The 54,251-nt window shown below is 73.2% G+C and carries 59 protein-coding genes and 1 pseudogene (2 of these 60 only partly in view); 32 read left to right on the plus strand and 28 right to left on the minus strand.

The genetic code is table 11. From position 1 onward, the window contains the following. The 4 genes from FHR36_RS20515 to FHR36_RS20530 all read left to right on the plus strand — a co-directional run. Positions 1-464: the 3' portion of a dienelactone hydrolase family protein gene (locus tag FHR36_RS20515; RefSeq protein WP_253799609.1), read on the plus strand. It extends 256 nt beyond the left edge of the window; only the last 464 of its 720 coding nucleotides appear in the window; its start codon lies off the left edge, out of view; its stop codon occupies positions 462-464. Between the two features lie 143 nt (positions 465-607). Then, positions 608-1,192 (plus strand): TetR/AcrR family transcriptional regulator, encoded by a 585-nt coding sequence (locus tag FHR36_RS20520; RefSeq protein ID WP_253799610.1) that lies wholly within the window; start codon positions 608-610, stop codon positions 1,190-1,192. A 102-nt stretch (positions 1,193-1,294) separates the two neighbouring features. Further along, positions 1,295-2,275, plus strand: a complete 981-nt coding sequence (locus FHR36_RS20525; protein WP_253799611.1) for a zinc-binding dehydrogenase — start codon at positions 1,295-1,297, stop codon at positions 2,273-2,275. Positions 2,276-2,469: 194 nt separating this feature from the next. Next, positions 2,470-3,615 carry a lactonase family protein gene (locus FHR36_RS20530; protein WP_253799612.1) on the plus strand — a complete coding sequence of 382 codons (1,146 nt, stop codon included), beginning with the start codon at positions 2,470-2,472 and terminating at the stop codon, positions 3,613-3,615. Between the two features lie 47 nt (positions 3,616-3,662). Here the strand turns inward: FHR36_RS20530 and FHR36_RS20535 are convergent, their stop codons facing one another. From FHR36_RS20535 to FHR36_RS20555, 5 genes are all read right to left on the minus strand, one after another. Continuing rightward, positions 3,663-3,869 (minus strand): hypothetical protein, encoded by a 207-nt coding sequence (locus FHR36_RS20535; protein WP_253799613.1) that lies wholly within the window; start codon positions 3,867-3,869, stop codon positions 3,663-3,665. Next, the gene (locus FHR36_RS20540; protein ID WP_253799614.1) at positions 3,869-4,267 is read right to left on the minus strand and encodes a carboxymuconolactone decarboxylase family protein; all 399 of its coding nucleotides are present in this window, start codon (positions 4,265-4,267) and stop codon (positions 3,869-3,871) included. The genes FHR36_RS20535 and FHR36_RS20540 overlap by 1 nt, the downstream gene beginning before the upstream one ends. Positions 4,268-4,685: 418 nt before the next feature. Beyond that, on the minus strand, positions 4,686-5,120 hold the full coding sequence (locus FHR36_RS20545) for a VOC family protein (protein ID WP_253799615.1): 435 nt from the start codon (positions 5,118-5,120) through the stop codon (positions 4,686-4,688). An 82-nt stretch (positions 5,121-5,202) separates the two neighbouring features. Beyond that, positions 5,203-5,607, minus strand: coding sequence for a hypothetical protein (locus tag FHR36_RS20550; protein ID WP_253799616.1), 405 nt, complete (start codon positions 5,605-5,607; stop codon positions 5,203-5,205). A 212-nt stretch (positions 5,608-5,819) separates the two neighbouring features. Then, positions 5,820-6,314: a hypothetical protein gene (locus tag FHR36_RS20555; RefSeq protein WP_253799617.1), complete on the minus strand. Its 495-nt coding sequence runs from the start codon at positions 6,312-6,314 to the stop codon at positions 5,820-5,822. Between the two features lie 296 nt (positions 6,315-6,610). Between FHR36_RS20555 and FHR36_RS20560 the strand changes: the two genes are divergently transcribed. From FHR36_RS20560 to FHR36_RS20570, 3 genes are all read left to right on the plus strand, one after another. Then, positions 6,611-7,078 (plus strand): NUDIX domain-containing protein, encoded by a 468-nt coding sequence (locus FHR36_RS20560; RefSeq protein ID WP_253799618.1) that lies wholly within the window; start codon positions 6,611-6,613, stop codon positions 7,076-7,078. Positions 7,079-7,095: 17 nt separating this feature from the next. Further along, complete coding sequence (locus tag FHR36_RS20565) at positions 7,096-7,668, plus strand: class IV adenylate cyclase (RefSeq protein ID WP_253799619.1); 573 nt, start codon at positions 7,096-7,098, stop codon at positions 7,666-7,668. Between the two features lie 78 nt (positions 7,669-7,746). Next, on the plus strand, positions 7,747-8,508 hold the full coding sequence (locus FHR36_RS20570) for a metallophosphoesterase family protein (RefSeq protein ID WP_253799620.1): 762 nt from the start codon (positions 7,747-7,749) through the stop codon (positions 8,506-8,508). Between the two features lie 227 nt (positions 8,509-8,735). Here the strand turns inward: FHR36_RS20570 and FHR36_RS20575 are convergent, their stop codons facing one another. Next, entirely contained in the window at positions 8,736-9,464 is a 729-nt protein-coding gene (locus tag FHR36_RS20575) for an SMI1/KNR4 family protein (RefSeq protein WP_253799621.1), read from the minus strand. Positions 9,465-9,811: 347 nt separating this feature from the next. Next, positions 9,812-10,360, minus strand: coding sequence for a YrhB domain-containing protein (locus FHR36_RS20580; protein ID WP_253799622.1), 549 nt, complete (start codon positions 10,358-10,360; stop codon positions 9,812-9,814). A gap of 230 nt (positions 10,361-10,590) precedes the next feature. On the opposite strand from FHR36_RS20580, the gene FHR36_RS20585 reads away from it, so the two are divergent. Beyond that, complete coding sequence (locus FHR36_RS20585; RefSeq protein WP_253799623.1) at positions 10,591-11,793, plus strand: globin domain-containing protein; 1,203 nt, start codon at positions 10,591-10,593, stop codon at positions 11,791-11,793. A gap of 50 nt (positions 11,794-11,843) precedes the next feature. Here the strand turns inward: FHR36_RS20585 and FHR36_RS20590 are convergent, their stop codons facing one another. The 4 genes from FHR36_RS20590 to FHR36_RS20605 all read right to left on the minus strand — a co-directional run bounded on the left by FHR36_RS20590 (position 11,844) and on the right by FHR36_RS20605 (position 15,099). Beyond that, the gene (locus FHR36_RS20590) at positions 11,844-12,440 is read right to left on the minus strand and encodes an EF-Tu/IF-2/RF-3 family GTPase (protein WP_253799624.1); all 597 of its coding nucleotides are present in this window, start codon (positions 12,438-12,440) and stop codon (positions 11,844-11,846) included. A 71-nt stretch (positions 12,441-12,511) separates the two neighbouring features. Beyond that, positions 12,512-12,868 carry a YciI family protein gene (locus FHR36_RS20595; protein WP_253799625.1) on the minus strand — a complete coding sequence of 119 codons (357 nt, stop codon included), beginning with the start codon at positions 12,866-12,868 and terminating at the stop codon, positions 12,512-12,514. 101 nt (positions 12,869-12,969) lie between these two features. Continuing rightward, positions 12,970-14,211, minus strand: a complete 1,242-nt coding sequence (locus tag FHR36_RS20600) for a hypothetical protein (protein ID WP_253799626.1) — start codon at positions 14,209-14,211, stop codon at positions 12,970-12,972. Between the two features lie 228 nt (positions 14,212-14,439). Beyond that, positions 14,440-15,099, minus strand: coding sequence for a VOC family protein (locus FHR36_RS20605; protein ID WP_253799627.1), 660 nt, complete (start codon positions 15,097-15,099; stop codon positions 14,440-14,442). A gap of 85 nt (positions 15,100-15,184) precedes the next feature. Between FHR36_RS20605 and FHR36_RS40340 the strand changes: the two are divergent. Next, positions 15,185-15,307: pseudogene (locus tag FHR36_RS40340) on the plus strand (multicopper oxidase domain-containing protein); the annotation flags it as partial. 61 nt (positions 15,308-15,368) lie between these two features. Here FHR36_RS40340 and FHR36_RS20610 read toward each other — a convergent pair. Together FHR36_RS20610 and FHR36_RS20615 are read right to left on the minus strand one after the other, a co-directional pair. Continuing rightward, a complete protein-coding gene (locus FHR36_RS20610; RefSeq protein WP_253799628.1) occupies positions 15,369-17,291 on the minus strand; it encodes a hypothetical protein in 1,923 nt (640 codons plus the stop codon). Positions 17,292-17,521: 230 nt separating this feature from the next. Then, positions 17,522-17,818 (minus strand): DUF6247 family protein, encoded by a 297-nt coding sequence (locus tag FHR36_RS20615; protein ID WP_253799629.1) that lies wholly within the window; start codon positions 17,816-17,818, stop codon positions 17,522-17,524. A 173-nt stretch (positions 17,819-17,991) separates the two neighbouring features. On the opposite strand from FHR36_RS20615, the gene FHR36_RS20620 reads away from it, so the two are divergent. The 4 genes from FHR36_RS20620 (at position 17,992) to FHR36_RS20635 (ending at position 24,566) form a co-directional block, all read left to right on the plus strand. Next, positions 17,992-18,390 carry a VOC family protein gene (locus FHR36_RS20620; protein ID WP_253799630.1) on the plus strand — a complete coding sequence of 133 codons (399 nt, stop codon included), beginning with the start codon at positions 17,992-17,994 and terminating at the stop codon, positions 18,388-18,390. A gap of 110 nt (positions 18,391-18,500) precedes the next feature. Beyond that, complete coding sequence (locus FHR36_RS20625) at positions 18,501-20,252, plus strand: RNA ligase family protein (RefSeq protein ID WP_253799631.1); 1,752 nt, start codon at positions 18,501-18,503, stop codon at positions 20,250-20,252. Next, positions 20,252-23,083, plus strand: coding sequence for a poly(A) polymerase (locus FHR36_RS20630; protein ID WP_253799632.1), 2,832 nt, complete (start codon positions 20,252-20,254; stop codon positions 23,081-23,083). Before FHR36_RS20625 ends, FHR36_RS20630 begins: the two co-directional genes overlap by 1 nt. A 160-nt stretch (positions 23,084-23,243) precedes the next feature. Further along, positions 23,244-24,566, plus strand: coding sequence for a lipase family protein (locus FHR36_RS20635; protein ID WP_253799633.1), 1,323 nt, complete (start codon positions 23,244-23,246; stop codon positions 24,564-24,566). Between the two features lie 40 nt (positions 24,567-24,606). Here FHR36_RS20635 and FHR36_RS20640 read toward each other — a convergent pair whose 3' ends face one another. Continuing rightward, positions 24,607-24,942, minus strand: a complete 336-nt coding sequence (locus tag FHR36_RS20640; protein ID WP_253799634.1) for a carboxymuconolactone decarboxylase family protein — start codon at positions 24,940-24,942, stop codon at positions 24,607-24,609. A 131-nt stretch (positions 24,943-25,073) separates the two neighbouring features. Here FHR36_RS20640 and FHR36_RS20645 point away from each other — a divergent pair, with 131 nt between their 5' ends. Beyond that, positions 25,074-26,006 (plus strand): LysR family transcriptional regulator, encoded by a 933-nt coding sequence (locus FHR36_RS20645; RefSeq protein WP_253799635.1) that lies wholly within the window; start codon positions 25,074-25,076, stop codon positions 26,004-26,006. Positions 26,007-26,069: 63 nt separating this feature from the next. Here the strand turns inward: FHR36_RS20645 and FHR36_RS20650 are convergent, their stop codons facing one another. The 3 genes from FHR36_RS20650 to FHR36_RS20660 form a co-directional block, all read right to left on the minus strand. Then, on the minus strand, positions 26,070-26,285 hold the full coding sequence (locus tag FHR36_RS20650; protein WP_253799636.1) for a hypothetical protein: 216 nt from the start codon (positions 26,283-26,285) through the stop codon (positions 26,070-26,072). 151 nt (positions 26,286-26,436) lie between these two features. After that, positions 26,437-26,871: an SRPBCC family protein gene (locus FHR36_RS20655; protein ID WP_253799637.1), complete on the minus strand. Its 435-nt coding sequence runs from the start codon at positions 26,869-26,871 to the stop codon at positions 26,437-26,439. Between the two features lie 256 nt (positions 26,872-27,127). Then, entirely contained in the window at positions 27,128-27,724 is a 597-nt protein-coding gene (locus FHR36_RS20660) for a hypothetical protein (RefSeq protein WP_253799638.1), read from the minus strand. Positions 27,725-27,903: 179 nt separating this feature from the next. On the opposite strand from FHR36_RS20660, the gene FHR36_RS20665 reads away from it, so the two are divergent. The 3 genes from FHR36_RS20665 to FHR36_RS20675 are packed head-to-tail and all read left to right on the plus strand — an operon-like array spanning position 27,904 to position 29,473. Beyond that, positions 27,904-28,590 (plus strand): CBS domain-containing protein, encoded by a 687-nt coding sequence (locus FHR36_RS20665; RefSeq protein WP_253799639.1) that lies wholly within the window; start codon positions 27,904-27,906, stop codon positions 28,588-28,590. 48 nt (positions 28,591-28,638) lie between these two features. After that, complete coding sequence (locus tag FHR36_RS20670; RefSeq protein WP_253799640.1) at positions 28,639-28,794, plus strand: hypothetical protein; 156 nt, start codon at positions 28,639-28,641, stop codon at positions 28,792-28,794. A 46-nt stretch (positions 28,795-28,840) separates the two neighbouring features. Continuing rightward, entirely contained in the window at positions 28,841-29,473 is a 633-nt protein-coding gene (locus FHR36_RS20675) for a hypothetical protein (RefSeq protein ID WP_253799641.1), read from the plus strand. 53 nt (positions 29,474-29,526) lie between these two features. On the opposite strand, the gene FHR36_RS20680 is transcribed toward FHR36_RS20675, so the two are convergent. The 3 genes from FHR36_RS20680 to FHR36_RS20690 form a co-directional block, all read right to left on the minus strand. Then, positions 29,527-29,985 carry a hypothetical protein gene (locus FHR36_RS20680; protein ID WP_253799642.1) on the minus strand — a complete coding sequence of 153 codons (459 nt, stop codon included), beginning with the start codon at positions 29,983-29,985 and terminating at the stop codon, positions 29,527-29,529. Positions 29,986-30,066: 81 nt separating this feature from the next. Then, on the minus strand, positions 30,067-30,897 hold the full coding sequence (locus FHR36_RS20685; protein ID WP_253799643.1) for an enoyl-CoA hydratase/isomerase family protein: 831 nt from the start codon (positions 30,895-30,897) through the stop codon (positions 30,067-30,069). Beyond that, on the minus strand, positions 30,894-31,814 hold the full coding sequence (locus FHR36_RS20690; RefSeq protein ID WP_253799644.1) for an MBL fold metallo-hydrolase: 921 nt from the start codon (positions 31,812-31,814) through the stop codon (positions 30,894-30,896). Before FHR36_RS20690 ends, FHR36_RS20685 begins: the two co-directional genes overlap by 4 nt. Before the next feature lie 348 nt (positions 31,815-32,162). Here FHR36_RS20690 and FHR36_RS20695 point away from each other — a divergent pair, with 348 nt between their 5' ends. The 3 genes from FHR36_RS20695 (at position 32,163) to FHR36_RS20705 (ending at position 34,887) form a co-directional block, all read left to right on the plus strand. Then, positions 32,163-32,678, plus strand: coding sequence for a hypothetical protein (locus FHR36_RS20695; protein WP_253799645.1), 516 nt, complete (start codon positions 32,163-32,165; stop codon positions 32,676-32,678). A gap of 204 nt (positions 32,679-32,882) precedes the next feature. After that, positions 32,883-34,451 (plus strand): hypothetical protein, encoded by a 1,569-nt coding sequence (locus tag FHR36_RS20700; RefSeq protein WP_253799646.1) that lies wholly within the window; start codon positions 32,883-32,885, stop codon positions 34,449-34,451. 190 nt (positions 34,452-34,641) lie between these two features. Next, positions 34,642-34,887: a hypothetical protein gene (locus FHR36_RS20705; protein WP_253799647.1), complete on the plus strand. Its 246-nt coding sequence runs from the start codon at positions 34,642-34,644 to the stop codon at positions 34,885-34,887. A 473-nt stretch (positions 34,888-35,360) separates the two neighbouring features. On the opposite strand, the gene FHR36_RS20710 is transcribed toward FHR36_RS20705, so the two are convergent. Then, a complete protein-coding gene (locus FHR36_RS20710; protein WP_253799648.1) occupies positions 35,361-35,768 on the minus strand; it encodes a hypothetical protein in 408 nt (135 codons plus the stop codon). Between the two features lie 224 nt (positions 35,769-35,992). Here FHR36_RS20710 and FHR36_RS20715 point away from each other — a divergent pair, with 224 nt between their 5' ends. Then, positions 35,993-36,160 (plus strand): hypothetical protein, encoded by a 168-nt coding sequence (locus FHR36_RS20715; protein ID WP_253799649.1) that lies wholly within the window; start codon positions 35,993-35,995, stop codon positions 36,158-36,160. A gap of 208 nt (positions 36,161-36,368) precedes the next feature. On the opposite strand, the gene FHR36_RS20720 is transcribed toward FHR36_RS20715, so the two are convergent. Then, positions 36,369-37,184 (minus strand): hypothetical protein, encoded by an 816-nt coding sequence (locus FHR36_RS20720; protein ID WP_253799650.1) that lies wholly within the window; start codon positions 37,182-37,184, stop codon positions 36,369-36,371. Between the two features lie 244 nt (positions 37,185-37,428). On the opposite strand from FHR36_RS20720, the gene ppnP reads away from it, so the two are divergent. The 3 genes from ppnP (at position 37,429) to FHR36_RS20735 (ending at position 39,774) form a co-directional block, all read left to right on the plus strand. Further along, the gene (ppnP, locus tag FHR36_RS20725) at positions 37,429-37,710 is read left to right on the plus strand and encodes a pyrimidine/purine nucleoside phosphorylase (RefSeq protein WP_253799651.1); all 282 of its coding nucleotides are present in this window, start codon (positions 37,429-37,431) and stop codon (positions 37,708-37,710) included. A 235-nt stretch (positions 37,711-37,945) separates the two neighbouring features. Continuing rightward, positions 37,946-38,863, plus strand: coding sequence for a CAP domain-containing protein (locus FHR36_RS20730; RefSeq protein ID WP_253799652.1), 918 nt, complete (start codon positions 37,946-37,948; stop codon positions 38,861-38,863). A gap of 164 nt (positions 38,864-39,027) precedes the next feature. Beyond that, positions 39,028-39,774, plus strand: a complete 747-nt coding sequence (locus tag FHR36_RS20735; protein ID WP_253799653.1) for a phosphotransferase family protein — start codon at positions 39,028-39,030, stop codon at positions 39,772-39,774. A 23-nt stretch (positions 39,775-39,797) separates the two neighbouring features. On the opposite strand, the gene FHR36_RS20740 is transcribed toward FHR36_RS20735, so the two are convergent. Together FHR36_RS20740 and FHR36_RS20745 are read right to left on the minus strand one after the other, a co-directional pair. After that, a complete protein-coding gene (locus tag FHR36_RS20740) occupies positions 39,798-40,799 on the minus strand; it encodes a PI-PLC domain-containing protein (RefSeq protein WP_253799654.1) in 1,002 nt (333 codons plus the stop codon). Positions 40,800-40,919: 120 nt separating this feature from the next. After that, complete coding sequence (locus FHR36_RS20745) at positions 40,920-41,540, minus strand: TetR/AcrR family transcriptional regulator (RefSeq protein ID WP_253799655.1); 621 nt, start codon at positions 41,538-41,540, stop codon at positions 40,920-40,922. Between the two features lie 65 nt (positions 41,541-41,605). Between FHR36_RS20745 and FHR36_RS20750 the strand changes: the two genes are divergently transcribed. From FHR36_RS20750 to FHR36_RS20760, 4 genes are all read left to right on the plus strand, one after another. After that, positions 41,606-42,826, plus strand: coding sequence for a metal-dependent hydrolase family protein (locus tag FHR36_RS20750; protein WP_253799656.1), 1,221 nt, complete (start codon positions 41,606-41,608; stop codon positions 42,824-42,826). Positions 42,827-42,913: 87 nt separating this feature from the next. Further along, positions 42,914-43,735, plus strand: a complete 822-nt coding sequence (locus tag FHR36_RS40345; protein ID WP_344586573.1) for an alpha/beta fold hydrolase — start codon at positions 42,914-42,916, stop codon at positions 43,733-43,735. Positions 43,736-43,951: 216 nt separating this feature from the next. Next, positions 43,952-44,515, plus strand: a complete 564-nt coding sequence (locus tag FHR36_RS40350; RefSeq protein ID WP_344586571.1) for an alpha/beta hydrolase — start codon at positions 43,952-43,954, stop codon at positions 44,513-44,515. A 154-nt stretch (positions 44,516-44,669) separates the two neighbouring features. Continuing rightward, positions 44,670-46,589, plus strand: a complete 1,920-nt coding sequence (locus tag FHR36_RS20760) for a PH domain-containing protein (protein ID WP_253799657.1) — start codon at positions 44,670-44,672, stop codon at positions 46,587-46,589. A 388-nt stretch (positions 46,590-46,977) separates the two neighbouring features. Here FHR36_RS20760 and gcvH read toward each other — a convergent pair whose 3' ends face one another. Then, the gene (gcvH, locus tag FHR36_RS20765) at positions 46,978-47,403 is read right to left on the minus strand and encodes a glycine cleavage system protein GcvH (protein WP_322791133.1); all 426 of its coding nucleotides are present in this window, start codon (positions 47,401-47,403) and stop codon (positions 46,978-46,980) included. 198 nt (positions 47,404-47,601) lie between these two features. On the opposite strand from gcvH, the gene FHR36_RS20770 reads away from it, so the two are divergent. The 3 genes from FHR36_RS20770 (at position 47,602) to FHR36_RS20780 (ending at position 50,382) form a co-directional block, all read left to right on the plus strand. After that, positions 47,602-48,342 carry a hypothetical protein gene (locus tag FHR36_RS20770; protein WP_253799658.1) on the plus strand — a complete coding sequence of 247 codons (741 nt, stop codon included), beginning with the start codon at positions 47,602-47,604 and terminating at the stop codon, positions 48,340-48,342. A gap of 321 nt (positions 48,343-48,663) precedes the next feature. Further along, positions 48,664-49,986 (plus strand): carbohydrate-binding protein, encoded by a 1,323-nt coding sequence (locus FHR36_RS20775; protein WP_253799659.1) that lies wholly within the window; start codon positions 48,664-48,666, stop codon positions 49,984-49,986. Between the two features lie 81 nt (positions 49,987-50,067). Then, positions 50,068-50,382: a hypothetical protein gene (locus FHR36_RS20780; RefSeq protein ID WP_253799660.1), complete on the plus strand. Its 315-nt coding sequence runs from the start codon at positions 50,068-50,070 to the stop codon at positions 50,380-50,382. 227 nt (positions 50,383-50,609) lie between these two features. On the opposite strand, the gene FHR36_RS20785 is transcribed toward FHR36_RS20780, so the two are convergent. Further along, a complete protein-coding gene (locus FHR36_RS20785) occupies positions 50,610-50,936 on the minus strand; it encodes a carboxymuconolactone decarboxylase family protein (RefSeq protein WP_253799661.1) in 327 nt (108 codons plus the stop codon). Positions 50,937-51,226: 290 nt separating this feature from the next. Here FHR36_RS20785 and FHR36_RS20790 point away from each other — a divergent pair, with 290 nt between their 5' ends. Then, on the plus strand, positions 51,227-51,652 hold the full coding sequence (locus tag FHR36_RS20790; RefSeq protein ID WP_253799662.1) for a DUF7144 family membrane protein: 426 nt from the start codon (positions 51,227-51,229) through the stop codon (positions 51,650-51,652). Positions 51,653-51,703: 51 nt separating this feature from the next. Here FHR36_RS20790 and FHR36_RS20795 read toward each other — a convergent pair whose 3' ends face one another. Then, positions 51,704-53,782 (minus strand): WD40 repeat domain-containing protein, encoded by a 2,079-nt coding sequence (locus FHR36_RS20795; protein ID WP_253799663.1) that lies wholly within the window; start codon positions 53,780-53,782, stop codon positions 51,704-51,706. A 33-nt stretch (positions 53,783-53,815) separates the two neighbouring features. Further along, positions 53,816-54,251 carry the final stretch of a hypothetical protein gene (locus FHR36_RS20800; protein ID WP_253799664.1) on the minus strand. Its footprint extends 1,079 nt past the window's final position, so only the last 436 of its 1,515 coding nucleotides appear in the window; its start codon lies beyond the right edge, outside the window — the gene reads right to left on this strand; the stop codon is at positions 53,816-53,818.

A 54,251-nucleotide genomic window follows, 5' to 3' on the forward strand; every position in this document is an offset into this window, starting at 1 on the left:
GGGCCCGCGCCGATCTCCGTCGGGCCATGCAGGCCGGCGAGCCGGTCGATGAGATCTTCGAGTCCTTCGTCGGCCCGCTGGTCGAGAAGGCCGTCCCGGAGTGGCGGACCACCCTGGACGCGCTTCTCGCACTTCCCGAGGTCGACGGCCCGGTCGGGTACTCGGGCTGGACCGCCCTCGGCATCCACTTGGCGGTGACCGAACCGCGCATCGCCGCCGCAGGCTTCTTCGCCGGGGGCTACGTGCCCCGCGCCCAGCGCGAGGAGGCCCGGCAGGTCACCGTTCCGCTGCTGTTCCTGCTGCAGTGGGACGACGAGGGCAACCCGCGGCAGCGGGCCCTGGACCTGTTCGACGCCTTCGGCACCAAGGAGAAGACGCTCCACGCCAACCTAGGCGGTCACACCGGCACCCCGTGGTTCGAACTGGAGGACGGCGGCCGGTTCTACGACCGGCACCTGAGGTGAGTCCGGACCGTCGGGCCCTCACCGGACGGTAGGTGACGCGGGCCGGGACGCCGTCCGCCGAGGACAGCTCCCGGCTCGCTGCGTCGGCCCGGTGGATCGTACGGGCGCTTGTTCTTGAATGATCACTCATGTATGTTCTTCCCATGCCACGACCGCGGGAGTTCGAGCCGGAGCAGGTCCTGGACGCTGCCATGCGGCGCTTCTGGGAGCGCGGCTACCGGGCCACGTCCATCGAGGACCTGGTGAAGGCGACGGGGGTCAAGCCGGGGAGCATCTACAGCGCCTTCCCCGGCGGCAAGCGCGCCCTGTTCCTGAAGTCGCTCGAGCGCTACTCCAAGCTCGTCGTCCCGCAGAAGCTCGGCGAGCTGGACTCCCCCGGCGCCTCGGTGGCGGAGGTCCGCGGCTACTTCGACGGGCTGGTCCGCGACCTGCTGAGCCCCGAGGGCCGCCAGGGCTGTCTGCTCGTCAACACGGCGATCGAGAACGCCGCCGAGGACGACGAGGCCGCCGCGGTGGTGCGCGGCCACCTGGCCCGACTCGAGCACTGCATGACCCGGGCGCTGGCGACCGCAGCGCGGCGTGGCGAGGTACGGGCCGATCTGGACGCGGCCGGCGCCGCCCGGCTGCTGGTCGCCACCGCCCAGGGACTGATGGTCGTGGGGAAGGCCAACCCGGACCAAGCGGTCCTGCGGGCGATCGTCGACAACGCCTTCGTCGGCCTGACCTGAGCCCCGCCGCACCCGCGGCTCGCCGCCACACTCCGTGGCGGCCCTTTTTTCGGCCCCATAGTTGAATGCCCACTCAAGAATAATCAAGAACGGAGTAGCGCCATGCGCGCCATCGTCATCTCGTCCTACGGCGGCCCCGAGGTCCTCACCGCCACCGAGCTCCCCGACCCGAGCCCCGCCGACGGCGACGTGCTCGTCCGCGTCCGGGCGTTCGGCCTCAACCATGCCGAGACGTACATGCGCAGCGGAGCCTGGGGCGAGGTCGCTCCGGTCACCGGGATCGAGTGCGCCGGCACCGTCGCCCACGACCCGAGCGGCCGGCTCGCCGAGGGAACGGCCGTCGTCGCCCTTCTCGGCGGCATGGGCCGGACCCGCAACGGCAGTTACGCCGAACTGGTCACCGTCCCCGCGGGCAACGTGGTGCCGGTGCACACGTCGCTGCCCTGGCCCGACCTGGCCGCCGTCCCCGAGGTCTACGCCACCGCGTGGAGCGCCCTGCACGGCAACCTCGCCCTACGGCCGGGAGAAACGGTGCTGGTGCGCGGGGCGACGTCCGCGCTGGGCCAGGCCGCCGTCAGCCTTGCCCGCGACCACGGCGCGACGGTGGTGGCCACCACCCGTGACGCGGGGCGGGCCGGGCTCCTGCGCGAGATCGGCGCCTCGCACGTCCTGGTCGACGACGGACAGCTGGCCCCGCAGGTACGGTCCCGCGGGATCGAGGTCGACGCGGTGCTGGACATCGTGGGCAACAGCGTGCTGCGTGACTCCCTGGCCGCGGTGCGGCCGCGCGGGCGGGTCTGCCAGCTCGGCTTCCTCGGCGGCCTCGCCCCCGTCCAGGACTTCGCGCCGCTCGCCGACCTGCCCAGCGGCGTCCAACTCAGCTTCTTCGGCAGTGCGTTCGTCCTGGGTACGCCGGAATTCCCGCTCTCCGCCGTGCCGTTCGACGCCATCCTCGCCAAGGTGGCGGACGGCACCCACCGGGCCCGCCCCGTCCGGGTGTTCGGTTTCGACGAGATCGTCGAGGCCCACCGGGTGATGGCGTCCGGGACGGCCCTGGGCAAGCTGGTCGTCACCCTCGACTGACCGACGCCCCCGGACCGGCCGAACCGGCCGTCCGAGCCCGGCGCGGCGACGACACCCGCCCCGCCGGGCCGGCCGTGACACCGCGACCGGCCGAACCACCACGAATCCGTCATTTTCGACACATCGTCACATACCTTGCGAGCGGCAGCCGCGACGGAACAGTCGCGGGCTTTCCTCTAGGAGGCAAGGACACCGTGCAGAAGATCACCCGTCTCGCCGTCGCCGTCGCGACCGCCCTCGCGACGGCGGCCGTGTGCGCCCCGGTCGCGTCCGCGGCGCACGGCGGCGCAGGCCGTCCCCACGGCGGGAACCACGCCGTGTTCGTCCAGAACGACAACCCGGCGGGCAACCAGGTCATCGCCTACCGCCGCGCGGACGACGGGCACCTGACCCAGGCCGCCACCTACGACACCCACGGCCTCGGCGGCGTCCTCGACGGCTCGGTCGCTGACCACCTCGCCTCCCAGGGCTCCCTCACCTACGACCCGCGCCACGCCCTGCTGTACGCGGTGAACGCCGGGAGCGACACCGTCTCCGTCTTCGCCGTGGACGGCGACCGGCTCGCACTGCGGCAGGTGGTCGGCTCGGGCGGCCGCTTCCCGGTCAGCGTCGCCGTCCACGACGACGTGGTGTACGTGCTCAACGCCCTGGACGGCGGCTCCGTCCAGGGCTACACCGTCCACGGGGGCCGCCTGCACGAGGAGGCGGACTGGAACCGCTGCCTGGGACTCGACCCGAACGCCACCCCCCAGTTCACCAACACCCCGGGACAGGTCGGCTTCACCGGCGAGGGCTCCCAGCTCGTGGTCACCACCAAGGCGAACGGCAGCAGCCTGCTGGTGTTCGGCCTCGACCGCTCCGGCGCCCCGGCCGACACCCCCGTCACCACGCAGCTGCCCGGGGCCGTCCCGTTCGCGTTCGTCCCCAACGGCCGACGCGGGCTGTTCCTCGCCGAGGCGGGCACGAACGCCGTGGCGACCGTCACCGTCAACCGCGACGGCACAGTCACGCAGGAAGCCTCCGCGGCCACCGGCCAGGCGGCCACCTGCTGGATCGTCGCCGTCCGCGACCTGCTCTACACCTCCAACGCCGGCAGCTCGACCCTCACCGGCTTCCGCACCGCCGACCACGGCCGCAGCCTGACCGCCCTCGGCAACACCCCCACCGACCCGGGCACCGTCGACGCCGCCGTCTCCTCCGACGGGCACTACCTGTACGCCCAGACCGGCGTCCACGGCATCCTCGACGAGTTCGCGATCAACGACGACGGCTCCCTCACCGCCCTCGGCTCGCAGACCGTCCCGAACGGCGTCGGCGGCGAGGGCATCGTCGCCTTCTGACCCGCGAGGCGCTTCACCGCGAGTAGCCCTGCGAAGCTCTGCGAGGCTCACCCTGTCGGCGGCACCGCCGCCGGCAGGGTGCGCAGCTGCCGGTCGTAGTCGGCCAGCAGCTGCGCGAGCTGGTGCAGCGACTCGGTGGGGACGTCGTCGGGCGCGGTGTCGACCATGTAACGGGCGGCGGCGACCAGCGCGGCCAGCTCGTAGGCGTGGAGGGTGACACGCAGGACGGCGGGCCGCACGCGCTCCAGCTCCATCAGCCGGCCTTCGAGCGGACGTAGTCCGTGACCTGGGCGAGTTCGGCGGCGAACTGGTCGTAGTCCTCCTGCATGCCGTTGATGTAGGCGCTCCAGCCGAGGCTGGCCTTGGCGTAGTGGACGGCCTCCTGGATCTCCTCGTCGGTGGCGCCGAAGAGCTTGGCGGCCTCGGTGTGGAACAGGCTGCAGTACTTGCACTTGGTCTCGGCGTGCAGCCCGACCCCGATCAGCTCCTTGTACTTGTTCGGAATGAGCGTCTCACCGAGTTCGATGCGCTTGAAGATCTCCCACTCCGGGCCGAGCAGCTCGGTGGGAATGGCACTGAAGAAGTGCGGGACCAGGCCCAGGGTCTCCTTGATGTCGGCCTCGATCTCGCCGCGGTTCACCGGAGCAGCCATGGCGGCATCCTCCTCGTCGGCCGTCACACCCGGCTCGACCCCGCCCGCGCCGGCCGCGCGGGCTGCCGAGGGCCGAACGCTCCCAGCACCCGCACGCAGGCATCCACCGCACCGGTGGGCACCGGCCATCGGCCCGCCCTGGAGGCTGCGGGGGTGATGGCGGCATGAGGCCGTACCTCCAACCTAGCCGCCCTGGCCGCCGCATTTCCAGCCTGCGCGGTCGACGAGATGGTGATCTTCCGCCTCGCCGACGGTAGGATCGCCGAAGCCTGGGAGGTCTACGACGAGACAGGCATGTGGCGACAACTCGACACCACACCACCCGCCTGCCTCGGACCGGCACCGTCGACCCCGGCAGTTCCCTCCCCCGCCGTCATGCCGGCACCACCGTCCCGGACCAGCCCGGCTCGGAGGATGTTCAGTCGATACAGAACTCGTTTCCCTCGATGTCCAGCATCGGGATGCACGACTCGTTCTCCTCATCGGCGTACAGCGTTCGCACGTGGGTCGCACCGAGCGCGACCAGTCGTGCGCACTCGGCTTCGAGCGCGGCGAGGCGCTCGTCGCCCACCAGCCCGGTGCCGGCCCGAACGTCGAGATGCACCCGGTTCTTGACGACCTTGCCTTCAGGAACTCGTTGGAAGTACAGGCGCGGGCCCACTCCAGAGGGATCGCTGCAGGCGGACCACGATCCCCGCTTCTCAGGAGGCAGGGTGCGGTTGAAATCGTCCCAGGTCGTGAACCCCTCCGGCGGCGGCGGCATGACGTACCCCAACACTTCGCACCAGAAGCGGGCCAGGCGCTCAGGTTCTGCGCAGTCAAAGGTGACTTGAAACTTCTTGATTGCCGACATCGGCGCACCGTACCGCGCACCAGGGGGACCCTGCCAGGACCGTCCCTGTGCCAAGGCGCCGGGCACACGACCACGGTGGTCGTCAGCCGCCGCGCTGGGCCCTGTGAGCGCCGTACGCCTCCAGGAATCCCTGGATCGCCTGAAAGCCGTCCCCGAAGGACGCGGGCCGCCACTTCGCCTTGCTGCCGCTGCGGTAGCGGAGATCGAGCCAGGCGGAGATGTTCACGATGGTGCTGTCGGAGAAGCTCTGCCCGCGGACCTTCAGGTCCACCGCGGCAAGCTCGGCAAAGTTCACGACCTCCGGCGTCGTGCTCGCGTCGCGGTATTCGACGGCGGCGTCGGGGGTGATGACCAGCAGCGGATCGGGGTCGTGCGAGGACCCACGCAGCAGGCCGGACAGTTTCCCCCGCTTCTTGGTGAAGACCCGCCAGTTCGCCGGCACCGTGCCCTGGCGAGCCTGTTCGAGGATGGTCTGCGGGTCGGTCATGCCGCCTCCATTGCTTGCTGGCTCCCAATGGATTGTCCGTCCACAAAGAACCGTCTGCCACCGCGGCTCCGATCAGCCGTCAGTCGGATGCGGGCGCCCCAACGCGCCTGTCTCCCTCCCCACCGAAGCACCACCGCCACCCCCGGCGATCCGCCGCTCCCGTGCGGCGGCGCCGGCGCCGGGGCAGGCGCCGGGCCGCCGCACGGGAGTGGTCAGGCCGCCGGCGCCTGGGCAGGTACTGCCGAAACGGCCGGGGCGGAGGGGGCGGCCGGTGTCGGGGCGGGTGCCACGGCGGTCGGCAGGCTCGGGGCGGGAGCCGGGCCGGTCCGGGCGGTCGCCGCGGGTGCGGTCGAGTCCGCCGCGGGAGCGGCGGGCGAGGCGGTGGCGGGCGAGGATGCGGCGGGCGACCGCATCATCAACTCGGTGCTCTGCCGTGCCTGTTCCACCTGCGGGGCGAGGGCCGCAGCGGGCTGCTCCAGGGCCGGGTTGCCACGGGCGGCCCGTGCGAGCGTGGCGGATTCCGGCCGGGCGGCCAGGAGCTGGCTGGCGACCTCGTCGAGGCTGACCGCGCGCTGCAGGCGCGTGGCGAGCCGACCGGCCTCCCGTCCGAGCGAGGCGACGTCGTTCCAGCTGAGGGTGAGGACGACGCGGAGTTCGGCGTTCCCGTCCGGCAGCGCACGGAGGGGCGATACGGGCAGATCGTTCACGGGACCATCCTCGATTCGGTGCGGACGACGGACGACCGACGGCCGGTGCGGCCGCGCGTTCATAGGGAGAGAGAGCCGATCCGGCGAACCAGCCCGCCACTTTGCCCATCTTTTACCTTCCGATCGCGACCGACCGGGCCTCGCCTGGCGTGTCGTCATGTCGCGGGCGCGGTCCGCCCCGCGGCGGCTTCGGCGGACGCCGCGGCGGCTTCGGCGGCGCGGTCGCGGGCCCGATCCCGACCGTAAAGTGGGCGACGACTCCCCGATCCGAATCGCGTGGGACCCGGAGGTGCAGCATGGCGAGGCGTGACTACGAGGACGACCCGGACGCCCCGAAGCCCAACAGCCTCGTACCGGCCGCGTCCGTGATCGTCGTCGACGACACGGGCCGGGTGCTGCTGCAGCGGCGCACCGACAACGGCATGTGGGCGCCGCCCGGCGGCGTGATGGAGCTGGGCGAGTCGCTGGCCGGGTGCGGGATCCGGGAGACGCTCGAGGAGACGGGGATCCGGATCAAAATCGCCGGCATCGTCGGCACCTACACCGACCCGGGCCACATCCTCGCGTACGACGACGGCGAGGTCCGGCAGGAGTTCTCGATCTGCCTGTTGGGCCGCCCGGTCGGCGGCGGGCTCCGCACGTCCGGCGAGTCGCACGAGGTGGGCTGGTTCCGTCCGGAGGAGACCGACGGCCTGCCGATGGTGGCGAGCATCCGCAAGCGGCTCACGGACTGGCGCTCCGGCGCCATCCCCGTGGTCCGCTGACGGCAGGGGCGGCCACGGTGATCGAGGCGGAGTTGAAGGCGCGCGTCCACGACCCCGAGCGCATGCGGGCGCTGCTGGAGGACGCGTACGGCCCCGGCCGGTACGAGGTGTACCGCGACACCTACTACGACGACCCGGCCGGTGAGCTGATGGGCGGCGACCGGGAGTTGCGGATCCGGACCGTACACGGTGCCGGCGGCACCCGGACCGTCCTCACGTACAAGGGAGCCAGGGTCGACGCGGCCTCCGGCTCGAAGCCGGAGTACGAGACCGGTGTCGAGGACGGCGACGCGGCGCACGCCATCCTCCGCGGCCTCGGCCACGTGCCGCGGATCGCCTTCGAGAAGCGGTGCAGCAGCTACGCCTTCACCGTGGACGGCCGCCGGCTCCTGGCCACGCTGGTCCGCGTGCCCGAGATCGACGGCACGTTCCTCGAGGTCGAGACCATGGCGAAGGACGAGGGCGACCTTCCCGGCGCGCTGGCCGTCGTCCGCGGCGTCCTCGCCGACCTGGGCGTCGCGGTGGACGACCTCACCACCGAGCTGTACACGGACGCGGTCGCCGCCGCGCGCGGACCGCGGCACGGCTGAACCGCCCCGGCTCCGTACGGGCTACGCGCCGGGCGAACAACCTGCGCTCCGACCGTCCGCACCCGCACGGTGGAAACCATGCCGAAGCGAACAGCCGTCCTGTCCGACATCCACGGAGTCCTGCCGGCCCTGGAGGCCGTGCTCGCCGAACCCGACGTGCGGGCGGCCGACCGCATCGTGCTCACCGGCGACATCTGCGCCGGTCCGCAGCCGGCCGAGGTCCTCGACCTGCTGAGCGGTCTCGGCGACCGCGTCCGGTGGGTCGGCGGCAACGCCGACCGCGAACTCCTCGAGTACCGCCGTAAGGAGCGCGACACGATCCCCGACCCGATCGGCCCCTGGGCCGCCGAACAGCTCCGCGACGACCACCTCGACCTGCTCGCCTCCCTCCCGCGGACGGCCACCCTCACCGTGGACGGACTCGGCGAGGTGCTGTTCTGCCACGCCACACCCCGGGACGACGAGGAGGTGGTCCTGGTCGACTCCCGCCTCGAACGCTGGGAGGAGGTCCTCGCCGGCCTCGACCCCGACATCCGCACGGTCGTCTGCGGCCACACCCACATGCCGTACGTCCGCCTCGCCCACGGCCGGCTGGTGGTCAACCCCGGCAGCGTCGGCATGCCCTACGGCCGGACCGGCGCCCACTGGGCCCTCCTCGGGCCGGGCGTCGAACTCCGCACCACCCGCTTCGACACCGACGCCGCCGTCACCCGGCTCACCCGCGACTCCGCCTACCCCGACATCGCCGCCTGGGCCGACTACTACCTCCACGCCCGCGCGAGCGACGCCGACGCCCTCACTGCCTTCGCCCCACGGGACGGCCGCGACCACACCGCGTGAAGCCGTGCCCACCGGGCCCTGGCGGGCAGCCGTACTCGGCGCTGCCAGGCGCGCGGGCGGCACGCCGACACCTCCGGGCGCCACGCCGGCCAGGGAGTCGGTCGGTCCGAATCCGGGCCGCGTCGTTCGCCGTCGGTCCCGTGGCCGGGACCCGGGCTGACGCCTCCTCCGAAGAGCGCTTCGCCTGCGCCCGCGGCACCGCCCGGCGCTGGGCGACGGGCAGGCGGTCAGTAGTCCATGATCTCCTGCCACTTGCCGGGGAGCTCCGCCTGGAGGCGGTCGGCGGCCTCGGGCGTCAATGCCCTGTACTGCAACCACCCGAGCTCGACGCCGTCGTCCGAGCGGTCATCACAGACCAGCACATTGCGGCCGACGAACCACCGCTGCAGCCCGTCGCAGGCCTCCGGCCCGTACAGCGAGGGCACCTCCGTGAGGTGCCGCTCCAGGTACTCGGCGTCTCCAGGCAGACGCTCCCGTCGCTGGCCGCCGTTGTCGCCGCACAGGAGGTTCTGCGTGATCAGCAGCTCGATGCAGGCGAGCGAGAAGCGGTCCGCATACGGCTCCCACTCGCTGCCCTCCTCGTAGCTGTCCCACACGACCGGCGGGTCGGACTCGTGGACGCGGTCGAGCGGGATCGCGAAGCCGTACCAGAAGAGCTTCTCCGTCTGCCAGATCAGCACGCTGTCCTCCGCCTCCAGGTCCTCCGGGGCGTACGGATAGCGGAGGGCGTGGAAGAGATCCCGGCGCCGCCCGAACCGGGCGTACCACTCGCGCATCGCACCGGGCAGAGCGAGGCCAAGCCGCTGCTCGGCCGCGGTCAACTCCGCCTCGGGCACTCCGTCCTCGGGCTGCACAGGAGCGCCGAGGTTCTCGGCGAACCGCTCGACAAACGCGAACGCAGCGGACGGGCTGGTCAAAGCCGCCGGCAGATCCACTCGGAGGTCAAGTTCGGACATCCGAGAACGATATCGCCGCAGACCGACATAGCCACGGCCACCGAGCAGACCACCAGGCCTGCCCGGCGGAGGTGACTTTCCACTGCCACTGATCCTTGACGATCTTCCACCGGAGTGTGACCGTGCCGGCTACCCAGGGAGTGTCACCGGCGTTCTGTCGGGTCCAGCCCTGCGGCTCTTCCCCTCCGCTTCGTCGTCGGAGGGAGCTCGTCACAGCCCGACGTTCGACGCAGGGTGTGCAGTGCGATCCGTGGATGCGCTTGCGGAGCTGGTCGACCTGAACCACCCCGACACCGACGCCGTCCTGCTCGACCGGCGCCCGGGCGCGAGGTCTCCGCCACCGAAGGCTACTGAACCGGGCCGGCCAGGGTCTCGATCTGCGGCGACGGACGCGCCGCGGGCTTCGGGATGAGGACGGCCAGTTCCTCCGGGGGGTCGTCGCCGTCCCGGACGGCCGTGACATAGGCCTTCGCCTGCTGGGGTCCCAACAGCGGGGCCTGCCGCCGTACATGCCGGATGGCGGCCATCGTCCCGTCGGATTGCACGAGCGCTCGGACCGCCGCGAGCAGCGGATCGGCCGCCTCCGGCGGGCGGACGCCCTTGATCTGCCGGAGGTAGTGCTCCTCCCACCCGCCGCCGCCGAACCCGACGGCCGCGATGCTGTGGATGCTGCCGTCCTGCCGGTCGACCAGGAATGGCCCGTTGCCCGCCAGCATCGCCCCGATCTCCCCGGTGCGGATGTGCTCCGCCGACTGCCAGAAAACCAGCCATCCGAAGGCATGCTCCTCCACCGCGACGACAGCGAGCCCGGGCAGCCGCGCCATCCACGGAGACTCCCGGCGACTCCTCGCCAACAGGCCCTCGACCAGCTCCACGGCACGTTCCTCGGTGATCACACCTCTCATCGTTCACCACGGCGCAACCGGATTTCGACGCCGCAGGACCGAGGGAGCACCGTCGGGCGTGGCCGGCCGCTCGGCCGTCGCGACAGGGGCCAGAGCCGAACGGGAAGCGGTCAGGGACCTTCGGCCCGCGCAGCCGGGCGAAACGCGCTGGTAGACCAGTAACCGGCCGGCGAAACGAGCGGTCGAAGTCCCTCCGTACCTCCAACTCCCTGGGGAGAATCATGCTTTCCGCCGAGTCGGCCGCGATGATCCGCGCCACCCTGCCCGCCGTCGGGGCGGCCCTGGACGAGATCACCACCCGGTTCTACGCCACGATGTTCGCCGACCGTCCGGAGCTGCTGGACGGGATGTTCAACCGCGGGAACCAGGCCGGCGGTACCCAGCGGCAGGCCCTGGCCGGCTCCATCGCGGCGTTCGCCTCCGCCCTCGTCGCGGATCCCGACACGTACCCGCAGGCGGTACTGGACCGCATCGCGCACAAGCACGTCGCGGTGGGTGTCACCGAGGACCAGTACGTGATCGTCCACAAGTACCTGTTCGCCGCCATCGCCGACGTGCTCGGCGCCGCGGTCACCCCCGAGGTCGCCGCCGCCTGGGACGAGGTCTACTGGCTGATGGCGGGCGCCCTCATCGCCCAGGAGGCGCGCCTCTACCAGGACGCGGGCGTCGTACCGGGTGACACCTGGCGGCGGTGGACCGTGGTCGACCGGGTCCGGGAGACGCCGGACACCGCTTCGTTCCTGCTGCGCCCCGCCGACGGCGCCGCCGCGCCGGGCGCCCGGGCGGGCCAGTACGTCAGCGTACGCGTACGCATGCCCGACGGCGTCCACCAGCTGCGCCAGTACAGCCTCTCCTCCGCGCCCGACGCCGAACTGCGCCGGATCACGGTCAAGCGGGTACACGGCCACGGCACACCCGATGGCGAGGTGTCCGCGCTGCTCCACGACACGGTGCAGCCCGGCGACGAGCTCACGCTCTCCGCGCCGTTCGGCGACGTCGTCCTCGACGACACCGACAACCCGCTGGTCCTGGTCTCCGCAGGGATCGGCTGCACGCCGATGGTCGGCATGCTCGAACACCTCACCGCGACGCGCTCGACCCGACCGGTCACCGTCCTGCACGCCGACCGTTCGCCGGGCGAGCACGCGCTGCGCGCCCGGACCCGCGAGCTCGCCGGTCAACTCTCGGACGCCCGGGTGGAGTTCTGGTACGAGCAGCCCGGGGCCGACGAGCCGGACGCGCACCCGGGCCGGATCGACCTGACCGGCTCGGTGATCCCCGGCAACGCCCGGGTCTACCTGTGCGGGCCGCTGCCCTTCATGCGCGAGGCCCGCGCGCAGCTGCTCCGGGCCGGGATACCGGCCCGCCGGATCCGGTACGAGATGTTCGGCCCCGACCTGTGGCTGGCGGACGCCACCGCCTGAACCGGCAGCAGCAGGCCATCCGTCCCCGGGGACGGCCCCGGGGACGGGCCTCAGTCGAGCACCTCGACGACCAGGCCGGTGCCGAGGTGGCGGGTGCTCGTGATGACGTCGCGGGTCTGGATCACCACGGTGAACTCCGTCCCCTGCTCGAAGACGGCCGGCCGGTCCAGCGTGATCTCGACGGGCCCGTCGAGCGCGGGCCCGGCGGGCGCGGGCCCGTCGAGCGCGGATGCGTCGGCGCCCTCCGGCAGGTGCACCGTCGCCTCCACCACCTCCGACCGCTCCGCGAAGCGCAGTTGGAGGGCCGTACCGAGCGCCGTCTCCGCGCGCAGTGTCGCCCGCAGCCGGCTGTGCGGCCGGACCGTGCCCGGGGTGGCGAGAACCTGGCCGACCGCGACCTGCGTACGGTTGATGCCGGGGATCAGGACCGCGATGTTCTGGCCGACCCGGGCCTCGGTCAGCTGCTTGCGGAACACCCCGAGCTTCTCGGCCGTGATGCGGCGGGTGGGCAGGAGGCCGACGACCTCCAGCTCGTCCCCGACCCGCACGACGCCCTGCAGGACCTCGCCGGTGACGTACGTCCCGTGGGGGTGGCACCCGAAGACGTCCTCGACCGCCATCAGGAAGGACGGCTCGGTCTCGGGCATGGCACACTCCAGGGCGGGCGGTTGAGGTGACGGAACGTCGGGCCCTTTGTAGCATCCGGGCCGACGAGTGCTCACTGACGGTTCATCGGCAGCCGGAAGCGTCGTACCTCCTGCGGCCAGCCGCAGGCGACCGCGATCCTTCCCGCCCACAGGCGCGCGGCCTCCTCGTCGGCCACGTCCACGACGGCGAAGCCGCCGAGGTGCTCGTCGGTCTCGGCGAACGGGCCGTCGGTGAACACCGGTGTGCCGCTCGACGCGTCGACGCTGAACACCGGGGCCGCGTCGTCCACGCCGCCGGTGAAGACGAGGACCCCGGCCGCCTTCATCTCCGCCACCAGCGCTCTGACGACCGCGGCCTTCTCGCGCAGTTCCTCGCCGGTGTGGTCGGGCACCCACTCGTCGTTGAAGGCGATGAGGTACTCGGGCATGACGTCTCCTCAGTGTCGCGGCGGCTCCGTTCGGCCGCCTCTCACCTGTGCGACGGAGGGTACGCCCCGGGTCCGACAACCGGCCGGAAGGCGCGTTCGCCCTACCGCGACCCGCCGTCGGCGCGCCGCACCAGCGGGTCGGCGTCGCGGGTGGCCACGGCCCACACCGCCCGCCCGCGGAGGCGGTCCGCCTCGGCGGGCTCCAGCAGCCGGGCGACGGGCTTCCCCCACGGCGCCGGCGGCGCGGCGCCGCCGACCCGCTCGAGTGCGTACGCCAGGTCCGCCCGGGTCCGGTCGAGCTCACCGTCGGTGTCCCAGTCGCGTACGGTCTCGCAGCAGACCAGCAACCGGGCCTCCACCAGGCCGCCGGCGGGCCCGGACACCGTCCGCCACGGCTCGTCGAGGCGCAGCACCGCGGCGGCGGCGGGGTACGTCTCGCCGGTGGTACGGCGGGTGACGCTGCGTACGGTGTCGGCGGCCCGCTGGGCGAGGTGGCGCTCGTCGGTGCCGGCGGGGACGCGGACGGTCAGCAGGTATCCGCCCACGTCGGTGAGGTGCTGCTGCCGGTGGCGCAGGTCGGGATCGGGGCAGGTGTCGTTGGCGCAGTAGCAGCCGGGGCAGTGCGGGCACGCCCGCGCCACGGTGCATCCGCACCGCAGGCACAGCGTCCCGGCCCACTGCTCCGGGTCCTGTCCGCCGGCCCGGAAGTACGCCGCATCGGGGCGGTACGGCGCCTGCCGGTCCTGCGACTCCGGCCAGTACGGGACCGGCCACGTCCGCGGCCCGGCCGCGAGCGCGGCCTGCAACTCGACGTCGGCCGCGGCGGACCGGGCGGCGAACACCACTCTTTCCGCACGCTTGCCGCGCCGGACGTCGGCGGCAGCCGATCCGATCGGCAGCACGGCGGCGAACCGGCCCAGTGGCACCGGGTCGGCGGCCGGGTCGAGGGCGTCGCGGACGTCCTCGAGCACGCGCTGCCACTCCCCCGCCCGCGTCCACGCGCGGCAGGCCACCACGGTGAGGACCGCGAACGGCGGTTCCTGCGGCTCGCCGGCCGGCAGCAGCTCGACCTGTGCGGCCGCCGGGTACGCCTCCGCGCCGTCCCGCCGGGTCAGGGAGGTCAGCGCCTCGGCGGCGGCCGACGCCCACGCCCGCCGCCCGGCCGGGTCCGGTCCCACGGCCATGGTGTTGCCGATCAGCAGCGCCGTCAGCGCCTCGATCGTCGGCTCGTCGGCGGCCCGGGTGCGGGCGGCGCGCAGCAGGGCGGTGTACGGGGTGGTGGTGCCCGCGTGCTGGGCCGTTCGGGCGGCCCGGGCCGGGGTCGGTCGGTTCTTCTTCGTCACGGTGCGGTCGCATCCCGGCGGGTCTGCCCACGCGCTCCCCGCCCGATGATTCGGCACGGTGATCGACACGGGCGCCCGGGGGCCCCTTGGTCGGCGGCGCCCCGGCATCCCGGCGTGGGCGGGGAGGGGCAGCGACGATCGGCAGTGCGTGTCCAGCCGGGCAGCAGCGTAGTGGCCGCCGCTCGCCGGGTCGACCGGAATTCGCGCACCCGTGGCGCCGTCCGGCCGTCAGGACGCCGTCGGGGCGGGCGACTCGGCGGCCTCCCAGGCGAATCCGTCCGGGTCGGCGAAGGTGTCGGTGGTGCTGCCGAGGACGATGCGGTGCGAGCCGGTGCCGTCGACGGGGACGCCGAGGTCCTTGGCGAGGGCCCGGCGCTTGTACAGCGCCAGCTTGACGGGACTGGCCTGCCCGGGGGCGAACTCGGTGTACTTGCCGCCGAAGCTCTTGGCCACGGTGAGGCCCCGGTCGACGTAGAACTGCTTGGTGGCCTTGACGTCCTCGACGCCGATCAGCAGGACGACGTCGTCGATCTCGCGGGTGGCGGGTCCGGTGTCCTTCTTCGCGGACGTGGCGATCTTCCAGATCGTCCCGTCCGGGGCCTGGACGACGCCGCCGTAGCCCCACAGCGACTTCGCGGCGGGCTTGACCACCGTGGCGCCGGCGTCGACGGCGGCGCCGACGAAGCCGTCGACGGTGGCCGGTCCGGAGACCGTGAGCGCCAGGGTGAAGCCGCAGAATCCGGCCGTGTGCGCCTCGGAGGCCCGGAGGCGGATGTAGGTGTCCACGCCGAAGGCGCGGTAGAAGCGGTGGGCGGCGTCGACATCGGCCACCTCGAGGGTGACGGACGCGATGGACGTGGAGGCTGCGGTGGAAGTGGTGTTTGCCATGACCACCACGCTAGGGGCCGCCCGGCCGCCGAGGCTTCTCGAATCCTGACCGGTCCCGGCGTCGGCCTCGCCGGCGGTCGGCCCGGGCGACTCCGTCACCTTTCTCGTCGCGTACGAGGACTTCACCGGCCGCACCATCGCCCACTGCCACCAGCTCCACCACGAGGACCTCGGCATGATGCAGACCGTCCACTACGTGGAGCGGTGAGAGCCCGGGGGTGACCGCCGCAGCCATCGCGACCGCCGCGGCCATCGCCCCCGGGGTGTGGTCAGACCAGCTTGGCGCAGAGCATCGCGTACGGGCGCGAGGCCCACAGCTCGTACCAGGGCTGGCTGTAGGCGACCCCGGCGACGTACTCGTCGTCCGCGCACTGGCCCTTGGCCCAGCCGTACGCGAAGTCGCCGCCGGTCGGAGCCGGGCGGTTGTCGCCCTTGTCGAACCAGACCGTGCGGGTCACCGTGGAGAGCGGGCCGGCGGCCTTGGCGCAGAGGACTCCCAGGCTTCGCCCGTTGCGGCTGAAGCCGGTGGCGAAGGAGCCGGTCGGGCACTGGGCCTTGGTGTACCCGTAGGCCCAGTCGGCGGTCACGTTCGTCTCGTCGTGGACGACGGTGAAGGCCCGGTCGGCCGCCCAGAGGTCGGCCTTGGCGGCGTCGGTGCACAGTCCGCGGTCGCCGCCGTGGCTGAGCCCGACCAGGCGGCCGCCGTCCGGGCAGGAGGCCTTGTGGGCCCCGCTGTCCCAGTCCGCCCGGGCCGTCAGGTAGGCCGAGCGGTTGTCGTCGCCGGCGTCCGCGACCAGCGGGGTCCAGGTGGCGGCGTGCGCCGGGGCCTGGCCGGTGGTGAGCGAGGTGAGCTGCCATTCGCGGCGGAAAGCAAGGAAGGGCAGGTCCTTCTCGAGGACCGGGGTGCCGAGGATCACCAGGCGGGCCATCAGCGCACCGTCGATCGCGATGCCGCCGTAGAGGGTGACGGTGCCGTGGTCGATCGGCGCGGTGTTGCCGGGGTCGAGGACGACCGTGCCGTCGGCCGCGACCCGCAGGTACGGCTCGATGGAGGCCTTGACGCCGACGGTGTCGTAGAGGGCGATCGAGCCCTCGGCGAGCAGGCCGGCCTTGACCGAGGCGGCGCCGCTGAGGCTGAGCTTCAGCGGGGAGACGGTCGACGTGCCGGGGTCGGTGGTGGTGGTCCAGCCCGGGCCCTTGACGTAGTCGGAGTGGACGCCCCAACTGCCGTCGTAGGACTGTTCGGCGTCGAGGGTGACGGTGCCGTCGGCGCTGATGTCGGCGGACAGGGTGAAGGCCAGGTTGATCACCACGGGCAGGGCGCCGACCATCACCACGGGGCTGGCGCTGTACGTGGCGATCGGGATCCGGATCGGGACGCCGCCGGTGAACGTGCCGCTGACGTGCCAGTCGGCGTGCGCGCCGAGCGCGAAGCCGATCCGCGCCTGCTGGGGGTCGATCAGGCCGGTGGCGCCCTGGTAGGAGAAGTCGACGCTCGGGTCGAGTTCGACCGAGCCGGCGAGCGTCGCCGTGGAGCCGTTCGGCAGCGGGACGGTGGCGTCGGCCTTCAGCCCGATGCCGCCGGAGATCGAGCCGTGGCCGCTGACGGGGCCCAGGTCGGAGGTGACCTGGATGCCCTTGAGCTGCGGCTCCACATGGAACGAACCCGGGTCGATCGCCGTGTGCAGGGCGGCGCTGGTGCTGCCGAGCAGTTCGGGCAGGGTGGCGGGCCGGGTGCTCACGGCCACCGTCCCGTCGGCCGCCTGCCGGACGCCGGTCACGGCGACCAGTGCGCCGTGCGGTGCGGCGGCGGTGGGCGGGCTGTCGATCAGCTGTCCGGGCTTGACCGCGTCGCCGGCGGGACCGGCGGGGCTGGCGGCGATCGACGGGGTGTTCGCGGCGGGCGCGAGGACGGCGCTGCCGGTGCCGGGGTCGTAGGAGGACAGGGCGAGGTTCTGAGCGACGGGCGCGGCGGCGGGTGCGCCCGGCCGGGCCGGGTCCGCCAGGGTGGCGTTCGCCGGGCCGCCGGTCGCGGGGGCCAGGGTCGCCGGCACGGTGGCGGCGGGCTGCGGAGTCGGGGCCGTGTCAGCGGCGGCGGCCGGGCCGGCGACGACGACTCCCAGCAGGGAGCCGCAGAGCGCGAGGACGGCGGAGGCCGCAACGGTGGACAGGGTGGGCTTGGGTACGGCCATGTGGAGGGTTCCTTCGGGTCGACGGTCGGGCGCGCCGGGAAGGTTGGCAGACCGGGGCATGACAGAAGGTACCGGCCGGTAGCCCATTCGGGAACGGCAAACATGAGCCATGCTCAAGTATTTGACGTGGCGTCATCTGTTCATCGACCGCACGTCGAAAAGCCGCAGCCCGCGCGTCCGGCCCCGGGGCCGCGGACGGGCCGGACCCGATCCCTCAAGTGGCGGGTTCCTCAGAGCCGGTCGAGGTCGATGCCGTCCTCGTCGTCCATCCCGCCGGCGACGAAGGCGTCGACGGCCGGCGCGCTGTCCAGGCGGACCTGCCAGGCGCGGACCACCTCGTGAAGGGGCGTCAGGTCGTACGTCTGGCGCGAGTCGTCCAGCGCTTTGGCCCAGTCCCGCTCGAACGCCTGCAGCCAACGCGTCCTGCGGTCCTCCTCCTGGCTCCGGATGCGGGTGAGCAGCCGGGCGGCGGCGCGCGGGGCCGGAGCGGGCGGCGGGGCGGGAAGGTGTTCCGGCTGGGCGCTCATGCGAGTCTCCTCCACATCGTCGTCGGCCACGGTACGGCAAACGGATCGCCAGGTGGGCGCGTACGACGGGGAGTTCCGCTCCCGACCGGCTCCGGTCCTACGTCCGGCGCAGGAGCCGGGGCGAGGCCTTTGCCTCAGGCGCGGGTCGATCGCCGCGGCCTACCGTCGTCCGTATGAAGATCCCCGAGCAGTACCGGAACACCGTCATCCCCCACATCATGGTCGACGGAGCCGCCGACGCGATCGCGTTCTACACGGCCGCGTTCGGAGCGTCCGAGCTCTTCCGGCTCGACGGGGACGCCGGCCGCATCGTCCACGCCGAGATCTCCGTCTGCGGGGCGACTCTGATGCTCGGCGACGCCGACGCCCCGTTCGCCACCCCGGACAGGTCCCGGCCGTCCGTCGCCCTCCACGTCTACGTACCGGACGTCGACGGCCTCACCGCCCGAGCCGTCGACGCCGGCGCCGAGCTCCTCTCACCCCCCGCCGACATGCCGTACGGCGCACGGCAGTCCATGCTCCGCGACCCCTTCGGCCACATCTGGATCCTGCTCACCCCCACCACCGCCTGAGCCCGGCCCGGGATGCCCCAGGATGCGCCGGGGCGGCGAAATCGGGTGGAACGGGACGCGGCCGCCTCCTAAGGTGACGGGGTCCCCATCACCCCGACCAGGAGCGGATCATGCGTGTGAGCTACCCGCGGACCCCGCATCTTCCCTGGTCGCCGGGGGCCTCCGCGGACGACGTCCGGTCCGGCGGCCTCGACGGCCTGCGCGGCCGGGAGGTCGTCGTCACCGAGAAGCTCGACGGCGAGAACACCACCCTCTACCGGGACGGCCTGCACGCCCGTTCGCTCGACTCGGGCCACCATCCCGCGCGGGCCTGGGTGAAGGGCCTGCAGGGCCGGATCGGTCCGCTGGCGCCGGCCGGGTGGCGGGTGTGCGGGGAGAACATGTTCGCCCGGCACTCGATCGCCTACCGCGAACTGGACAGCTGGTTCTACGGCTTCTCGGTCTGGGACGCCACCGACCGCTGCCTCGGCTGGGACGACACGGTGCGCTTCCTGCGCCGCCTCGGCGTCCCGGCGCCGCGGGTGCTGTGGCGCGGCACCTTCGACGAACGGGCCCTGCGCGCCCTGCGGTTCGACACCGAGCGGGTCGAGGGGTACGTGGTCCGCACCGTCGAGGGCTTCGCCCGGGAGGAGTTCGGGCTGCGGGTCGCCAAGTGGGTGCGCCCGCAGCACGTGCAGACCGACACCCACTGGATGCACGCGGCGGTCGTGGAGAACGGCCTCGGCCCGGCGGCCGCCCTCTGGGCGGTGCGCTCCGGTGCGCCCGCCGACCTGCCGGCCCTGCTGGCGGCCGCCGGGCTCGACCCCGCCGTCGAAGTCACCGAGGCTGCCGGGGCGGCGGTGGAGGACGTCTGCGCCCGGCTCGACGTCCTCGGCCGGCGCGGCGACGCCCGGCTGGCCGGTGTGCTGGCCGCGGCGCTGCCCGGCAGCAACCGGGCCCGGCTCGCCGCCTCGCTCGCCGGACCGCTCGGCATGCCGCTCGCCCGCCGGGTCGCCGACCTGGTCGGCCTCCACCCGGCGCTGCAGCGCCCGTACCCGGACGAGGACCGTCGGGCCGGCCTCGTCCGGCTGGCGGTGGCCGCGGACCTCGGCGTGCTGCACGCGGTGGCCGCCGCCGTCCCGGCCGGGCGGGCGGACGCCGAGGCGGCGGACGCCCGCGAGCAGGCCGAATGGTCGGCGCTGCACGCCGAGGACGCGGGGCTGCTCGGCGAGGCCCCGCTCGCCGCCCTGCGGACCGGCCTCGGCGAGGCGCTCGCCGAGCTCGGGCCGGACGCCGCCGATCGCTGCTGGGCCGAGGCCCGCGAGGCGTTCGCGCTCGGCCGGGTGACCGGAGTCGAGGACGCGGTCGCGGCGGCCTGGCGGTGGCGCTCGGGCGCCTTCCCGCACCTGGTGCAGCTGGTCGGCCCGTCCGGCAGCGGCAAGAGCGTCTTCGCGGACGGCCTGCCCGCCACGGCCGCCCGGATCTCGCTGGACGCGCTGCGCGAGGAGCGCGGCGACCGCAGCGACCAGCGGGCCAACGCCGACATCCTGCGCGCGGGCCTCGACCGCCTCGACGCGGCGCTCGCCCGCGGTGGCACCGTGGTGTGGGACGCCACCTCGCTCAACCGCCAGCAGCGCTCGCTCGTCCAGGGCATCGCGCAGCGCCGCGACGCCCTGGTCACCCAGGTGGTCCTGCTGGTCGGCAAGGCCGAGCTGGTCCGCCGCAACACGGTGCGGCCGCACCCCGTCCCGTCCGGGGTGCTCGCCGCTCAGCTGCGCCGCTTCGGCCCGCCGTACGCGGGCGAGGCGCACCGCACCTGGTACGTGGGCGAGGCCGGCGCCGTCGAGGACACGGCGGGCACGATCGGCGGGGAGGACGCCTGATGCGCACCAGCGAGGAGGTCTACCACCGCGTCCGCTGGGACGCCCGGTTCGACCCGTCACGGTTCGTGCTGCTCGTCCAGCAGCGCGGCGCCGACCCGAAGCGCGTCCCGCTGGACGGCTTCGCCCCGGGCGGCGACATCCCCTGGCACCGGGTGCTGTCCGTCGAGGCGGACGGCGAGACGGTCTGGGACCGCGCCTCCGGGGTGGACCGGCTGGACACCACCACGGCCGGCCGGGCCCGCGACGGGCGGCGGCTGCACGCCCCGTTCTTCACCGCCCGCACCCCGCACACCTGGGACGGCTCCGCCTGGCGGCCCGCCGACCGCCCGACGGGCGGCCCGGCCCGCGCCACCGTGCGGATCGTCACCTGGAACACCCTCTGGGACCGCTACGACAGCGAGCGGATCGACACCGCGCGCCGCCGTCCGCTGCTGCTGGCGGCAATCGCCCGCACGGACGCGGACGTGATCGCCCTCCAGGAGGTCGAACCGGCCCTGGTCGACCTGCTGCTGCGCGAGCCGTGGCTGCGGGACGGCTGGACGGTCGGCACCGACCCGCGCGGCCCGGACGTACCGGACTGCGGGCTGCTCCTGCTCAGCCGACTGCCCGTGCTGGAGGCCGGCCGGCACGTGCTCGGCCCGCACAAGGCGCTCGCCGCGGTCGTCGTCGACACCGGCAGCGGGCCGCTCACCGTGGCCGCCACCCACCTGACCAGCGACCACACCGAGGACGGGCCCGCCCGTCGGCGGGCCGAACTGGCCCGGGTCACCGAGGGCCTGGCCGGCGTCGAGGGCGAGCTGGTGCTGGCCGGCGACTTCAACGACGGCCGCGGCGGCCCCGACGGCCCGGCCGCCATCCTCGGGCTGCAGGACGCATGGAGCACCGTGCACGGCCCTGCGGACGACACCCCCACCTTCGACCCCGGCGCCAATCCGCTGGCCGCCGTCTCCTCGCTCTCCGGCCGGGCCTCCCGGCTCGACCGCGTCCTGCTGCGCCCCGGCGGCCCGCAGGCCCGCTCCGCCGTCCTGCTCGGCGACCGCCCGAGCGCGGACGGCCTCCACCCGTCCGACCACTACGGCGTCGCGGTCGAACTCGGCCCCGCCGGTTCCGCACCCGGCGGCGTCCTCGACGTCGCGCCGACCGCGCGCACCGCCCTCGCCTGGCGGCCGCCGGACGAGCTGTGGCCCGCAATCCAGGCCGTCCGTGCCGTGCACGACCCGCAGATCCACCGCTGGCCGCCGCACGTCAACGTGCTGTACGGCTTCGTCCCCGAGGCCGAGTTCGAACGGGCCGCGCCGCTGCTCGCGCAGGCCGCCGCCGAGGCGGCACCGTTCACCGCCCGGCTGGCCGGGGTGCGCAGCTTCGGGCACCGCAGCGACTCCACCGTCTGGCTGGACCCGGCCGCCGACGGCGCCGGACCGTGGCAGGCGCTGCACCGGGCCCTGCTGCACCGGTTCCCCCGCTGCCGCGGGCGCTCGGAGGGCTTCACCCCGCACCTGAGCCTCGGCCGCGGCGCGGACGCCGACCGGCTGGCCGCGCAGTGCGCCGCCCGGCTGCCCGCGGCCGAGGCGGCCGTCGGCGAGCTGGTCCTGCTGTCGCGGCGCGGTGACGAGCCGATGCGCCCGCGCGCCGTGCTCACGCTCGGCACCGGCGAACTCCAGTGGCTGCCCGAGCCCGCCGCAGAGCAGCCCGTCCCGGTGGAGGCTCCCGGTCCTGCCGAGGAGGCGCTCGCGGCCCGCACCACCCGGCGGCTCGCCGAAGCGCTCGGCGAGGGCGTCCTGCACCTCGCCGGATCGCGGCGCACCGGCTGCGCGCTGCCCGGCGCCGACCTGGACCTGGTCGTCGCGCTGCCCGGCGAGCCCGATCTCGCGGAGCTCACCGCCCGCGTGGCGGCCGCGCTGCCGGACGCCGTTCGGCTGCGCCGGGTGACCGGCGCCCGGGTGCCGGGCCTGCGCTTCGCCGTCGACGCCCTCGCAGTCGACCTGGTGGTCGTCCCCACCGGGACGCTCGACCCGGCAGAGGCCGTCCCGCGACGCGCCGAGCTGGGCGAGGCGGCCGCCGTGGCGCTGAGCGCCGTGTCGGACGCGGACGCGCTGTCGGCCGCCGTCGGCCCGCGGCACGCCGCATTCGCCGCCCTCACCCGGGAGGTCAAGGCGTGGGCGAAGGCCCGCGGCCTGGACTCGGCGCCGTTCGGCGGCCTGCCCGGCCTCGCCTGGGCGGTGCTGGCCGCCCGGACCGTCCGCGAGGCACCGGACCTCGACGGCCGGGACCTGCTGCTGCACTTCTTCGGGAGCTGGGCGGCCTGGGACTGGCGCGAACCCGTCGGCCCGGTCGCCGTGCCCTCCGAACCGATCACCATCGCCACGCCGACCGCCCCCGTCCGATCCTGCACCGCCCAGGTCACCGCCGGCGGCCGGGAGTTGCTCGCCCAGGAGCTCTACCGCGCCTGGGAGATCCTGGAGGCGTCGACCACCGACGCAGGCGCGCGGGCCGAACTCCTCGCCCCGCCACCCCTGCACCGTCGGCACGCCGCCTGGGCCGTGGTGACCGTACAGGCGGGCGGGGCCGCGGAGTTCGAACCACTCCTCGGCCAGGTCCGCGGCCGGATGCGCGCCCTGCTCGCCGCCCTCGACGAGGCCGGCGCCGCGGACGCGCACGCCTGGCCCCGCCCCTTCGCCACCACTCCCACCGGCGCCCGCTTCGCCGTCGGCCTCGGCCGCACGCCCCTGGACGCCCACACCCTCGCCGCCGTCTCCGACCGCTGGACCCGCGGCCTGCCCGGCGTCGAGGTCACCCTCACCCCGGGCGGCGAGGTCCCCACGCTCTCCTGACCCCCGTTGGACATCCAGCGGGTCAGGTCGCCGCGCCCGCCGCCACCTCGGTCCTCGACCGCGCCCGCCGGCCGCTGCGATTGCAGCCCTCCTCGACCTGAGTGAGCATCATCACAGAATGTGACAATCGGTCACGTTGCGCACGGAAGGCGATTTGCGGATGAGGGCATGGATGCGGGCGAACGCGGTGGCGGCCATGCTGTTCGCCCTGGTCGCGGTGGCCCAGCCGATCGCGGCGGCGGCCGGCGACGGCTGGGGGCACGGCGAGGGGCCCGGTGGTGAGAGCGGGCTGTGCGCACCGGGGGTTCGGGTGGGCCCGGACGGTCCGGACTTCTATGAGCCCCCGTCCCCGCTGCCGGAAGGTCGACACGGGGATCTGATCTGGGCGCGGCGCGTCCCCGCTCCCGAGCATGCGCGGGCCTGCCGGATCCTGTACCGCTCCACGCTGCACGACGGCACCCCGGTGGCGGTGTCCGGGCTGCTGGTCTGGCCCGACGGACCCTCGCCCCGGGACGGGCGCAACGTGGTGGCGTGGGCGCACGGTACGGTGGGCGGCCCGCGCCAGTGCGCGCCTTCGGCGGCGCCCGACCCGGCCGTCGACCTGATCGACTACTTCACCTACGGCAGCCCGTACTCGATCGACGTCGGCGTCCCCGCGCTGACCGACTTCCTCGCCGCGGGCGACGCGGTGGTCGCCACCGACTACCAGGGCCTGGGCACCCCGGGCGTGCACCAGTACGTGGTGGGTGGGACGGAGACACGCAACGTCCTGGACTCCGTCCTCGCCGCCGGGAAAATCCGTGCGGCGCACACGGGCAGCCGAACGGCCGTCCTCGGCTGGTCGCAGGGCGGCGGCGCCGGCCTGTTCGTCGGGCAGGACGCCTCCGGGTACGCCCCGGGGGTCGACCTGGTCGGGGTGGCCGCGCTGGCCCCCGCCGCGGACATCGGGCCCGAGCTCGACGGCAAGGTGCTGCCCGGTCCGCGCAGCGACTCCTCCGAGTCCCACAACGCGGCCCTGCGCATCAACCTCTACCGCGGGTTCCTCGCCGCCTACCCGGAACTGAAGGCCGCCGACGTCCTCCGACCGGCCGGAATCCAGGCCCTCGCCGGCGACGCGACCGCGTGCATCGAGCACTTCGCCGACGTCATCCAGAACAACGTGGGCGACGCACACCAGCTGGACACCCTCTTCCAGCCGATCAAGGACGTACCGGATTCCTGGCGGAACCGCTTCTACGAGAACACCCCCGGCTACGCGACCGGCCTGACACCGGTGCTGGTGATGCAGGGCACCGACGACACCGTCATCAACCCGCACTCCACCGAGCAGTACATCAAGCGCGCCTGCGGCTTCTCCCAGCCCGTCGAGTACACCACCTACCAGGGCGCCACCCACAACACCGTGCCGTTCGTCGCCCAGCAGGAGTACCTGAACTGGATCGCCGACCGGTTCGCCGACCGGCCGGCCCCCAGCAACTGCTGATCCCGCCGCCCTGCCACCTCCCACCACTGCCCCGCCGCCGTCACCCGTCGTGGCCGTGCTGCTCGAAGAGCCGGTCGGCGAGCAGCGCGTGGGCGAGCGAGCCGCCCGCCCGGACGGCGGCTGTCACGAAGGCCGTCTCGGCGAGCTCCTCGGCGCTGACGCCGTGTCGGCGGGCGGCCGCGGTGTGCACGTCGAGGCAGTACGAGCACTGGGTCACGAGGGCGACGGCCACCGAGATCAGCTCGCGGTAGCGCCGCGGCACCGCGCCGTCCTCCCGGTCGACCGCCTCCTGGAAGGCGAGCCAGGCGGCGAACTCCGCCGGGGCGGCGCGGCCCACCTTGCGGGCGCGATGCAGGTCGTCGGGGTGCTCGTACACGGTGGTCTCCTCGGTCGACGGGCGGGCGGACTCTGCTGTCCGGCGCCCGACACCACCTCAGCCCAGGTCTCCGGGGCCCGTCCAAGACCGGTTTCGAACGGCCGGGTCGGCTGTCGGTATCGTGGCCGGTCATGGACCTGCGGGCGTTGCGCTGTTTCGTCGCGGTGGCCGAGGAGGGCCACTTCGGCCGCGCGGCCGCCCGGCTGCACCTCGCCCAGCCACCGCTCAGCCGCCGGATCCGGGACCTGGAGGCGGACCTCGGCTGCCGACTCTTCGACCGGATCCCGACCGGCGCCCGGCTCACCCCGGCCGGCGAGGTGCTGCTGACGCAGGCCCGCGACCTCCTGGAGCGTGCCGACCGCGCCCGGGAGCGGGTACGCGACGCCGAGGCCGACCGGGTGCTCGTCATCGGCGTCGTCGCCGGCGCCGGTCTCAACGCCGGCCCGGCGGCCCTGGCCGCCCTGCGGCGCAGCCGTCCCGGACTGCGGGTACGGCTGCGGGAGGCGCCGATCACCGACCCCAGTGCCGGCCTGCGCGAGCGCCGGGTGGACGTGGCGCTGACCCGACTGCCGTTCGACACCACCGGTCTGACCGTCCGCCCGCTCGCGGTGGAGCCCGTCGTCGCCGCCGTCCCCGCCGACGATCCCCTCGCGGGCCGCGACCGGCTGCACGTCACCGAGCTGGCCGAGCGCTCCCGGTTCCGCCTGCCCACCGGGACGGACCCACGCTGGCGCGCCTACTGGCTCGCCGCCGACGACGACTCACCCGGCCCGGTGGTGACGTCGGTCGAAGAGTGCCTGCACAGCGTGCTGTGGGAGAACGCGGTGGGCCTGCTGCCGGCCGGGGCCTCGCTCCGACACGCCCGGGCGGGCATCGCCTTCGTCCCGGTCGACGGCCACCCCCCGAGCCGGATCGTCACCGCCCACCCCGCGGACTGCACGGACCCACTGGTAGACGCCCTCGTCCACGCCCTCACCACCGCCGTCCGGCCCGCAGCGGCCCAACAGCAGCATGTCCTGACGGAGCAGCCGGACGCCTCGACCGGCCCACCGCACGACCGCTGACGGGGGCCCAACTGGGCCTCCACGGTCTGTGTCACGCCTTCAAGAGCCTCGCCTCGTGCGGGTTCAGCGGACCGGGCGGTCGGTGCCGCCCTGCGGGCCCTGTCCGGGAAGGTGGTGGCGGCCCATCGCCGCGTCGAGGCGATCCAGGAGCGGTTCGTCCGCCACGACCTCCAGCACGGCGAGCAGCACGTCCAGGGCCGGCCCGTCACCCTTCGCGACGGCGCGGCAGACCAGATCGACAAAGTCGTCTTCCGACCTGTGGTGTTGAGAAACTGGCATGGTTCTCAGCTCCGGAGCGACGGGGGCGGCGCCGGACGGTTCTGCTGCCCGGGGCCGTCCGACAGGCGGGACAGCGGTTTCAGTCCCCGGATCCGCACGGTTCACTCCTCTCACTCGTCGTCCTACCCCCCGCGCCCGGCAGGGCCTGCGCTCATGGAGCAGCGACGAGGACGCGCGGGAGCCGTTCGGCGACCCGGTCCGCCAAGTCCTCGAACGTCGGTCGCACGAACGGGCCGGCCAGGCGCGCCAGGCCGTTGAAACGCAGCGTCGCGCGGTAGACGACCACGGTGCCTGCCTGCGACGCACGCAGGGTGATGTCGTCGGTGGCGGTCACGGTCCGGTTCTCGCCCACGAAGACCAGCCGGTCCTGGTCGTAGCGCTCCAACCGGTAGGTGAGCCGGGTCTGCCGACTGCGGAAGCGGGAGACGTTGAGCCACGTGGCACCCTCGGCGACCGGTCCGCTGTCGATCCGGGTACAGCTCTCGGTGCCCGGGTCCCACTCCGGCGTGTTGCCGAAGTCCGCCAGGTAGGCAAGAACCTCGCCGACGGGCCGCTCGATGGTGATCCTGCGTTCAACGGTGACCATCCGTGGTGCTCCCTTCGCACGATCGGCGCGCCGCCAGGTGCTTCACCGGTCATTCGTTGCCGGGCGCCGAACGGATGGGTGGCGGGTCCAAGGCCGCCCGCGCGGTCCCGGCCGCTCATCGAGGCGACGGACCGCGGGCGGCCTCGGCGACCGACTCCGCGACGTGCGGGCTCTCGCGTTCCACTCCCCGGAGACGCAGCGTTCACGCAGCGTTGCCGCCCCTCCCCGGGACCGGTGGTTCACCTCCGGTGGTTCGTCACTGGTCCTGGTCGGGCCAGGTCGCCACGACGTCACTCCAGTCGGCGAAGCGGGGGCCGGGAACCGTCTCCTGGGCCGACCGGCCGTTCAACCAGCACAGTTCGACGGAGTCGATCTCGGTGTCGAGTACGCAGCACACTCCCCCGCTGGCAGCGGCGAGGCCGGTGAACACCGCTCTGACGCTCGCGGACTGCTCGAACATCAGGCTCATCCCCGTGGTGGCTGCGGTGAACTGGAGCGAGGCGTAGCGAGGGTGCTCCGCGGGCGCGAACCGGACGGTGAGGTAGATGTACCCGATCGCGGCCCTCCCGAGCTCGTCGAGTTCGAACCCGTGACCCTCGACGAACTCGCGCACGGCGTCGTCGACGCCGACCACGAGGGAGGTGTCGAGTTCGAGCGTGCCGCCGGCGGAGCAGTCGACCGGGTCGCTCTTGAAGTGGGATGTGAACGGGACGACGAGTCGGTCGCCGCCGGGAATGGTCAGCGTGAGCGGAGGCTTCCGGCGGGGTCGCGGCGCGAGCTGGACGAGTTCGGCGAGCGCCCGGGTGACGTTCCGGGCAGGCGTGAAGATCTCGTAGCTGTAGTCGAGTCCCATGCGCCCCTCTCCTCCCGGTCGTGCCGCATCCTCCCATGACGCGGCCGAACGGACCCGCGTCTTTCCCGGGAGCGCACGGTGCGCAGGGTCACCGGAGACAGTTCGTAAACAGGCCCAATGGCCCTACCGTTGGGGGCAGGGGTGGGCAAGGATCGGGGCACGGCAGCAGGGAGGCGGGCATGGGCCACCGTACGGTGGAGTCGGTGATGACCCGGGACGTTGTCCGCGTGGCACCGGAGACGGGGTTCCGGGAGATCGTGGCGGTCCTGGCGGAGTTCGACATCACGGCGGTGCCCGTGGTGGACGCCGAGGACCGGCCGGTCGGCATCGTCTCGGAGGCGGACCTGCTGCGCACACTGGCGGCGCAGGAGGACGACCTGTCGCTCACACCCGAGACCACCCCGAGCGGCGGCCCCGCCACCGGTCGGGCCGCGGTGACCGCGGCGGAACTGATGAGCGGCTCGGTGCTGTGCACCACGCCCGGCGCGAGCGTCGTGGCCGCCGCCCGGCTGATGACCGCGCACGGGGTGAAGCGGCTGCCGGTGGTCGACGCGCAGGGGCGGCTTGCCGGGCTGGTGAGCCGGGGCGACCTGCTGCGGGTGTTCCTCCGCGAGGACCGGCTGATCCATCGCGAGATCGTCGAGGAGGTGCTGGGCAAGGTCGACGGAGTGAGCCCGGCCCTGGTCGGCGTGGAGGTGGTGCAGGGCCGCGTGGTGCTCAGCGGCACCATCGATCCGTCCGGGCTGGCCCCGCTCGTGGCGCGGCTCTGCCGCTCGGTCGACGGGGTGGTCTCGGTCACCGACCGTACGAACTCGGCGCCGGAGACCGGACCGGACCCGTTCCACGCGTACGCGCCGGCACCCTAGTGTCCGCGCCTGAACTTCGATGAATATGCCCACATCTGAACACCAACGGTGACGACCGCGGCCCGCTGCGCCCCCTGCTCCCGGTCCGGGCCGCGGCCGACGCCGGAGCCCGGCACCCGCGCGGACGTGACCTGCGGACCGGGCGCGCCGGACAGCCGGCAGGCGGAGGCCCCGCAGGTGGTGCTCTTCGCCGAGGCGTTCTGAGCGGCGGCCGGGTGCGGGCGGTCCCGGGCGGGGCTAGCCTGCGGGCGTGACGGACTGGGCGACCATCTCCTCGCTGGCCACCGCCGGCGGCACTCTCGTCCTGGCGGTGGCGACCTTCGCCTCCGTCCGCTCCGCCAACCGCTCCGCCCGCACGGCCGAGCGCACGCTGCTGGCCGGGCAGCAGCCGCTGCTGGTGTCCTCGCGGGAGCAGGACCCGGAGCTGACCGCCCGCTTCGTGGAGGGCCGGATCGTCACCGTCCCCGGTGGCGGGGCCGTGGTCGAGGTCCACCAGGACATCGTGCTGCTGGCCATCTCGCTTCGGAACGTCGGCACCGGCCTGGCCGTGCTACAGAGCTGGCACGTGACCCCCGAGGTGCGAACCGAGCGGGCCCGCCCGCCGCTGGCGGAGTTCACCGCCCACGTCCGGGACATCTTCCTGGCGCCCGGCGACCACGGCTGCTGGCAGGGCGCGTTCCGCGACCCGTCGGCTGCGGAGTTCCGGGCGCTGACCGCCGCGATCGACGCCGGGGAACTGCTCACGGTCGACGTGCTGTACAGCGACTACGAGGGTGGCCAGCGGGTGATCAGCCAGTTCGCGCTGAGGCACGACCCGGCCGAGCGGGCCTGGAAGCCGTCGGTGATCCGCCACTTCCCGCTGGACCGCCCGGAGCCCCGCTAGTGTCCTGCGCCGGGAATTCGATGCTGCCGGGCTCCGGGGCTTCGGGGCTTCGGTCACATGCCCGCGTTGGCCCGGTGCCGGGCTTCGATGGCCTCGCCGGTCCTGGCGAAGGCCTTCGAGAGGTGGCGCTTGCCGACGGTGCCGACGACCACGCCGAGTACGCGTCCTTTGAGGTTCTTGCCCTCGCGGACCACGACGGCGTCCACCTCGGTCGTCCCGTCCGCTCTGGGGGTGAAGGTGTAGGTGTGACCCGATCCGCCGCCCCACACGTTGGAGTCGGTGGTCGTCATCACGACGTGGCGGGGGTCGGACCAGTCGTAGTGCAGCCTTTCCCAGATTCCCGCCGAGCCCTCGGTGACGTCGGCCTCGTGCGGGCCCCGGTCGTGCACCTCGAGGTACTTGTCGGCGCTGTTGCCGAAGACTTCCGAGCGTCCCGGCCCGAAGTCGGTGAGTCCGGCGAGGAACTCCTCGGGTGTGGCGGCGATCGTCTGATGCAGGTGAATCGTGGACATGTGCGCTCCTTGCGGTGAGCTGGCCCGCTCCGAGCGTCTCTCTGCGGCCGGTGGCCTGCAACCGTTCCTGCCGTGCCCTCGTTACGGCTCTGCCACGGCCCGGCCCAGGTCCCGTTCGAGTTCGCCGGGTGTCTGGAGGCCGCGGCCGGCGAGGCGGTCCAAGCGCTCACGGGTTTCGGGGCGGGCGATCAGACCTTGGAACGTGGCGGCGTCGGAGCGCACGTTCGCCCGGTCCGGGAGCGTGAGGTCGTTGATGGCGCGTTTGGCGGCTTTGACGCCTTCGGGCGGGAATCCGGCGATGCGCTTGGCGAGACGTTCGACGAAGCCGTCCAGGTCGGCGTCGGGCAGGGCGCGGTTGATCCAGCCGTAGCGCTCGGCGAGGTCGGCGTCGAAGTCGTCGGCGCCGACGACGGCCTCGATGGCGCGGGTACGCCCGAGCCGCCTGGTCAGGTGCTGGATGCCGCCGGCGCCGGGCAGGGCGCCCGTGCCGGCCTCGAACTGGCCGAAGACCGCCTTCTCTCGCGAGGCGAAGATCATGTCGCAGGCCAGGGCGAGTTCGTCCCCGCCGCCGCGGGCCCTGCCGCGCACCTTGGCGATGGTGATCACCGGGACGTGCGCGAGCGCGTGCAGGAGCATGCCGAGCGAGGCGTCACCGGGGCCGCCGGCCTTCGCGGCCTCCGCCGTGTACTGCGGGACCGCCGCGAGGTCCACGTGGGCCGAGAAGAAGTCCGGTGCGGCGCTGTCGATGACGACGACCCGCACGTCACCCGGGTCGGCGTTCAGCGTGGCCACGAGGGAGACGAGGTCGCGGACGAGGTCCACCCCGATGAGGTTCAACGGGCCGGCGTCGAGGGTGGCGAACAGGACTCCCGCGTCCTGCCGGGTGCGGATCGAGGCGTATGCGAAGGTCATGACGGCTCCGGCGGGTCGGTCGGCGGGATCCAGGCCGCGAGGAGGTTCCGGACCGGGTCGCCGCCCTCGCGGGCGAGGTAGAGGGCCCGGGAGCTGATCCACAGCACCGTGCGGCCGAGGTGTTCCGGGTAGTGCCCGATCATCGCGTCGAAGAACTCGACGGGGGTGTCGTGGGCGGCCAGGGCCGCCTCCGCGTCGTCGAGGTACCGGCGGGTCTCGGCGATGAGCCGCTGCGCATCGTCGTCGCGGTTCCTGTTCTGGTGTCCCGCGACGATCCGGCGCGGTCCGAGCGCGGCGACGGTGTCGATCGCCTTGCGCCACGGGCCGAAGTTCCCGTCGGCCGAGTCGGCGAGGTACATGTGCACCCCGTTGTAGATCGTGTCGCCGGCCACCACCAGGTCGAGGTCCGGCACGTGCAGCACGGTGGAGTCGTCGCTGTCGGCGTGTCCCACGTCCACGATGGCGAGGTCGTGCCCTTCGAGGCTGAGGCGGTCGCCGGGAACGGTGACCGCTGTGACGGGGGACGGTGGGATCCGGTCGGGCCAGATGACGTCCCACAGCACGCCCCGGGCCTGCGTGTTGTGGTGCATCTGTGCGATCGTGCCCGCGGAGGCGGCGACCCGGGCGCCGAATCGCTCGGCGAGCATCCCGGCGGTGAACCAGTGGTCGCCGTGCCCGTGGGTGGCGACGATCCACATCAGCCGCTTTCCGCTCGCCTCGACCCAGTCGCCGACCCGCTCCGCCTGCTCGCGGGTCAGGGGCGGGTCGACGAGGACGGCGTCGTGCCGACCGCTGATCAGGGTGACCGCGCTGGGCTGGAAGGTGCGCGGCTGCCCGTCGGGCAGCGGCTGGGTTCCGCCCATCGGCTCCGGGTCCGTGACGAGCACCTCGTGGCTGATGCCGATGTCGGTGGACATGGTTGCTCCTGTCGTTCAGGGCACGCGGCCGGACCGCCGGCCGGCGCTGCCGGGTCTGGTCACGGACGGTCGCGGTCGAGGAAGGCCGCGACATCGCTCGCGAACCGTTGGAGGGAGGATCCGAGGACGCCGGCCTGCGACACGGTCCTGATGGGGGTCCGTGCACAGGAGTGGATCACCGGAACACCCCTCCGGACGGACCTCCCTCCCAGCATGCTTCAGCAGCCGCCGGACCGACACCGCCGCCGCAGGACAGGCCGCTGTGCAGGGCGGTGCCGGGGTCCGGTTCGACGTCGGGCAGGATGGCCCACCCGGCAGCTGCCGCCGCGACCCCAGGGAGACCGCCGTATGGCCGACCACTACCCGTACCGAATCACGACCCGGACAGGTGATCTGCTGCTGATCTGGCGGCTCGGGGAGGGCGATGACGTCGACCGGCTCGTCGTCGACGGTCTCGGACGGCTCCGCACCTTCCCCGACCTTGCCGCGATGAGCGAGTGTTGTCGGCGCAACGGCTGGGAGCTGGTGTGGGAGGACGGGGAGGACACGGCCGCGCTCGACCTCGCGGCCGTCCGGCGGTGGATGCAGCATCCCCGAGACGCTCCGGTACGGGAGGTCCTGCTGCTGGACGCGTGGAACTTTTTCGAGGACCTCTCCCGGAGCCTGACGACCGGCGCGCCACTGCCCGAGCAGGGACCGGTCCACAACAGCGCCTACGACAAACTCTTCGGCGGCACGGCTCTCGACCCGACCGCCGACGACGACGATTCCTGGACGGACGAGGAGGCCGCTGCGGTGCGCGAACTCCTCCGCGCCGGCATGGAACTCTGGGACACCGCCGCACGCGAGTCCGTGGCTGGCTGACCGGCTCATCAGCCGGGAACGGGCGGTCGCAGCAGCCGGTCTGACCAGGCATCGAAATTCCGTGCGACGTCGAAGCGTCCACGCTACGGTGTGGGCCGTTCGGGGCCTGCCGGTCCCCAGGTAGAGAGCGATCCGCACGTGCACTCTTCTTCTTCCTCACGTCATCTCGGACGTTCGACCGCGGCCTCGGCTGCCGTCGGTGTGGTGTTGATCGCCGTGGGTTCGGCGCAGCCCGCGTCGGCGCAGTCCGCCGACAAGGACCGTCCCTCGGTGAGTTCGCCGGCCACCTCGCCCGCGAGCGCGTGCGCGGGTGGCACCGTGCTCGGCGACACCGAGGTCGATTTCCGTGCCCGGATGCAGAATCCGGCGGGTACGGCGCTGACCGCGGAATTCCGGCTCGTCCGGGCGGACCGGCCGGAGACGGCGGTGGCAGCCGCGGGGAGGCTGGCGGTGACGTCCGGTCAGGAGGCGGTGGTGGTGGTGCCCGCCGCGACGTTCGAGAACGCCGCGGGTGGGCGGATCACCGACTTCGTGTGGCAGTTCCGGGCCGACGCCGACGGCCGCAAGAGCCAGTGGTCGCCGCAGTGCCGGTTCTCCTTCGACCCGACCCGGCAGGGTGCGCCGGTCGCTGCGGCGCCGAGCGGCGCGGTGATCGGCAAGCCGGTCACGGTGACGGTGGCGCCTCCGGCCGACGGTTCGGTGCCGGCCGGCTACTCGTACCAGCTGAACGACGGCGCCCCGGTGGAGGTCCGGGCCGACGCCGGCCGTGCGGTGATTGCGCTGACGCCCGGTCGGGCCGTCAACACGCTGACGGTCACCAGTCTCTCCCCCGGCGGCAACGTCGGCGGCCAGGCGCGGCTGGAGTTCTCCGCCGCGGCGCCGCCGCCGAACCTGACGACCGCCGATCTGACCGGTGACGGTATCCCCGACCTGGTGACGGTCGGTGGACGCAACGGGCTTCCATCGGGCATCTGGCTGGCCCCCGGCACCGGCGACGGCCATGTCGGCCCGGCCGTGAACATCGGCGCCGCCGGCCCCGGCTTCAACACCGAACCGACCCCGTCGGACTGGGACGGCGCGCTGCCGCTCACCGGACGGTTCACCGGCGGTTCCTTCCAGGACCTCCTGTTCTACTACCCGGGCGGCATCCGGGCCGGTCACCTCGGCGTTCGCGGCGGCGACGGCAGCGGTGGTCCGCTGCCCACGGGCGGGGTGAACGGCTACCTCTCCGACTGGTCCGGCAGCTACCCCTCGCAGGTCGCCGAGGCCGGCACGGTCTCCGGCCGCGCGACCGGTTTCCCGGACCTGCTGGGCATAGCGCCGGACGGCTCCGGCGGCACGGCGCTGAGCATCTACCCGGCGTATCCGATCCCCGGCATGTTCGACATGCCGACGGCGCTGAACGTCCGCACCCCCGACGGCGCCACCGACTGGAACGACTGGACGATCGCCTCGACCGAGGTCGCTGCCCCCGGCGGCGGCACCGGCACCGCGCTGTTCCTGTGGAAGAAGTCCACCGGCGAGCTGGACCTGTGGAAGGACCTGGCCGCCGACCCGGACACCGGCGCCCTGACGTACCAGTCCGTCCCGATGGCCACCGGCTGGAACACCGGCGCCGACGTCCAGCTCCAGGCGGCGGACATCAACTCCGACGGCACCCCGGACCTGTGGACCGTCGGCGCGGGCGGCCAGGTCACCGCCAACCTGTTCCACGACCTGTCCGCCACCGGACCGGCCGGCCTCACCCAGGTGAGCAGCACCCTCACCCACTGATCCCGCGACGACGCCGAAGCGCCCCCGGACCTCCCGGGGGCGCTTCCGCCCAGCCGGTCCGCCGTGTCCGCCTCGGATGACATCCACCGCAACGCTTCCTGGGAACTTCCTGAGGAGTCCGGCATGGCGGCGGCATGTCAGACATGCTGGCCTGACGGATCCCCGACAGCAGAGGAAGGCGGCGAACGCGTTGCCCATCGGCGTAGCGGTCACCAACCCGGCCCACCCCGATCACGGGCGACTCGTCCGCCACAGGAGAGACGGGCGCAGCGGGACGATCTCCGGGCAGCTGGTCGAACGCGACGGCGAGACGGGCAAACTGCTGGGGCATCGGATCTTCGTCCGCCCGGTCGGCGGCGGAATCGAGTGGGAAGCCGCACCGGCCGACCTCCAACTCGTCGGGGAGCACCCGCCGAACGGCGCGAAGCGCCGCTGACGCACGTCCGCGCCCCAGGGCCGCGGGGTCGGCGGCGGCGTAGCGGTCGGCGACCTCGGCGGGGCCGCCACCGAGGTCGTGGGCCCATGCCAGGTCGGCGGCCGGGGCGAGGGCCATCACCCCGGTGAGCCGCGGCACTTCGGCGAGCCGGCCCGGCGATCCCTCGGGCAGGCGGTGGCGCGGTCCCGCCCACAGGGCCAGGTGTCCGCCGGCGGAGTGCCCGAGCACCACGACGCGGTCGGTGTCCACCGCCGCACCCACGATCCGGCCGACCTCGCCGGGAACGACGTCGACGGCCCGGGCGACGTCGAGAAACGTCTCCGGCCACCCGCCGGTACTCCACGTTGACCGCCGCCCAGCCGCGCGCGGCCAGGTCCCGTGCCGGCGACGACAGTTCGGCCCGGCCGTACGGCTCGCGCCAGAAGCCGCCGTGCAACAGCAGAACAAGGGGTGCCGGGGTGTGGCCCGGCCTGCTACCCCACCCTCATCGGCAGCCAGGAGAACCACCACGGCGGCCGCCCGCCCGGACACCGCCCGGGCAGGTAGGCGCCCGCCACCTCACCGTTGTTGAGCGCGAAGTCCCCGACGAAGACCGCCGCACACACCGCAACCCCCAGCAGGCAGCCGACGGCGATCGCAGCCCGCCGCGATCGCCCCCACATGAACAGGCGCCCCAGGCCGAACCCGACCGGGAAACACATGATGTAGACCAGGAGCCGCACCGTGGACCGGTCGAAGGCGACCTCGGCAGCCAGGCGCGGTGACGTGTCGATCGCGACCTGGGCGGCCTGGTCCGAGCAGTAGGTCCAGGCGTCCACGATGGTGCGTTCCTGCCACGCCATGAGCATGAAACCCAGGACTACGGCCAGGAAGACGCCCAAGCAGCCCAGGGCGACGCCACGCCCCGCCCCAGCCGGCTGCACCGTACCGCCGCCACCCCCGGCTCCGACCGACCCTTCGCTGCTCTCCCTCGTCACTACTGACGTCACCGCTTCCGTCGATGGTCCTTCGGCGCCGGGCAGGCTATCCGATCGCGATCTTGCCGAGGCAACCGGCCCACTCGTCGGCCCGCCCGCACCGCGACCGCACGGAGTAGAAAGGACATATGGGAAGACAGACCGTCGTCGTGCTCTACGTGATCGCGCTGGTGGCTGTCGTGGTCGGCGTGGACATCCTGTTCTTCAGGCACCACCTCTGGGAACGGCTGATGGTGAACGTCGGAATCGTCCTGGTGTTCGCAGCGTTCGCCCTGAGGTTCCTGAAGCGTTCGTGAGCACAGCCACCGTCCACCTGGCGGCAGGTGATCAACCTGCCCCGTCCGACTTCGGCCACGTGCCCAGCAGCCGGAGACGAGGACGCCCGTATTAGTGCACGGGACGCCGAATGCAACGGCCTCCCGGTCCATCTCCTGTGGCTCAAAGGCGCCGTCCGCAGTTGAAGGCCCCGGAAACGGCCCACCCGTACTGCGCTTCGACCGACGGTCATGGACGCTGTGCAAGCAACAGCGACCGCATCCGCACAAGCATCTGGTCGAGCAGGTGCACAGCACGGGCCGGCACAGGCGCGTCCCGGTGCGTGGCGCGCCAGTAGGACCCGGTCAGGGACTCGACCTCCGCAAATACCTGATTGTCCTTCGCGCCGGCGAGGATGAGAACGAAGCGCAGGTAGCCAGCGATTCGCGAGTCCTGCCGATGGGCCTCGGCGAATGCTTCCACCTTCGGCAGCAGGTTCACGGCAGCGGGCGCCGCGGGGAAGGCGGCTGCCAAGGCGGCGAGGCCGAGGCGCACGCCCAGGCACTCGGTGTCCCAGCGCGCGAGGATCCCGGCCAGCCGCACCTCTACTGCCGATCTCGCCCGGGAGGCGGCTGCCGCGTCCGCCTGCGGGTGACGGCCGGGCCAGTACTCGGCTGTGTGTCGGTCCGCCTCGGTGGCAATGCTGAGGAGCATCCTGACCAGGTCGAAGCGGTCGCGAGGCGGAACGCGGTCGTCGACGGCCAGCGCGGTGAGGAGCCGAACGCCTTCCGCGGTGTATGTGTCGCAGGTGTCCTGGTGGTGGATCTCGTTGTAGAACTCACCGAGGAACTCGCTCTCCGACCGCCACGGGCCGAACTCCGGCCCGAAGAGGAGTGCCGCTTGGACAGGCATGGAGCGGCCTCCGAACCGGTCGATGGCGACAGTCCGGAAGGTACGGCGGATCTCGGGCTCGAACAGCTCGTGCGGCTCGCCCCCTTGGTCCGAGGTGGGACCGTCAGCACCCTCTCCGGCCGCAGCCCCGTTCGCGCCGATCACGTCCCCCACGAGCCTCACCTGGTCCGCCTTGCTCCAACCACCGTCGCGAGGACGCTACAGGCGGCTGCCGACGACGGACCAGGTCGCTGCCGAGGCCACCGCTCGGAACTGCCGGCGTGCTTCTGAGCGAGTTCGCGGGCTGAGACGGACCGCCGTCCCGGGCGGCGCCACCGGTAGTTTTCCGCTGCCGACAACCAGTCGCGCGCGGGGCGTGCAGCCCGCTCGTTCCCGCCCGTTCCCCGGAGGGATGCCCATGTTCACGGTCAACGAGTACTTCGACGGCACCGTCACGTCGATCGCCTTCAAGCAGCAGGACGCCCGGGCGACCATCGGTGTCATGGCTCCCGGCGCCTACACCTTCGACACCGCCGCCCCGGAGACCATGCACGTGATCAGCGGCGCCCTGACCGTCCGGCTGCCCGGTGCCGACGAGTGGGAGACGTTCACCGCGGGCAGCCGGTTCGATGTCCCGGGCGACAGCGCGTTCGATCTCAAGGTCGAGGGCGACACCGCCTACCTCTGCGAGTACCGCTGACCGCACCCGCCGGCGGCTGCAGCGGGGTCGACGGAACACGGCCCGCCGGGCATTTTGTCGGTTTCTCCCCCATTTCCGATCAGCCGTACACCCCACCATCCGATCTGCATACGACCGGATCTCCCGATTGACCGGCTACCATCGACAGCTTCCGTGAACACTCGCGCGATTTTCGTTATCCGTCGCGCGCACGGGGGTCTCCTGTCTCGAAGGCAGTCGACCGGAGGAGAGACAGATGATGGAGTACGAGACCGAGGAGCTGGTCCGGCAGGCGCCGAGCCCGTCCACGCGCCGGGCGGGCGGCGGGTCGCACCGCAGGGGCGACAACGGACGGCACCGCGCGAGGTCCAGGCCCGGTACGAAGCCGCTGCTCGCGGTGGTCGCGATGGCGGCGACGGCGGCCACCGCGGTGGTCGGCGGCAAGACACTGTTCGCGTCCGGCCCGCAGGACGGCCGGGCGGCGGCCGCACCCGACCCGTCGCTGCCGGTCGGTGACGTGCCGCTGACGCCGAGCCCGTCGGACGTGCCCCTGTCGGCGCCGGACCCGCAGTCGACCGGGCCGACCCGGCTGCCCAGTGCCTCCGTCAGCACCACCCCGGTGCAGCAGTCCGCCACGCCTTCGGCGGCGCCGACCACCCCGCGGGCGGCTGCGTCGCCGACGCGGGCAACCCCGAAGGCCGGCGCCGGGGCCGGCGGCGGCGGCGCCGACTCCGGTTCGAGCGCGGGCCTGGACGCTGCGACGAGCCAGGTCCTCGCGGTGATCAACCAGGCGCGTGCCGCGCAGGGCGTCGCCCCGCTGCAGATCCTCGCCGGGCTTCAGACCAGCGCCAACGCGCACAACCACACCATGGCGGCCGGCTGCGGGCTGCAGCACCAGTGCCCGGGCGAGCCCGCCTTCGGCGACCGCGAGCACGCCGGCGGTGTGCAGTGGGGTACTGCGGGCGAGAACATCGGCGAGGGCGGCCCGATGGCGAACACCACGGAGGCGATAGCCAAGATGGCGGTCGGGCTCACCAACGACATGCTCGCCGAGCAGCCGCCCAACGACGGCCACCGCCGGAACATCCTCAACCCGGCCTTCCACCACATCGGGATCCAGCTGCTGCGCGACTCCTCGGGCACGGTGTGGATGACCCAGGACTTCTCGGACTGACGGCCGGGGCGGCGCTCCGCCGCCTCGGTCTCCTGCGACCGTCCACGCGGGCGGGCCGGCACATCGGCGCCGGCCCCGCGGGAGGCGGCACCACTGGACGGCATCACCCTCGACCGCGACAAACCCGGCGACGTCGGCGGTCACCCCCGGGATACTGGTCGCCCATGGATGAGGTCGAAGTCGTCGTCGCCCATTCCGAGCGCGCGACCCTGCGCGTCGGCGACGTGTTCCTGAAGGTGGACCCCGATCAGGCGCGCATCGACGCCGAGGTCGAGGCGATGTCCCTCGCGCCGGTCCCGACCCCGGAGGTCCTGTGGCGCAGGCCGCCCGTGCTCGCGCTCGCCGCACTCCCGGGGACGACGCTCGGGCGCCTCGGCGGGCCGTCGACCGGGTCGCCGGCGGCGTGGGCCGCGGCGGGCGCCGCCATCCGGAAGCTGCACGACGCGCCCCTGCCGCCCCGGCCCGGCCGCGCCGGCCGGAGCACCGCCGCGCTGGCGGCGGAACTCGACGACGAGTGCGCGTTGCTCGTGACGAACGGCCTCCTGCCCGCCGAGCTGGTCACCCGCAACCGCCGGGTCGCCGAGGCCGCACTCCGACCGTGGACGCCGGCATTCACGCACGGCGACCTGCAGATCGCGCACGTCTTCCTCGACGGCGACGAGGTCACCGGCATCATCGACTGGTCCGAGGCGGGCCGGGGTGACGCCCTGTACGACCTCGCCACCTTCACGCTCGGACACGAGGAGCACCTCGACGACGTCCTCGCCGGCTACGGCACCGACATCGACCTCGACGTGGTCCACGCCTGGTGGTCGCTGCGGAGCCTGCTGGTGGTCCGCTGGCTGATCGAGCACGGCTTCGACCCGTTCGCGCCGGGCTGCGAGGTCGACGTGCTGAGGTCCCGGATGTGAGACGGCCGGCTGCCGGGTGGTCGTCAGTGGAACAGGCGGTCGGCGCCGGTGGCCATCCGGTGGGTGGAACTGTGGCGGTTCACCCAGTCGCGGACGAGGTTGACGGCGTTGGCGCACTGCCAGCCGCTGTCGTACTCGCGGACGCCGGTGAAGGCACCGTAGCCGGCGATGATGCCGTCGACGCGTCCCTCCCCCAGCAGCTTGTCGACGTACCAGGGGTCGTTGTAGGTGGTCGTCCAGGACAGGGCGGCGGCGAGCCGTCCGGCGTCACGGTCCGCGGCGCCCTTCTTCAGCTCGGCGCACGTGTTGTAGCCGGCTTCGGTGCAGTTGCCGAACCCCTTGGTGATGTCGCTGTCGCCGTAGTCCATCGCCCGGTGCCCGGCCGGGAAGCCCGTACCGGACCGGTTGAAGGCGCCCTGGGCCTGGTCGCGGGTGCCGGTCGTCGTGATGCCCTCCAGGGGACCGAGCCTGCCTTCCAGGCTCTGCCAGCCCCGGCCACCGACGTCCGGGGTGCTGCCGCCGTGGTACTCGAAGAAGCCGTACAGCACCTGGATCCCGGCGGCGGTCAGCCGCTGCGCCTTGTCGCGCAGTCCGGCGACGCTGCATCCGCGGTTCTGCTGCTCTCCGCAGTAGTTGGGGTCCTTGATGTCCAGCCAGACCAGCGCCAGGCGGCGGCCCGCGTGGGCGTTGGCGACGATGCGGTCGATCATGCTGTCGAAGCCGGGGCCGAGCCGATTGTCGCCGGCCGAGGAGCAGTCGTGGTAGGCGCGCCATTCGTTCGGGTTCCACCAGGCGCAGACGTCGATCTCGATGCCATTGGCGCCGTGGTCGAGCGCGGCGTCGATGCCGCCGAGGGTGTCGACCCGGTGCGCGATGGCGTAGATGGCGTGACGCTGATCAGCTGCGGCTGCGGCTGCGGCCGCCGGGGGCGCGGCGACCGCGGTGGCTCCGATGATGCCGAACAGCGCCGCCGTCAGCGCCGCTAAGATCCGCCGACGGGCACCCTGCCTGAGGTGAGAGGCCACGGGACCACTCCTTCTTGTCGGTGTACTGACACGCCGTTGAGTGCGCCTACTGTACGTCGACAGAGGATGTGTGGGCGCAACCTCCGGGAAGAGCCTTCACGACGCCCGCGACGGCCGCGCTCAGGCCAGCAGGCCCGACAGCACCGCCGCCGTCGCGCCGAGCAGTTGCTCCGCCGCCCGGCCGCCCGCCGCCGTCCGGGCCAGCAGGCCTTCGCGCGCGGCCAGGATCACCTCGGCGGCCTGGGCGGCGTCCGCTCCGGCGGGGACGAGTTCCGGCAGGGTGCGTTCCAGCACCGCGGCCAGCGCGGACGACACTGCGCGGTCGTGCTCGGCGACCCGGGCGGCCAGTTCGGGCGAGCGTGCCGCGAGGAGGCGGAACTCCAGGAAGAGCAGGATCCATCCGGTCTCGGCCGGCTCGACCCGCAGCAGCGCCTCGACCAGCCGCCGGGCGCGCTCCGGCGCCGTCATCGCGGCTCCGGCGGCCGCGAGTTGTTCCAACTCGGCCATCCGGTCCGCCGCCTGTGCGTCGAAGAGGGCGAGCAGCAGGTCCTCCTTGCTCGCGAAGTTCGAGTAGAAGGCGCCTCGGGTGTACCCGGCGGCCGCGCAGATGTCCTCGATGCTCGTGCGCGCGAAGCCGACGGAGAGGAAGAGGTCGCTCGCCGCCGCCAGGATCCGCGCCCGGGTGTGGACGCGGCGCCGGGGCGGTCGGGGGGCGGCGGGGCCGTCCTGGGGTGGATTCACAGGAACACGATACATGGTGTATTCAATACAGGTCGTATTGAAACCGGACCGCGAGGGACCTCCCCATGACCCGACTGCTGATCACCCATGCCCACCTGCTCCACCCCGAGACGGGCACCCGCACCGAACCCGGCTGGCTGGAGGTCGCCGACGGCCGGATCGCCGAGACCGGCACCGGCCGCCCGCCCGCGGTCGGGGACGGCGTCCGGGTCGTCGACGCCGCCGGCGCCACCGTGCTGCCCGGCCTGATCGACGCCCACGTCCACCTGCTGGTCACCACCCTCGACCTGGCCGCCGTGGCGAACTGGACCCCGGGCTACCTCACCGTCCGGGCCCTCGCCGAGGCCGAACGGATGCTCCGCCGCGGCTTCACCACCGTGCGCGACGTCGGCGGCGCCGACCACGGCATGGCCCGCGCGCTCGACGAGGGACTCGCCCTAGGCCCGCGGCTGATCCACGGCGGCAAGGCGCTGTCCCAGACCGGCGGCCACGGCGACCTCCGCCCGCTCGGCCACGACTCGCACGCCTGCTGCCAGTCGCGTCCCGACTTCGGCCGGATCGCCGACGGCGTGGACGCTGTCCGGGCCGCCGCCCGCGACGAGTTCCGCAAGGGCGCCGCCCATCTCAAGGTGTTGCTCTCCGGGGGCGTCGCCTCCCCGCACGACGAGATCGCCGCCGTCCAGTACAGCGAGGAGGAGATCCGGGCCGCCGTCGAGGAGGCCGACAACCACAACCGCTACGTCACCGTCCACGCCTACCACCCGCGGGCGGTCGACCGGGCGCTGCGGGCCGGCGTGCGCTGCGTGGAACACGGCAACCTGATCGACGACGGCAGCGTCCGACTGCTGCTGGAACGCGACGCCTTCCTCGTACCCACGCTCGTCGCGTACGAGCAGACGGCGAGGCTCGGCGCCGGCTCCGGACTGCCCGAGGCCTCGCTCCGCAAGCTCACCGAGGTCCGCGACCACGGACTGGCCGCCCTCGAGCGCGCCCATCGCGCGGGCGTCAACCTGGTCTACGGCAGCGATCTCCTCGGACCGCTGCACCCGGCGCAGTTGGAGGAGTTCACCCTGCGCGCCCAGGTCCAGCCCGCCGCCGACATCATCCGCTCCGCGACGACCACGGCCGCCCGTCTGCTGCGGATGGAGGGCGAGATCGGCACCCTCGCCCCCGGCGCCCACGCCGACCTGCTCGTGGTGGACGGCGACCCGCTCGCCGACCTCGTCGTCCTGACCCGCCCCGACAAGCACCTGAAGCACGTGATCAAGGCCGGCTCGGTGATCTGAGCCGGGCGGCCGACGACCCCGGAACGCGCCTGACGGTCCGTCCAGCAGTGATAACGACATGCCTCATGTGATCGCCAGATGATAAGTATGCGCAGTGATCATGCGTACTACCCGGCCGATTCGCCGGGCGCTTCCCGCTGCCCTCCTGACCGCCGTACTCGCCGCGCTCGCCGCCTGCACCGGCACCCCGCACACCGCCGCCCCGCCCCGGCCGCACCGAGCGGCTCGGCCGCCGCGCCCAGCCCCTCCGCGAAGCCCACGGGCGCCGACGACCCCGCGCTGAAGGGCTTCTACACCCAGCAGATCGCCTGGTCGCCCTGCCCGGACGACCCGAAGACCGAGAAGATCGACGAGTCCTCGTTCCAGTGCGGCCGCCTGCGCGCGCCGCTCGACTACGCGGACCCCGCGGGCGAGTCCATCGAGGTGGCCCTCACCCGCCGGCCCGCCGCCAAGGCCGACCAGCGGCTCGGCTCCCTGCTCTTCAACCCCGGCGGCCCCGGCGGCTCGGGCATCGAGGAGGTCCAGCACGGCGGCGAGCGCTTCAAGGCCCTGAACGACCGTTACGACCTGGTCGGCTTCGACCCGCGCGGCGTCGGCGCCAGCACCTCCGTGCACTGCCTGGACGACGCCGCCCACGACGCCTGGGCCACCGCCGACGACCGCCCCGACGACCACGGCAAGGCGTACGCGGACGCCTGCACGGCCAAGTCCGGCAAGCTGCTGGCGCACGTCGGCACCCGCGACGCCGCCCGCGACCTGGACGTGCTGCGCGGCGCCCTCGGCGACCCGAAGCTCAACTACCTCGGCTTCTCCTACGGCACCTACCTCGGCTCCAGCTACGCCGAGCAGTTCCCCGACCGCACCGGCCGCCTCGTCCTGGACGGCGCCGTCGACCCCACCGCCGATTAACTCGACCTGCTGGTCCAGCAGTTCGCCGGCTTCGAGAAGTCGCTGCAAGCCTTCGCCGCCGACTGCACCCACCAGGACCACTGCAGCCTCGGCAGCGACCCCGACAAGGCCGCGGGCAAGCTCGCCGCCTTCCTCGACGGCCTGCACGCCGACCCGCTCGCGGCCGGCCACGGCCGCAAGCTCACCGCGACGGCCGGCTGGACCGGCACGCTGAGCATGCTCTACGGCGACAAGAAGTCCTGGGAGTACCTGCGCAACGCGGTCGGCTGGGCCATGCTGCGCGGCAAGGGCGACTACCTCCTCGACATGGCGGACGGCTACAACGGCCGCGACACCGACGGCCACTACAGCAACATGTTCGACGCCTACACCGCCATCCACTGCGCCGACCCGGGGGCGGAGACCCCCAGCGCCGAGCGCCTGCAGGCCGCCCTGGCCAAGGTCCGCGAGCAGGCCCCGCTGGTCGGGGCGCACTTCACCGAGAAGGACCTCTTCGACCCGGACTGCCGCTCCTGGCCGACCCACTCGACCGAGCAGCCGCACGTCGTCAAGGCCACCGGCAGCGCGCCGATCCTGGTCGTCGGCTCCACCGGCGACCCGGCCACCCCGTACGCCTGGGCGGAGAAGGTCGCGGCCGGGTTCGCCAACGCCACCCTGCTCACCCGCGAGGGCGACGGCCACACCGGCTACGGCAAGAGCACCTGCATCACCAACGCCGTCAACACCTTCCTGACCGACGGCACCATGCCGGCCGCCGGCACCCGCTGCCCCACCGACTGAGCCCGGGCGGCCGCCCCTTCGGACCGCGATCCGAAGGGGCGGCGGACCCACCGGTGTCCCCGTTCGCTCCGCACCACCGCTCTCCGAGCCCCTGGCCTGCGCGAACGCACACCCCGGCACCTGGCCGCCGGCAGCAGCCTGCCATCATCTCCGCATGTTTCCCGCACCGCCGCTCCCCGCCGCCCCGCCGTTCACCCCCGCTGCCGCGGACCAGTGGCGTGCGACGCGCGTCTGGCGCCGGTGGGAGACCCGCTGGCTCGCCCTGCTCCCGCTGGCCGTTGCGCTGCTGGCGATGGTGTCCGACACCTCCTGCCCCACCCCGACCGCCTGTTCCGACGTCTCCCGATGGCCCGCCGTGCTCGCGGCCTCGCTCCTGGTCGCCGAGTTCTTCGTCCTGCTGGCCAGGCCGCGAAACCTCTGGCTCGTACCCGCCGTCACCGGCGGCCTGCTCTGGCTGATCCCGGACGGCCTGCCCAACCAGCTCACCAACTCGGCCTCGCTGCTGGCCCACGGCCTGCTGGCGGCAGCCCTCGGGCGGGTGGAGCTCGGCCGCCGCCGAGCCCGGGCCCAGGTGGAGACCCTGATGGGACCGCCGCTCCCGTACCCGTGGACGGCGGCAGGTGCCACCGCGGCGCCGACCACCGGTTGGACGCCCTGGATCCGACGCGCGCTCGGCGCCCTGCTGCTGACGGGCGCAGCCGTCCTCGCGGCGCTCGGCGCCGTCGACCTGAACGACAGCGAGACCCGCGCCGCCGCCGCGACCCGGGTCGAGGGAACGGTGGTCGCCGCGGACCCGGACTACGTGGAGGTCCGCTTCCCGCTGCCCGGGAGCAGGCGAGCGACCACCGCCCGGCTGGACAACGTGTGGGACGACACCCCGAAGCCCGGCGATCCGCTGGTCGTGCTGGCCGACGAGCAGGGCTTCGTCCTGGTCGCCGGCGACACCTTCGATCCGAGTGGCTGGGCCGCCGGCGCCACCGCGTCCGGCACGCTGGGCATCCTGCTGCTCGCCTCCGCCGCCCGCTCCGTCCGCCGCCGACGAGCCCTCACCGAGCCCGGGGCGCCCGCACTCGCCGTCCAGGTCACGCTGGACGGCCACGGCTCCCCCGCGATCCACCCGGTCGGCGAGGACACCGGCCTACCCGCCGTGTGGCGGATGCGGGTCCGCGAGAGCTGCAGCTACACGGCGACCGACGACAACGACCCGACCTGGCTGCACGAGGACACCCTGAGCAAGCAGGCCGACCACGCGGACGAGTTCGAGGCGTACGGCGTCGACGAGGCCGCCCGAATCCTGGAGCAGGCCGGCCGGCCCGTCCCGGGGCTGCTCTACCAGGGTCCGGACGGCGCATCCGCGCAGGTCCTGGTCTACCGTCCGCCGACGCCCGGCGCGGACTGGGTCGCGGACATCGCCGACGAACGCCCCCTGCCCCGGCGACTCGTGCGCCGCAAGCCCGGACGCCTGGAGCAGGAACTGGCCGTCCCCGCCCTGGCGGCCAAGACCCTGTCCGCCGTCCCGGACCTCCCCGACGCGCCGCGCGAGCCGGCGCGGGTGTTCGGGATGCCTGCGGCTCTCCGCATGACGGCCGGGCCGCTCACCGCAGCGCTCCTGTCCGGGCTCGTCGTGCTGGCGAGCCCCCACACCCTGGTGGGTGGCCTGCTCCGTCCGCTCGCCTTCGGCAGCGGCGCCTTCATCTGGACGGTCGCGGCCCTCGGCTGGCAGATCTCGATCGACCGCGACGGCGTGTCGACCGCCGGGGCGCTGCGGCACCAGCGGATCCCCTGGGCGCAGGTCAAGGCCGCCGCGGTGCACCGCGGGAGCCTGGTCATCAAACTCACCGACGGTCGGGAGAACAGCCGCGGCAGCCTGCCCGGCCGCCTGCTGCACCGCCACCTCGGCGGCCCCTCCTCCCCCGCCGAAGCAGCCGAAACGATCACGCTGCTCGCCCACCGCCCCGCCCGCCGCCCGCTCGAAACCCCCACCCTGCCGCCGATCGGCCGCCCCCAGCTGCTCATCAACCGCCTCTCGCTCGCGGCGTTCCTGACCTTCGCCCTGGCCCACTACTTCCTCTGACGAGCCGACTCCGAGCTCAGGGCTGTCCGCCCAGCCCCAACTTCCCCACCCCGTACGGGGAGAAGATCATGTGGGCGGCCCAACCGTGGTGGACGAGCGCGACCTGGGAGGGGAGCGGCATCACCGGATAGAGGGCCCTGCCTCGCGACCAGTTCGCGAGCAGGCCCCTCGGTGGTCGAGACGGTGGCCGCGGCCCCGCTCCTGCTCCCGGACGGATCACGGCCCGCCACTTGGGCGCGCCGCCCGGTCTGCCGCGGCGGTCGGGCATGGCTGCAGTTCCAGGACCGACGCACCTGGTACCGCCTCGAACTGTGACCACGGGCGCGCTAGGACGGACCGGCGCCCGACGCTGCCGTCCGGGCGGGAACGGGGCCGACATCGCACTGCCTCACCCGCCGATGACCGCCCGGTAGCCGGCAGCGTCGAGGAGCCGGTCGAGCTCGGCCTTGTCGGAGGGCTTGAGCTTGAAGATCCAGGTCTCGTACGGCTCCTCGTTGATGAGTTCCGGACTGTCGCCCAGTTCCTCGTTCACGGCGATCACCGCGCCGCTGATCGGCGCATAGATGTCCGACGCGGCCTTGACCGACTCGACGACACCGGCGGCGTCGCCGACCGCGAAGGACTTGCCGACCTCTGCCAGCTCCACGAAGACGATGTCGCCGAGCGCCTGCTGGGCGTGGTCGCTGAGTCCGACCGCCACCGAGCCGTCCGATTCCAGACGCGCCCACTCGTGCGACTCGGCGAATCGCAGATCAGCCGGGATGTTCGACACGCTCGCTCCACTCAGGTCGACGTTGATCAGCGGACTCATCATCACCCACGACTCCACCGGACCGGCCGAAGCAGCGCGCTGTCCTGACGGCGTGTCACGGAAACGGCCGTGTGCGCACCGCCTCCCCGGGTCCGGCACATAACGAATGCGCTGCAGCCGGTGGCGCTTGCGCCCACTTTGCTCACACAAGAGCGGAATATCTTATTCCGGAAGAGGGATTGAACCCCTAGGGTTCCGCGCATGGTGGGTTCCATTGACATTCACTCGTCCGGGTACGTTGCGGGCGGCGCGTTGGGCCGGTTCCTGATGGTCGGCGGCGGCGCCGGCCTTGTCTGGTGGCTGACCCGCAGGTGGCGCAATCCGGTCGCCGCGACGCCGGAGGAGGTCGCCGGGGCGAGCGCCCTGGGCAGGAAGCGCAGGAGGTTCCTGGGGCTGGGGCTCGCCGTGGCCGTCACGTCGCTCTCCGCGGCCATCGCGGTGGACGCCACCCGCTCCATGGGTCCCGGTCCGAGCATGCCCCTCGATTCGACCTACCGGATCATCACCGCACCCGACACCGTTGCGGGCTACCACCTCATCACCGCCCACCCGGCATCCGGGATCTCGCCGGAGAGTCAGCTCCAGGACAGCCAGGAGAAGTGCTGGTTCTACTCGAAGACCCCGGGCGGGACCGAGCACAGCCTGCTGTTCTGCGCCTCCACTGTGCACGGCGATCAGACTGCGGCAGCCACTCGGGCCGACCACTCCTACGCCTGGCTCTTCGAGAACTACTTCGCCGCTGTCAAGGTCGGCGACGCCGAGCAGGTCGACGCCGGACCCCTCGGCGGGCAGCTGCGCTGCGGCCACACCAGCACCAACGGCTTCGCCCTGTGCCACTGGGAGGACGCCTCCAACACCGGCACCCTGGTGGTCACCGGGCACACCGCGATCCCGGACACGGCCGCCATCACCCTCCAGTTCCGCGAGTCCGCCGAGCACTGAGCCCCGCCGGGGCCCCGTCGGCGTCGCGACCGGACCGGCCCGGGTACGTTCCCGCTCCGACCCGCTCCGGTCCCGCTCAGGCTCCCAGGTTCCTGAGAGCGCTTCCCGAAGGTTTCCTTAAGGAAGGCCCAAGCCGGGTCGAGGGCCCTTGACCCGGCCAGTGGTCCAGTCCAGTTTGGGAGTTGCCCCGTCCGGACGGGGGCGGCCGCACCTCGCGGCCGCAGCACCCGACGCCGTCGCGCACGGGTGCCGACCGTTGTGCGCCCAGCGCCGCCCCGCATCTCCCGGGCGGCGGTCCCCCATGCCTCGGAGAGGTCCCCGATGGAACGTGCCCCGCTCCACTCCCCCACCCCCGGTCGGCATCGCCGCCGACGCGGTGCCGTCGCCGCGGCGGCGATCGCCGCGCTCGGTCTGGCCGCCGCCGGCGCGACCGCGGCCCTGAGCGGCGGTGACGCCCTGGCGTCCGCAAGCGCCCCCGCCGCCTCCAGCGGGCTCGGTTCGAACTGGTACGCCTCCGCCCCCTACCTCATGCCCGAGGACAACAACCTACCCGACCCCGCCGCCGTCATGGACGCCACCGGCCAGAAGGCCTTCCAACTCGCCTTCATCCTCGACCAGGGCGGCTGCACCCCCGCCTGGGGCGGCACCTCCCCCATCGACACCGACACCACCATGCCCACCGTCATCCAGAAGATCCGCACCAAGGGCGGCGACGTCTCCGTCTCCGTCGGCGGCTACGGCGGCACCAAACTCGGCCAGACCTGCGGCACCCCCGAAGCCACCGCCGCCGGCTACCAGAAAGTCATCACCAAGTACAACCTCAAAGCCCTCGACTTCGACCTCGAAGAACCCGAATACGAGAACACCGCCGCCATCCACAACGAAATCGGCGCCGCCAAAATCCTCCAACACAACAACCCCGGCCTCTACATCTCCATCACCACCGCCGGCACCAACGCCGGCACCGGCTGGTTCGGCACCCAGATGCTCAACGAGGCCAAGACCCAGGGCTTCACCCCCGACAACTACTCCATCATGCCCTTCGACGGCGGCTTCAACAGCGCCACCGCCCAGACCGACGCCCTCACCAAGTTCAACCAGATCCTCCAGACCACCTTCGGCTGGAACGAGACCACCGCCTACGCCCACGAAGGCGTCTCCCTCATGAACGGCCGCACCGACGCCGCCGAATACTTCCGCCAGAACGACTTCCAGACCCTCCTCGACTACGCCACCACCCACAAACTCGCCCGCTACACCTACTGGTCCGTCAACCGCGACCGCCAATGCACCGGCACCGTCGACCCCGGACTCTCCGGCTCCTGCTCCAGCGTCACCCAGAACGACTGGGACTTCACCAAATACACCGTCAAATTCGCCGGAGCCACCCCACCCACCACACCCCCCACCACCCAACCCCCGACCTCGTCCGCCTCGCCGACGTCGTCGACCTCGCCGTCGTCCTCACCCACGGGCAAGCCGGGCACCTGCACCCAGCCCGCGTGGAGCGCCTCGACCGTCTACACCAACGGCAACAAGGTCTCGTACCAGGGGCATAACTACCACGCGAAGTGGTGGACCCAGAACGAGATCCCGACCAACAGCGGTCAGTGGGGCGTCTGGGCCGACGACGGCCCCTGCTGACGTCTTCTGACGTCTCCTGACATCTCATCAGGACCCGCTACCCGCACATTCACCCCGGCGCAGCGCGAGGGAGATGGCGTCATGGAGCAGCTCTGGTTCCGGGTCGACGTGCCGATCAGGAGCACCGTCGGACCCGATCGGCACGGTCTCCATGTCCTCGTCGGGCAGGCCGACAGCGGCGCGCAGGCCCTGTGGCTCGCGCGGGAGGCGTGCGAGGCGGCACTCGCCGCGCGGACGGCGGGGCTCACCGTTCCGCTCCGGCGTCCGGACGGGTGGACGGCGCGGGGTGTGCGTCCGGGGTGGGGCTTCGACTGGTCGGCCGCGACGGTGGTCCAGTGGGAGCGCGACAGCCTGCTCCGGGCCCTCGGCAGGGTGGGCGACGTCGCGTTCGGCTGATCCGAGCACGCGCGGGGCGCCCGGGTGGTCCGTCCACCCGGGCGCCCCGACCGGGCGCTCCGCGCCGGTCGGCTCAGGGTCGTGGCCGGCCAGTGAACCGTGGTCACGTCCTCCCCGCTGCACCGCGGCCTCTGCCATGGCGCGCTCCCGCTGCCCGCGCGCCGCCATGGCCGGACGGACGACCTCGCGCCGCCGGCCCGTGCGGAGGAGTGCAGGATCCGTCGGCGTCAGCCCTGGTTCTCGACCTCGGCCTCGGCGACCGCGATGGCGAAGCCGAGCGCCTCGGTGATGTGGGTAGCGGCCGACATCACCCGGGCCGTGCCGACGATCGGCGCGATCGCGACCAGCACGTCCTGCAGCTGGCTCGCGGTCATGTGCTCGCGCATCGCCGGTTCGAGGTGGGCGAGGTAGGAGACGGCCGGTGCGTCCATCGCCGCGAGCGCCGCGATCCGCGTGAGGATCAGCATGTCGGGGGCCAGGCCGCACCGCTCGATCGAGTCGGCGGTCATGGCCATGAGCGTGTCGAGGACGGGGGTCTCGGAAGTGGTGGGCATGTCCGGTCATCTCCAGGTGTCGTTCTGCTCCGTCCGGCCCCCTGCAGGGGCACCGGGACGCCCGCCGGGCGCCCTCCGACCGTAGGCAGCCACCGCACCGGCCGCACGGACACTGCGCCACACGGGTGGCGGCCGCCGAAGCGGACGAGCCCCGCCGCCGGAACGCCGAACCAGCTCCGAACCAGCTCCGAAGTAGCACCGACATCGCAGTCGTGGGACCTTTGGTGGACGGAGGACTCCGACCGGGTCGCACGGGAACGGGCGACGCACCTCACCGAGGGAGACCCAGCATGGCCAGCAATGTCGGCGATGCACCGGAGGGTGCTCGCGTCAGCCGGAAGCGGTTCGCGACCGGCTGGACCACCTTCGCAGCCTGCCTCATGATCTTCGGCGGATCGATGGCGGTCTTCCAGGGGATCGGCGCCATCGTCAACGACGACCGCTACGTCGTCACCGGCAACTACGTCTACAAGTTCGACGTCACCGGCTGGGGCTGGATCCACCTGATCCTGGGTCTGGTGATCGTGCTGGCGGGCTTCATGATCTTCAACGGCGCGGTGTGGGCACGGACCGTCGGTGTGATCGCCGCAGGACTGAGTATGATCGCCAACTTCCTGTGGCTGCCGTACTACCCGTTCTGGTCGATCGTCCTGATCGCCATCGACGTCTTCGTCATCTGGGCCCTGACGGCAGGAACGCACCGAGAGACGGCCTGACACACCGGAGCGCCCGGGTGGACCTCGTGTCCGCCCGGGCGTTTCCGTGCGTCAGGAGGACTTCACCGGGCCGACCGGCTGTGCGGTGACCGACAGCCGCAGGACACCCAGGTCGTGGCCGACGATCACCTCGACACCGCTTCCGGCAGCGGCAGCCGCGAGGCAGGTGACCGCCACGTCGAGCTCGACGCGACGGACGGCGCCGGTCTCCGGCTCCCAGATCCGCACGCTCCGCCCCTGCCTGCTGCCACTGATCACGACACCGGGCCGGCCCGGCAGGGTGAGGGCGGCGAGAGCCGTCACCGGGCCGCCGGCGGTGTCCGGGGGCAGTCCGTCGCCGACGGGCCGCCCGGTCTCCGGGTCCCAGAGCAGGACCACGCCGTTGCGGTCCCCGGTGGCCAGCAGCGTGCGGCCGTACGCGGGCGCCGCCGCCACCGCAGTCACCCGGTGGCGGAGGTCGCCGAGCGTCCGGGCGTTCGGCGGTACGGCTGCGCCGCGGTCCCACAGGTCGTCGACGGTGGGGTCCCACAGGTGGACGTCGCCCTGCGCGTCCGCGGCGGCGATCAGCGTGTGGTCGGCGGCGATCGGGACGGCGGCGACGGAGGTGATCGGACGTCCCTGGGGGTTGAGGCGGGCGAGCGGATCGCCGGTCCGCGGGTCGCGCAGCCGTACGGCGCCCCGGGAGGTTGCGGTGACGAGCACGGTCCGGCCGTCCGGAAGGGCGGCGGCGCACATGCCGATCACCTCCCCGAGCCAGTTGCCGACCGGTCGGAGGACGGGCTGCCCGGTGGTCGCGTCCCAGAGGCCGACCGTCCCGGTGTCCCCGCCGCTCGCGGTCAGGACGGTGCCGTCGGGCAGCGCAAGGGCCGTCAGCGACCGGACCCGGTCGGGGTGTCCGGTGAGCGGGCCGAGGCGCAGCCGTCCGTCGGCCGGGTCCCAGAGGCGCAGCGTGCCGCTGTCCCCCGCGCCGACGACGAGCGTCGGCAGGCCGGGGCGCACCACGACGGCCAGCGCGTTGACGCCTTCGCCCGCCGTGGCCTCGGGGGCGCCGAACTCGGTGACCTGGCCGCCGGGTGTGCCGTCGGCCGTGAGCAGGCGGTTCCCGTCGCGCCGGAGCCGGTTGCGCCCGCCGCCCGTCGGGCGGTTGCCGTCGAGGGTCGACCGGACAGCCGGGCCGTCGCTGTACGGGCGGGCGCCGTCGGGGTGCGGTACCAGGCAGTCGGCCGTCGTCCAGGTCTGCTCGCAGTCCGGGCAGTGGTGGGAGCCGGTCAGCAGCATCAGCGTCCTGGCCCACTGCGCTCCGGCCCAGCCGGGGGCGCCCTTGACGGCGACCATGGCGGCAGCCAGGCACAGGACGGCCTGCCCCGACGTTTCGCGCGGCACCCCGGCCGCCGCGACCTCGCGCGCGACCCGCACGAACGGCTCCCACCCCTCCCCCAGCGCGTCGTCCCGCAGGGCGGCCGCGACCTCGCCCCACGGGTGCCCGCCATCCCGCCCGCCGTCGGCGTCGGCCTCGGCGTCGGGCGATGCCGGGGCCTCGAACGGCGGCCGCACCGGGTCGACGAGGAAGTCGGCCAGCTCGGTTTCGGTGTCGCACTCCGGACAGACCAGCACGAGGTACGTCTCCTCGGGGTCGAGGAACCGCCACAGCACCTCGGCGATGTGATGACCGGTGAGGGCGACGCAGGACAGCGCGAGCCGGGCGCACTCCACCGCGGGGGTGTCGGCCGCGAGAAGGGCCCGTACCGCCGACCGTTCGGCCCGGCGGAGCGCGGCGTCCAGACCGGCTTGGAGATCCGCCGGGACGGGGCGGCGGCCCGCCGCGGTCACCAGGAAGCCCAGATCCACCCAGAACTCCACGAACCGCTCCGGCGGCAACGCCGACGCCGTGTCGACGACGTGCGGCAGCACGGCGTAGGCGCCGTCCAGGACGATGTCCTCGCGCATCACACCGTCGGCCACGCCCCGCCAGACCTCGTACCACCCGTCGCCGGAACCGTCGCCGGAGCTGTCACCGGAGCCGCCGGCGGTCACGGCCTCCATCGCCGCCATGACCTGTCGCACCTCGTCAACGGCGACACCGCCGAGTTCGCTCCAACGGGGGCTGTCCAGGGGTAGCTTCGCGCTCATGGAGGGAGGCTAGCGATCACCGCTGACGGCCGGTCAACCCGGTCGGCCGTCCGGCCACGCGTCGGCGGCGGCCACCAGTGCGTCGGGCGCGACCAGTTCCAGCAGCGGCAGGACCTGCCACCAGCCGTCGAGCGCCGCCGCCCGGACGGCCGACCGGCGGGCCGCGGACGGTTCCGCCACCTCGGCAAGTTCCGTCAGGGCGCGGGCCCGGGTCGACCGGTGGGCGATGGACCGGGTCAGCGTCTCCGCGCGGTCCGTCTCGCCGCGGCGGCCCAGCTCCCGGACGACGGCGACCAGGGCGTGGTCCCGGGCCCACCGGTCCTCGATCGTGCGGGCAAGGGTCTCGGCCCGCCCGGTCTCCCCGCGCCGGGCCAGCTCGTCGGCCACCGCGACCAGCGCCCGGGCGCGCGCCCGACCGTCCGTGATCGCACGGGCCAGCGCCTCCGCCCGTACGGTGTCACCACCGCGC

This window comes from Kitasatospora cinereorecta (genome assembly GCF_024172095.1).
Classification (GTDB): Bacteria; Actinomycetota; Actinomycetes; order Streptomycetales; family Streptomycetaceae; genus Kitasatospora; species Kitasatospora cinereorecta.

Coding starts and splice junctions, on each gene's coding strand:
- FHR36_RS20520 (WP_253799610.1), top strand. CDS start 608: ATGCCACGACCGCGGGAGTTCGAGCCGGAGCAGGTCCTGGACGCTGCC.
- FHR36_RS20525 (WP_253799611.1), top strand. CDS start 1,295: ATGCGCGCCATCGTCATCTCGTCCTACGGCGGCCCCGAGGTCCTCACC.
- FHR36_RS20535 (WP_253799613.1), bottom strand. CDS start 3,869: ATGGAGCTGGAGCGCGTGCGGCCCGCCGTCCTGCGTGTCACCCTCCAC.
- FHR36_RS20540 (WP_253799614.1), bottom strand. CDS start 4,267: ATGGCTGCTCCGGTGAACCGCGGCGAGATCGAGGCCGACATCAAGGAG.
- FHR36_RS20545 (WP_253799615.1), bottom strand. CDS start 5,120: ATGTCGGCAATCAAGAAGTTTCAAGTCACCTTTGACTGCGCAGAACCT.
- FHR36_RS20550 (WP_253799616.1), bottom strand. CDS start 5,607: ATGACCGACCCGCAGACCATCCTCGAACAGGCTCGCCAGGGCACGGTG.
- FHR36_RS20560 (WP_253799618.1), top strand. CDS start 6,611: ATGGCGAGGCGTGACTACGAGGACGACCCGGACGCCCCGAAGCCCAAC.
- FHR36_RS20570 (WP_253799620.1), top strand. CDS start 7,747: ATGCCGAAGCGAACAGCCGTCCTGTCCGACATCCACGGAGTCCTGCCG.
- FHR36_RS20575 (WP_253799621.1), bottom strand. CDS start 9,464: ATGTCCGAACTTGACCTCCGAGTGGATCTGCCGGCGGCTTTGACCAGC.
- FHR36_RS20585 (WP_253799623.1), top strand. CDS start 10,591: ATGCTTTCCGCCGAGTCGGCCGCGATGATCCGCGCCACCCTGCCCGCC.
- FHR36_RS20590 (WP_253799624.1), bottom strand. CDS start 12,440: ATGCCCGAGACCGAGCCGTCCTTCCTGATGGCGGTCGAGGACGTCTTC.
- FHR36_RS20595 (WP_253799625.1), bottom strand. CDS start 12,868: ATGCCCGAGTACCTCATCGCCTTCAACGACGAGTGGGTGCCCGACCAC.
- FHR36_RS20605 (WP_253799627.1), bottom strand. CDS start 15,099: ATGGCAAACACCACTTCCACCGCAGCCTCCACGTCCATCGCGTCCGTC.
- FHR36_RS20610 (WP_253799628.1), bottom strand. CDS start 17,291: ATGGCCGTACCCAAGCCCACCCTGTCCACCGTTGCGGCCTCCGCCGTC.
- FHR36_RS20615 (WP_253799629.1), bottom strand. CDS start 17,818: ATGAGCGCCCAGCCGGAACACCTTCCCGCCCCGCCGCCCGCTCCGGCC.
- FHR36_RS20620 (WP_253799630.1), top strand. CDS start 17,992: ATGAAGATCCCCGAGCAGTACCGGAACACCGTCATCCCCCACATCATG.
- FHR36_RS20625 (WP_253799631.1), top strand. CDS start 18,501: ATGCGTGTGAGCTACCCGCGGACCCCGCATCTTCCCTGGTCGCCGGGG.
- FHR36_RS20630 (WP_253799632.1), top strand. CDS start 20,252: ATGCGCACCAGCGAGGAGGTCTACCACCGCGTCCGCTGGGACGCCCGG.
- FHR36_RS20635 (WP_253799633.1), top strand. CDS start 23,244: ATGAGGGCATGGATGCGGGCGAACGCGGTGGCGGCCATGCTGTTCGCC.
- FHR36_RS20645 (WP_253799635.1), top strand. CDS start 25,074: ATGGACCTGCGGGCGTTGCGCTGTTTCGTCGCGGTGGCCGAGGAGGGC.
- FHR36_RS20650 (WP_253799636.1), bottom strand. CDS start 26,285: ATGCCAGTTTCTCAACACCACAGGTCGGAAGACGACTTTGTCGATCTG.
- FHR36_RS20655 (WP_253799637.1), bottom strand. CDS start 26,871: ATGGTCACCGTTGAACGCAGGATCACCATCGAGCGGCCCGTCGGCGAG.
- FHR36_RS20660 (WP_253799638.1), bottom strand. CDS start 27,724: ATGGGACTCGACTACAGCTACGAGATCTTCACGCCTGCCCGGAACGTC.
- FHR36_RS20665 (WP_253799639.1), top strand. CDS start 27,904: ATGGGCCACCGTACGGTGGAGTCGGTGATGACCCGGGACGTTGTCCGC.
- FHR36_RS20680 (WP_253799642.1), bottom strand. CDS start 29,985: ATGTCCACGATTCACCTGCATCAGACGATCGCCGCCACACCCGAGGAG.
- FHR36_RS20685 (WP_253799643.1), bottom strand. CDS start 30,897: ATGACCTTCGCATACGCCTCGATCCGCACCCGGCAGGACGCGGGAGTC.
- FHR36_RS20690 (WP_253799644.1), bottom strand. CDS start 31,814: ATGTCCACCGACATCGGCATCAGCCACGAGGTGCTCGTCACGGACCCG.
- FHR36_RS20695 (WP_253799645.1), top strand. CDS start 32,163: ATGGCCGACCACTACCCGTACCGAATCACGACCCGGACAGGTGATCTG.
- FHR36_RS20715 (WP_253799649.1), top strand. CDS start 35,993: ATGGGAAGACAGACCGTCGTCGTGCTCTACGTGATCGCGCTGGTGGCT.
- ppnP (WP_253799651.1), top strand. CDS start 37,429: ATGTTCACGGTCAACGAGTACTTCGACGGCACCGTCACGTCGATCGCC.
- FHR36_RS20730 (WP_253799652.1), top strand. CDS start 37,946: ATGATGGAGTACGAGACCGAGGAGCTGGTCCGGCAGGCGCCGAGCCCG.
- FHR36_RS20735 (WP_253799653.1), top strand. CDS start 39,028: ATGGATGAGGTCGAAGTCGTCGTCGCCCATTCCGAGCGCGCGACCCTG.
- FHR36_RS20750 (WP_253799656.1), top strand. CDS start 41,606: ATGACCCGACTGCTGATCACCCATGCCCACCTGCTCCACCCCGAGACG.
- FHR36_RS40345 (WP_344586573.1), top strand. CDS start 42,914: ATGCGCAGTGATCATGCGTACTACCCGGCCGATTCGCCGGGCGCTTCC.
- FHR36_RS40350 (WP_344586571.1), top strand. CDS start 43,952: ATGCTCTACGGCGACAAGAAGTCCTGGGAGTACCTGCGCAACGCGGTC.
- FHR36_RS20760 (WP_253799657.1), top strand. CDS start 44,670: ATGTTTCCCGCACCGCCGCTCCCCGCCGCCCCGCCGTTCACCCCCGCT.
- gcvH (WP_322791133.1), bottom strand. CDS start 47,403: ATGATGAGTCCGCTGATCAACGTCGACCTGAGTGGAGCGAGCGTGTCG.
- FHR36_RS20770 (WP_253799658.1), top strand. CDS start 47,602: ATGGTGGGTTCCATTGACATTCACTCGTCCGGGTACGTTGCGGGCGGC.
- FHR36_RS20775 (WP_253799659.1), top strand. CDS start 48,664: ATGGAACGTGCCCCGCTCCACTCCCCCACCCCCGGTCGGCATCGCCGC.
- FHR36_RS20780 (WP_253799660.1), top strand. CDS start 50,068: ATGGAGCAGCTCTGGTTCCGGGTCGACGTGCCGATCAGGAGCACCGTC.
- FHR36_RS20785 (WP_253799661.1), bottom strand. CDS start 50,936: ATGCCCACCACTTCCGAGACCCCCGTCCTCGACACGCTCATGGCCATG.
- FHR36_RS20790 (WP_253799662.1), top strand. CDS start 51,227: ATGGCCAGCAATGTCGGCGATGCACCGGAGGGTGCTCGCGTCAGCCGG.
- FHR36_RS20795 (WP_253799663.1), bottom strand. CDS start 53,782: ATGAGCGCGAAGCTACCCCTGGACAGCCCCCGTTGGAGCGAACTCGGC.